This is a genomic window from Herbiconiux aconitum (assembly GCF_024979235.1).
GTDB lineage: Bacteria > Actinomycetota > Actinomycetes > Actinomycetales > Microbacteriaceae > Herbiconiux > Herbiconiux aconitum.
In genome coordinates, this window is sequence record NZ_JANLCM010000003.1 from 1 (window position 1) to 57,671 (window position 57,671).

49 protein-coding genes (1 of these 49 running past the window's edge) are annotated in these 57,671 nt (G+C 68.9%); 30 read left to right on the top strand and 19 right to left on the bottom strand.

Annotated features, from left to right (window positions below; translation table 11 throughout):
• Nucleotides 1-79: 79 nt before the first annotated feature.
• The 7 genes from N1027_RS19255 to N1027_RS19285 form a co-directional block, all read right to left on the bottom strand.
• Complete coding sequence (locus N1027_RS19255; protein WP_259510519.1) at nucleotides 80-448, bottom strand: hypothetical protein; 369 nt, start codon at nucleotides 446-448, stop codon at nucleotides 80-82.
• A 94-nt stretch (nucleotides 449-542) separates the two neighbouring features.
• Nucleotides 543-1,766, bottom strand: coding sequence for an LCP family protein (locus N1027_RS19260; protein ID WP_259510521.1), 1,224 nt, complete (start codon nucleotides 1,764-1,766; stop codon nucleotides 543-545).
• A 130-nt stretch (nucleotides 1,767-1,896) separates the two neighbouring features.
• Nucleotides 1,897-2,709: an AraC family transcriptional regulator gene (locus N1027_RS19265; RefSeq protein WP_259510523.1), complete on the bottom strand. Its 813-nt coding sequence runs from the start codon at nucleotides 2,707-2,709 to the stop codon at nucleotides 1,897-1,899.
• Nucleotides 2,706-4,982 carry an ATP-binding protein gene (locus tag N1027_RS19270; RefSeq protein WP_259510526.1) on the bottom strand — a complete coding sequence of 759 codons (2,277 nt, stop codon included), beginning with the start codon at nucleotides 4,980-4,982 and terminating at the stop codon, nucleotides 2,706-2,708. The genes N1027_RS19265 and N1027_RS19270 overlap by 4 nt, the downstream gene beginning before the upstream one ends.
• Entirely contained in the window at nucleotides 4,979-5,620 is a 642-nt protein-coding gene (locus tag N1027_RS19275) for a response regulator transcription factor (protein WP_259510528.1), read from the bottom strand. The genes N1027_RS19270 and N1027_RS19275 overlap by 4 nt, the downstream gene beginning before the upstream one ends.
• A 145-nt stretch (nucleotides 5,621-5,765) precedes the next feature.
• Nucleotides 5,766-7,601, bottom strand: a complete 1,836-nt coding sequence (locus N1027_RS19280; protein WP_259510530.1) for an amidase family protein — start codon at nucleotides 7,599-7,601, stop codon at nucleotides 5,766-5,768.
• A 62-nt stretch (nucleotides 7,602-7,663) separates the two neighbouring features.
• Complete coding sequence (locus N1027_RS19285; RefSeq protein ID WP_259510534.1) at nucleotides 7,664-8,410, bottom strand: cohesin domain-containing protein; 747 nt, start codon at nucleotides 8,408-8,410, stop codon at nucleotides 7,664-7,666.
• Between the two features lie 350 nt (nucleotides 8,411-8,760).
• On the opposite strand from N1027_RS19285, the gene N1027_RS19290 reads away from it, so the two are divergent.
• A complete protein-coding gene (locus N1027_RS19290) occupies nucleotides 8,761-9,192 on the top strand; it encodes a four-helix bundle copper-binding protein (RefSeq protein ID WP_259510536.1) in 432 nt (143 codons plus the stop codon).
• A 50-nt stretch (nucleotides 9,193-9,242) separates the two neighbouring features.
• Here N1027_RS19290 and N1027_RS19295 read toward each other — a convergent pair whose 3' ends face one another.
• The 5 genes from N1027_RS19295 to N1027_RS19315 all read right to left on the bottom strand — a co-directional run bounded on the left by N1027_RS19295 (nucleotide 9,243) and on the right by N1027_RS19315 (nucleotide 11,954).
• Entirely contained in the window at nucleotides 9,243-9,575 is a 333-nt protein-coding gene (locus N1027_RS19295) for a hypothetical protein (RefSeq protein WP_259510538.1), read from the bottom strand.
• A gap of 111 nt (nucleotides 9,576-9,686) precedes the next feature.
• On the bottom strand, nucleotides 9,687-10,460 hold the full coding sequence (locus N1027_RS19300; protein ID WP_259510539.1) for an ABC transporter permease: 774 nt from the start codon (nucleotides 10,458-10,460) through the stop codon (nucleotides 9,687-9,689).
• Complete coding sequence (locus N1027_RS19305; protein WP_259510540.1) at nucleotides 10,460-11,233, bottom strand: ABC transporter ATP-binding protein; 774 nt, start codon at nucleotides 11,231-11,233, stop codon at nucleotides 10,460-10,462. Before N1027_RS19305 ends, N1027_RS19300 begins: the two co-directional genes overlap by 1 nt.
• Nucleotides 11,230-11,598 carry a DUF1048 domain-containing protein gene (locus N1027_RS19310; protein WP_259510542.1) on the bottom strand — a complete coding sequence of 123 codons (369 nt, stop codon included), beginning with the start codon at nucleotides 11,596-11,598 and terminating at the stop codon, nucleotides 11,230-11,232. The genes N1027_RS19305 and N1027_RS19310 overlap by 4 nt, the downstream gene beginning before the upstream one ends.
• A 2-nt stretch (nucleotides 11,599-11,600) precedes the next feature.
• Nucleotides 11,601-11,954 (bottom strand): PadR family transcriptional regulator, encoded by a 354-nt coding sequence (locus N1027_RS19315; protein ID WP_259510544.1) that lies wholly within the window; start codon nucleotides 11,952-11,954, stop codon nucleotides 11,601-11,603.
• Nucleotides 11,955-12,148: 194 nt separating this feature from the next.
• Here N1027_RS19315 and N1027_RS19320 point away from each other — a divergent pair, with 194 nt between their 5' ends.
• Genes N1027_RS19320 through N1027_RS19335 form a run of 4 tightly spaced genes read left to right on the top strand, consistent with a single transcriptional unit; the run spans nucleotide 12,149 to nucleotide 15,325 of the window.
• Nucleotides 12,149-12,961, top strand: coding sequence for an ABC transporter ATP-binding protein (locus N1027_RS19320; RefSeq protein ID WP_259510546.1), 813 nt, complete (start codon nucleotides 12,149-12,151; stop codon nucleotides 12,959-12,961).
• Nucleotides 12,958-13,653: an ABC transporter permease gene (locus N1027_RS19325; protein ID WP_259510547.1), complete on the top strand. Its 696-nt coding sequence runs from the start codon at nucleotides 12,958-12,960 to the stop codon at nucleotides 13,651-13,653. The genes N1027_RS19320 and N1027_RS19325 overlap by 4 nt, the downstream gene beginning before the upstream one ends.
• Nucleotides 13,650-14,387 carry an ABC transporter permease gene (locus tag N1027_RS19330; RefSeq protein WP_372499789.1) on the top strand — a complete coding sequence of 246 codons (738 nt, stop codon included), beginning with the start codon at nucleotides 13,650-13,652 and terminating at the stop codon, nucleotides 14,385-14,387. The genes N1027_RS19325 and N1027_RS19330 overlap by 4 nt, the downstream gene beginning before the upstream one ends.
• A 2-nt stretch (nucleotides 14,388-14,389) precedes the next feature.
• Nucleotides 14,390-15,325, top strand: a complete 936-nt coding sequence (locus N1027_RS19335) for an ABC transporter substrate-binding protein (protein ID WP_259510549.1) — start codon at nucleotides 14,390-14,392, stop codon at nucleotides 15,323-15,325.
• A 375-nt stretch (nucleotides 15,326-15,700) separates the two neighbouring features.
• Here the strand turns inward: N1027_RS19335 and N1027_RS19340 are convergent, their stop codons facing one another.
• Nucleotides 15,701-16,381 (bottom strand): DedA family protein, encoded by a 681-nt coding sequence (locus tag N1027_RS19340; protein ID WP_259510551.1) that lies wholly within the window; start codon nucleotides 16,379-16,381, stop codon nucleotides 15,701-15,703.
• A 116-nt stretch (nucleotides 16,382-16,497) separates the two neighbouring features.
• On the opposite strand from N1027_RS19340, the gene N1027_RS19345 reads away from it, so the two are divergent.
• The 4 genes from N1027_RS19345 to cydC are packed head-to-tail and all read left to right on the top strand — an operon-like array spanning nucleotide 16,498 to nucleotide 22,500.
• Nucleotides 16,498-17,910, top strand: coding sequence for a cytochrome ubiquinol oxidase subunit I (locus tag N1027_RS19345; protein WP_259510567.1), 1,413 nt, complete (start codon nucleotides 16,498-16,500; stop codon nucleotides 17,908-17,910).
• 9 nt (nucleotides 17,911-17,919) lie between these two features.
• Nucleotides 17,920-18,936, top strand: a complete 1,017-nt coding sequence (gene cydB / locus N1027_RS19350) for a cytochrome d ubiquinol oxidase subunit II (RefSeq protein ID WP_259510569.1) — start codon at nucleotides 17,920-17,922, stop codon at nucleotides 18,934-18,936.
• Nucleotides 18,937-18,940: 4 nt separating this feature from the next.
• Nucleotides 18,941-20,848, top strand: coding sequence for a thiol reductant ABC exporter subunit CydD (gene cydD / locus N1027_RS19355; RefSeq protein ID WP_259510571.1), 1,908 nt, complete (start codon nucleotides 18,941-18,943; stop codon nucleotides 20,846-20,848).
• Nucleotides 20,839-22,500, top strand: a complete 1,662-nt coding sequence (gene cydC / locus N1027_RS19360; RefSeq protein WP_308199810.1) for a thiol reductant ABC exporter subunit CydC — start codon at nucleotides 20,839-20,841, stop codon at nucleotides 22,498-22,500. The genes cydD and cydC overlap by 10 nt, the downstream gene beginning before the upstream one ends.
• A gap of 7 nt (nucleotides 22,501-22,507) precedes the next feature.
• Here the strand turns inward: cydC and N1027_RS19365 are convergent, their stop codons facing one another.
• The 3 genes from N1027_RS19365 to N1027_RS19375 form a co-directional block, all read right to left on the bottom strand.
• Nucleotides 22,508-23,737, bottom strand: coding sequence for an epoxide hydrolase family protein (locus N1027_RS19365; RefSeq protein ID WP_259510573.1), 1,230 nt, complete (start codon nucleotides 23,735-23,737; stop codon nucleotides 22,508-22,510).
• Nucleotides 23,738-23,838: 101 nt separating this feature from the next.
• Entirely contained in the window at nucleotides 23,839-26,709 is a 2,871-nt protein-coding gene (locus tag N1027_RS19370; protein ID WP_259510575.1) for a helix-turn-helix transcriptional regulator, read from the bottom strand.
• 51 nt (nucleotides 26,710-26,760) lie between these two features.
• A complete protein-coding gene (locus N1027_RS19375; protein ID WP_259510578.1) occupies nucleotides 26,761-27,585 on the bottom strand; it encodes an aminotransferase class IV in 825 nt (274 codons plus the stop codon).
• Nucleotides 27,586-27,638: 53 nt separating this feature from the next.
• On the opposite strand from N1027_RS19375, the gene N1027_RS19380 reads away from it, so the two are divergent.
• The 5 genes from N1027_RS19380 (at nucleotide 27,639) to holA (ending at nucleotide 36,210) form a co-directional block, all read left to right on the top strand.
• Complete coding sequence (locus N1027_RS19380; protein WP_259510580.1) at nucleotides 27,639-29,102, top strand: anthranilate synthase component I family protein; 1,464 nt, start codon at nucleotides 27,639-27,641, stop codon at nucleotides 29,100-29,102.
• A gap of 111 nt (nucleotides 29,103-29,213) precedes the next feature.
• Nucleotides 29,214-31,802, top strand: coding sequence for a leucine--tRNA ligase (gene leuS / locus N1027_RS19385; protein WP_372499793.1), 2,589 nt, complete (start codon nucleotides 29,214-29,216; stop codon nucleotides 31,800-31,802).
• Between the two features lie 62 nt (nucleotides 31,803-31,864).
• Nucleotides 31,865-32,770, top strand: a complete 906-nt coding sequence (locus N1027_RS19390; RefSeq protein ID WP_308199811.1) for a ComEA family DNA-binding protein — start codon at nucleotides 31,865-31,867, stop codon at nucleotides 32,768-32,770.
• Between the two features lie 3 nt (nucleotides 32,771-32,773).
• The gene (locus tag N1027_RS19395) at nucleotides 32,774-35,113 is read left to right on the top strand and encodes a ComEC/Rec2 family competence protein (protein WP_259510584.1); all 2,340 of its coding nucleotides are present in this window, start codon (nucleotides 32,774-32,776) and stop codon (nucleotides 35,111-35,113) included.
• A 65-nt stretch (nucleotides 35,114-35,178) separates the two neighbouring features.
• A complete protein-coding gene (gene holA, locus N1027_RS19400) occupies nucleotides 35,179-36,210 on the top strand; it encodes a DNA polymerase III subunit delta (protein ID WP_259510587.1) in 1,032 nt (343 codons plus the stop codon).
• A 181-nt stretch (nucleotides 36,211-36,391) separates the two neighbouring features.
• Here holA and rpsT read toward each other — a convergent pair whose 3' ends face one another.
• The gene (rpsT, locus tag N1027_RS19405) at nucleotides 36,392-36,652 is read right to left on the bottom strand and encodes a 30S ribosomal protein S20 (protein ID WP_259510589.1); all 261 of its coding nucleotides are present in this window, start codon (nucleotides 36,650-36,652) and stop codon (nucleotides 36,392-36,394) included.
• A 183-nt stretch (nucleotides 36,653-36,835) separates the two neighbouring features.
• On the opposite strand from rpsT, the gene N1027_RS19410 reads away from it, so the two are divergent.
• Both N1027_RS19410 and N1027_RS19420 read left to right on the top strand, forming a co-directional pair.
• The gene (locus tag N1027_RS19410; RefSeq protein WP_308199812.1) at nucleotides 36,836-38,473 is read left to right on the top strand and encodes an aminotransferase class I/II-fold pyridoxal phosphate-dependent enzyme; all 1,638 of its coding nucleotides are present in this window, start codon (nucleotides 36,836-36,838) and stop codon (nucleotides 38,471-38,473) included.
• Nucleotides 38,473-39,531 carry a ketopantoate reductase family protein gene (locus N1027_RS19420; protein WP_259510591.1) on the top strand — a complete coding sequence of 353 codons (1,059 nt, stop codon included), beginning with the start codon at nucleotides 38,473-38,475 and terminating at the stop codon, nucleotides 39,529-39,531. Before N1027_RS19410 ends, N1027_RS19420 begins: the two co-directional genes overlap by 1 nt.
• A 544-nt stretch (nucleotides 39,532-40,075) precedes the next feature.
• On the opposite strand, the gene N1027_RS19425 is transcribed toward N1027_RS19420, so the two are convergent.
• Nucleotides 40,076-40,960, bottom strand: a complete 885-nt coding sequence (locus tag N1027_RS19425; RefSeq protein ID WP_259510593.1) for an NAD-dependent epimerase/dehydratase family protein — start codon at nucleotides 40,958-40,960, stop codon at nucleotides 40,076-40,078.
• 100 nt (nucleotides 40,961-41,060) lie between these two features.
• Here N1027_RS19425 and lepA point away from each other — a divergent pair, with 100 nt between their 5' ends.
• The 3 genes from lepA to hemW are packed head-to-tail and all read left to right on the top strand — an operon-like array spanning nucleotide 41,061 to nucleotide 44,853.
• On the top strand, nucleotides 41,061-42,911 hold the full coding sequence (gene lepA / locus N1027_RS19430) for a translation elongation factor 4 (protein ID WP_259510595.1): 1,851 nt from the start codon (nucleotides 41,061-41,063) through the stop codon (nucleotides 42,909-42,911).
• 2 nt (nucleotides 42,912-42,913) lie between these two features.
• On the top strand, nucleotides 42,914-43,582 hold the full coding sequence (locus N1027_RS19435) for a DUF1990 domain-containing protein (RefSeq protein ID WP_259510603.1): 669 nt from the start codon (nucleotides 42,914-42,916) through the stop codon (nucleotides 43,580-43,582).
• Between the two features lie 8 nt (nucleotides 43,583-43,590).
• Entirely contained in the window at nucleotides 43,591-44,853 is a 1,263-nt protein-coding gene (hemW, locus tag N1027_RS19440) for a radical SAM family heme chaperone HemW (protein WP_259510606.1), read from the top strand.
• Between the two features lie 91 nt (nucleotides 44,854-44,944).
• Here hemW and N1027_RS19445 read toward each other — a convergent pair whose 3' ends face one another.
• Nucleotides 44,945-45,466 (bottom strand): DUF4870 domain-containing protein, encoded by a 522-nt coding sequence (locus N1027_RS19445; protein WP_259510608.1) that lies wholly within the window; start codon nucleotides 45,464-45,466, stop codon nucleotides 44,945-44,947.
• A gap of 200 nt (nucleotides 45,467-45,666) precedes the next feature.
• Between N1027_RS19445 and hrcA the strand changes: the two genes are divergently transcribed.
• From hrcA to N1027_RS19500, 11 genes are all read left to right on the top strand, one after another.
• A complete protein-coding gene (gene hrcA, locus N1027_RS19450) occupies nucleotides 45,667-46,701 on the top strand; it encodes a heat-inducible transcriptional repressor HrcA (RefSeq protein WP_259510609.1) in 1,035 nt (344 codons plus the stop codon).
• Between the two features lie 54 nt (nucleotides 46,702-46,755).
• Nucleotides 46,756-47,871, top strand: a complete 1,116-nt coding sequence (dnaJ, locus tag N1027_RS19455) for a molecular chaperone DnaJ (RefSeq protein WP_259510611.1) — start codon at nucleotides 46,756-46,758, stop codon at nucleotides 47,869-47,871.
• Between the two features lie 15 nt (nucleotides 47,872-47,886).
• The gene (locus N1027_RS19460) at nucleotides 47,887-48,630 is read left to right on the top strand and encodes a 16S rRNA (uracil(1498)-N(3))-methyltransferase (protein WP_259510612.1); all 744 of its coding nucleotides are present in this window, start codon (nucleotides 47,887-47,889) and stop codon (nucleotides 48,628-48,630) included.
• Between the two features lie 111 nt (nucleotides 48,631-48,741).
• The gene (locus N1027_RS19465; protein ID WP_259510614.1) at nucleotides 48,742-49,104 is read left to right on the top strand and encodes an HIT domain-containing protein; all 363 of its coding nucleotides are present in this window, start codon (nucleotides 48,742-48,744) and stop codon (nucleotides 49,102-49,104) included.
• A gap of 67 nt (nucleotides 49,105-49,171) precedes the next feature.
• On the top strand, nucleotides 49,172-50,164 hold the full coding sequence (locus N1027_RS19470) for a PhoH family protein (RefSeq protein WP_259510655.1): 993 nt from the start codon (nucleotides 49,172-49,174) through the stop codon (nucleotides 50,162-50,164).
• A gap of 12 nt (nucleotides 50,165-50,176) precedes the next feature.
• Entirely contained in the window at nucleotides 50,177-50,644 is a 468-nt protein-coding gene (ybeY, locus tag N1027_RS19475; protein ID WP_259510617.1) for an rRNA maturation RNase YbeY, read from the top strand.
• Nucleotides 50,641-52,017 (top strand): hemolysin family protein, encoded by a 1,377-nt coding sequence (locus N1027_RS19480; protein WP_259510619.1) that lies wholly within the window; start codon nucleotides 50,641-50,643, stop codon nucleotides 52,015-52,017. The genes ybeY and N1027_RS19480 overlap by 4 nt, the downstream gene beginning before the upstream one ends.
• A complete protein-coding gene (era, locus tag N1027_RS19485) occupies nucleotides 52,014-52,928 on the top strand; it encodes a GTPase Era (RefSeq protein ID WP_259510620.1) in 915 nt (304 codons plus the stop codon). The genes N1027_RS19480 and era overlap by 4 nt, the downstream gene beginning before the upstream one ends.
• 34 nt (nucleotides 52,929-52,962) lie before the next feature.
• Nucleotides 52,963-53,940 carry a 4-hydroxy-tetrahydrodipicolinate synthase gene (gene dapA, locus N1027_RS19490; RefSeq protein WP_259510622.1) on the top strand — a complete coding sequence of 326 codons (978 nt, stop codon included), beginning with the start codon at nucleotides 52,963-52,965 and terminating at the stop codon, nucleotides 53,938-53,940.
• A 105-nt stretch (nucleotides 53,941-54,045) separates the two neighbouring features.
• Nucleotides 54,046-55,722, top strand: coding sequence for a ribonuclease J (locus N1027_RS19495; protein ID WP_259510624.1), 1,677 nt, complete (start codon nucleotides 54,046-54,048; stop codon nucleotides 55,720-55,722).
• Nucleotides 55,723-56,252: 530 nt separating this feature from the next.
• Nucleotides 56,253-57,671: the beginning of an FtsK/SpoIIIE family DNA translocase gene (locus tag N1027_RS19500; protein ID WP_259510625.1), read on the top strand. The gene runs 1,434 nt beyond the window's last position; the window shows 1,419 of its 2,853 coding nt (coding positions 1-1,419); it begins with the start codon at nucleotides 56,253-56,255; its stop codon lies beyond the right edge, outside the window.

The following is a 57,671-nucleotide window of genomic DNA, read 5'->3' on the forward strand; positions in this document are numbered from 1 at the left end:
CGCCGAAGTGCTCGCCACGTTCCCCCGCGGAACCCAAGGCATCACACCCCTCCGCTGAACAAGCGCTCTCCCTCGGCGGTCAGCCGCCGGGGGAGAGCAGCACCGCGAGGCCGGCCAGTGCCATGCCGCTGAGGTTCAGCACGATACCGAGCCGGATGCTGAGTACCTTCTGCGTGTAGGCCTCGTCGAGCCCGAAGGCCAAGACCGGGCAGCCCGCCCACACGAGCAGGGCCAGACCGATCGCTGCGGCGAGCACCCCGACCCACCAGGCAGTCGCCCCGAGGAGCGGGAGCTCGGTGGGGCGCCAGCCCGAGGCGAGGAGCGGACCGAGCCAGAGAGCAGGGGCGATCGACCCCGCAGCGGTCCAGATGGTGCCTGTTCGCATGATGCGCTGAACTTCGACAGCGCGCGAGGTCACTTCCTCAGCAGATGCCGTGTACTCGGTCACCCGTCCACTTTCCTCCTTCAGGGGCCGCCGCGGCAACGACTTCGTGACTCCGGGAGAGAGTTTCGACCGGAGTTCGACAGGTGTTCCGGGCCCATCAGCCCGAGAACGCGCTGGAGCAGGTCTGTTCGGCGGCCGTCTGGCCCTTGAGCCCCTCGATGACGTCGGGGGTTTCGGCGGAGTCGGTCGGCGCATCCGTCGCCGGCGGCGCCGCATCGGTCGCGGGAGGAGCTTCGGTGGGCAGGGTCTCGCCGCCCGCGACCGTGGACCCCGGCGCGGTGGAGTCGGCCGGCAGGGTGAAGGGCTGATCGGCGAGCACCCGGGCGAACAGCTCCTCCGCCAGGGAGTAGACCGGCTGCACCTTGTTGGGGTCGTCGACATAGGCCGACACCGGGTACTGCACGAACACGATCTTGCTGAGATCGACGTCTTTCAGGGTGAGTGCGAGCGACACCATCGAGTCGAGGCCCGCCAGCGACGTCGAGGGGATGATGTTGCCCTTCGCGGCCTGCGCGAGCCCGTAGACCTTCGTCGGGTCGGAGAGCGTGCTGTCGGAGCGGATCTTGCGCAGCAGCGACGAGAGGTACTGCTGCTGCGATCCGATCCGGGACAGGTCGCTGCCGTCGCCCACGCCGTGCCGGTTGCGCAGGAAGGCGAGGGCGTCCTGACCCTGTACGGTGTGGAGGCCCGCGGTGAGGTAGAGGCCGGAGTCGGGATCGCCGATGTCGTCGACCGCGCACACCTCCACGCCGCCGACCGCATTCGTCATTTCGATGACGCCGTTGAAGGAGGTGGCCGCGGCGTACTGGATGGGAACCGAGGTGAGGTTCGTGATCGTGTCGACCACGCAGCCCAGACCGCCGCGACTGTAGGCCTCGTTCAGCGGCTGAGCGCTCATCGCGTCGAAGTACTCGTCGGTCGTGGGGTCGTGGCATTCCGGATGCGCGATGACGAGGTCGCGCGGAAAGCTCACCACCACGGCGTCCTGGTGGTTGGCCGAGACGTGCAGAAGGATGTTGACGTCGTTCAGCGTCGCATCCCGTTCGCCGTACTCCTCGCCCTGGGCGGCATCGTTGTCGGTGCCGACGATCAGCATGTTGAAGCCGCCGTCGAACGCACCGAGGAAGGGCGGCGGCGGAGGCGGTGTCGCGCCGCCGATGTCGACGGCGTGGTCGCCGATGGTCTGGGTGATGTTCGTCACCGCGTAGGCGACGACCGCAACGGAGCTGATGGCCACCACCGCGACCGCCACCCCCAGGAACCGCAGCGCCGATCCGATCGCCGACGGCGTCTTCTGCCGCCCGTGTCGCATCTGGTTCATCCGGCCCCTCCACTTGCGTTCCGCCCGCATCCCCCGGGTGCTCCGGATGCGCCGATCCGGGTCTCGTCGAGGCTAGCGACAATCCGGCGACCCGGGCAGGCCCGTTCTGCCCTTTCTCAGCATCTTCTCGTCAGCAGGCGGCAGCGCGTGGCGGCGCAAACCGCAGCTCGCGGGGCGAGGGCAACTCCTGGCTGGCCAGCGCCCGCCGCATGTCGGCTGCGTTGCGGAACCCGCACTGATGAGAGATCTGGTCGACATTGAGTGCCGCGAAGGCGCGGTTGCCGAGCAGCGACCCGGCCAGTGCTGCACGATGCCGGCGGATTTCGCGCAGCGGTGTCGACCCGTTCGCGGCGAAAGCGCGCTGGAGTTGTCGGGGTGAGACGTTCAGCGCACGGGCCAGCGTGTGCGTGCTGAGGCTGCCGTCGGTGCACTGCCCAGCGATGTGCGCGACCGCCCGATCGAACAGGCCCAGCCAGGCCGGCGCGGCCGGCTCGGGCTCCTGAGCTCCGACCAGCACGGAGACGATCAGTTCGCGCAGCAGCCGGTCGATCGATCGCACGGGCACTGCGGTGCTCTCACGCTCGCGGTCGACGTCGATCAGGAATCGCGTGCCTGCGCGCAGCATGATCGAATCGCGCAGGCATCCGGTGCTGCAGGATGCGCCCACGAGGGATTCGATCGGTGCCCGCGGCGACGACAGCACGAGCGCCTGGCCACCGCCTCGGGCGGCGACCGCGAACCTGGCCTGGCCGACGAGCACGACGGCTCCTCCGGGGCGGGCCACGAGTTCCGTGCGGTCGTCGGTGCGCACGAGCACGGCGGACTGCACCGGAACCACCAGGCCGATGCGGTTGCCGTCCGCGCCGATGCTGCCGAGTGCCGCCGACCCGTCGAGGGGCAGCGATAGTCGGTCGATCTCGATCGCAACGGATGCGCGACTCATGCCTCGAATCTAGGAACCACAGGCAGGTTCGCGGGGGCTCCGCGGCCACGGAAAAGGGTGGCCGATCCGTCGGAGACCACACTCGCGACGCCGTCGCGGTCAGCGGGCAGGATGCGCCCGACCACCGACCCCGCCTGAGCGCGATCGAGCCGCGCAGCCATCCATTCGACCACCGCGGTCAGCTCGGCCGACGACAGCTCGTCGCCGGTCGCGTCGTCGAGCAGCACCACGTCGATCCCTCGTCGTCGTGCCGACGTCGCGGCGGTGACCAACGGCTCCGCCGCGAGCCGCCCGCCGCGATACCGGTCGCGCAGCGTGCCCTCCAAGGCCGCGCACTCGACCGCCTCAGTCGGCATGAGCGAGGCGCCGGGTTCGCCGAGTTCTTCGAGGCGGGCGAGCATCGGGCCCAGCTGGGCCTCGAGCCTCGCGGCGCCGTCGCGGAGCTCGACGCGGGTGGCCGACTCGTAGGCCTCCTGCTGCACGAGCCGCAACGACTGGGCCTGGAGGGCGAGGACTTTGGAGTGCAAGCGCGCGATGGCCACGGCGAACGCGCCTCCGATCGCCACGATCGCGACCGGGCGGGCGAGCGAGATCGCGACATCGGCGCTCGCATATAATCCGTGTGCGGCGCCCAGCGCCGTGATGATCGCGAGGGCCGCTGCGCCGAGGAGCGCCATGGGCAGCCGGCCGCGCAGGGCGAGGGCGAACAGCACGAGGGCGCAGCCCATGAGATACCAGGAATCCCAGTAGTCCATCGATCCCCGGCCGGCCAGCAGCAGCATGAGAGCAGCGGTGGCCGCCACGATCGCCACCGTCACGGCGCTTCTCATCATCGAGGGGCGGCCGAAGCTGCGCCAGCCGAGCGTGAACACGGCCAGCCACACCCCCGCCAAAGTCAGCAGCGAGAGCCAGGGAGTGGCCGAGTTCTCGGCCGCATTGACCGCCAGCGCGAACTGCACCAGCAAGAAGACGGCGACGGAGACGGTCACCCCGCGCCGGAACGAGCGGCGGGTCGTCTCCCACTGCGCCGGATCGCGCTCCTCCTGCGCGGTCGTCGTCGCCGCTCGTCCGCGCCATTCCAACGCCACCAGGGTGCCCGCACCCGGGCGCGATTCCACTCGGGCCGAGCCACCGGGCAAGGCTTCCACCCGGGCCAGGATGCTCGCCGAGATCCCCATCCGCCCGCCCGGTACGGCGCTCGTGTCGAATCCGCAGCCGTCGTCTGCGATCACGAGGCGCAGCCAGAGCTCGTCGGCGTCGGTCGTGAGAGTCACGGTGCGCGAGGATGCCGTTCCGGCATGACCCACGCTGTTGACGAGTGCCTGCCGGAGGGCACCGAGCAACGTGGACGCCGCATCCGGCTCGATGAAGGCGACGCAGGCGTCGCTCGCGACCGACGTTGTGTCGGGGAGCCATCGGAAGGTTGCCACCCCGTCGGCATCCGCGGTGATCCGCGTGGCCTCGGCAGCGAACTGGCGAGCCGCGCAGGCGCCCTCGTCCACGCGACCTTCGGCGAGGTCGTTGAGGAGCGAGCGGATGCGCGCCGCCCCCTGCGCGACGGCCGGGTTCAGCTTCGCCGAATTCTGCGCGGCGAACACCAGCGTCGCCAGGATCTCGTCGTGCACGAGTGCCTGCGTGCGCACCAGCGCGGCACGGCGGGCGCTCTCGCGGGCCCGGTTCGACGCGGCCGACGCCGTGGCCTCGGCCGAGACGTCGAGGGTGCGGCTCGCACCCAGCAGCGCAGAACACAGCACCACGATCAGCATCGCCGTGATCACGGTGTGGTGATCGTTCGCGTTCGTGGTCGGCGTGATGTCGCGCAGCACCAAGCGGCCACCGAGCATCAACAGGATCAGCGCAGCCAGCGTCAACCACCCGCCGACCTGCCCCCACGCGATGACCGCCGCGATCACCACGAGCCCCGTGACCGAGAGCATCCAGGGCAATTGCCCGCCGGGAGCGCCGGCCGGGAAGAATCCGAGCGCCGGCCAGAGTGCTGCCAGCACCAGCACGTGCGACACGGCGGAGACCCCGTTGAGACGCCGGAGAGTCCGGGCGCTGCTTGCCGGCGCGACGACACCGACGACGATCGGAAAGATGCTCACGGCGACAGCCGCTATCGCGTACCAGGTGGGCAACGGAAGCGTATCGGTCTGTTCGACCAGAAGCAGATCGACGACCGTGACGGCCGCTTCGACGGCGGCGCCCACCGACAGGAGCCGCATGACGCGCAGTTCCGAGTCCAGCGGCGCCGGCCGAGGGGAGAGGGTCACGCGCCCGTGGGCAGCGGAAGGAAGCCGTCCTCCATCCCGCGGCGGTAGAGGTCGATCTTGCTGTTCGCCGGCCGCCCCAGCTGGCGGTAGACGGAGCGGATGCGGCGGATGTGGTCGTCGACCGTGTTCTCAGTGATTCCGAGTTCGACGGCGACCGACTTCGCGCCGAGGCCGGAGGCGTAGAGGGCGAGCACCTGGCGCTCACGGGCGGTGAGCGGCGCGCTGCGGAGGTCGGGGTCGGAATCGACCGCAGCCGCCCATTCCGTGGTCACGACGGCCTCACCGGCAGCGGCGCGCCCGATGGCGTCGAGGATGCTCGCGGCCGGCGCCGACTTGCGCACGATGCCGAGCGAAGGGCTGCGGGAGACTTCACGGATGAGGAACGGGTTCTCTCCCGAAGTCAGCGCGAGCACGCCGGCGCCCCAGGAGCGGAGCGCGTGCACGTTGTGGGAGGGTCGCGACCCGTCGCGGAGGTTGAGGTCGAGCACCACCAGGTCGACCAGGGCGGTGCGCTGCAGGAGTTCGGGCACGGTGTCGGCCGCACCCGCGAACTCCAGTTCGGGGCGGGAGGCGATCAGCGCGCCGATGGCCAGCGAGACGACTTCGTGGTCGTCGACGATCGCGACACGTCGCGGCATGAACACCCCCTTGAAGGGAAAGGGTAACCCGCGCAGGGAGGCCGGTACGACCGTCCGCCGCTGCGCGAGTGGTGCGAGAGCCGAAGCGCCCGCACCACCGCGATCCTGCGGCGGCGCGGGCGCCCGATGGCGGCGTCTGCTCCTGTTAGCCGAGCGGGCCGTACGTTGCGGGCGTGGTGCGCGCGTGCGTGGCCTGTTCGAAGGAGTAGGTGAGGCCGATCAGTGTTCCCTCGGCGTAGTCGTGACCCAGGAACTCCAGGTTCACCCCCGCGCCGGGGGTGGTGCCGTCGGCCTCGATCGATTGACCCATCGGAACCGTCACCGCCGGCATGCCGGTGTTCGGGCTGAGCCGCAGGTTGGTGCTCTGTGTGCCGTAGGGGTTCGCCGAGGGGTAGACCAGCGCATCCAGGTTCTGCTCGTCCATCATCGAGGTCACCAGCGTGTTGCCGTTGGCGATGGCCGTGGTGTGGCTGCCCGTGGGCCCTGCCCAGGCCTGGTAGGTGTCCTCGGTGATCTTGTCGCGCGAGGAGTAGGTGCTCTGGCGCGAGGGCACGTACTTGCCCGAATCGAGGATGCCCTGCAGCGAGCGGGCGGTGACGTCGGGGTCGAGGTGGGCGGCGATGTAGTTGTCCAGGTCGTGCTTGAACTCGTTGGTGCTGCCGCTGGACTCGCCGAGCACCTTCGAGAAGTCGGCCGGCGGAGTCACCTCCACCACGGTGGCGCCCTGCGCCTCGAGGGTGGCCTTCGCGTCGTTCCACAGCCGCACGGTGGTCGGGTTCGATCCGATCATCGAGGCGACGTAGCCGATCCGCGCGCCCTGCAGAGCGGTCGGGTCGAGGTAGGAGGTGTAGGAGTCGGGCACCTTGCCCTCCTGCTCCGAGGTGATCGGGTCGGCGGGGTCGACTCCGGCGACTGCGTCGAGCGCGACGGCCGCATCCGTCACACTGCGAGCGAGCGGTCCTCCGGTGTCCTGGCTGAGCGCGAGCGGGATGATGCCGTCACGGCTGGTGAGGCCGACCGTGGGGCGGATGCCGACGAGCTGGTTGTAGGAGGAGGGAACGCGGATCGAGCCGCCCGTGTCGGTGCCGAAGCCGATGCCGGCCAGGTTCGCCGAGATCGCGGCGCCCGTTCCACCGCTCGAGCCGCCCGCGGTCTGCGTGGTGTTGTAGGGGCTGGCGACGAGGGTGCTCGTGCCGGCGGGCTGGAAGGAGGAGAACTCCGAGACGAAGCCGAACGCGAACTCGTCGAGGCTGGCCTTGGCCAGGATGACGGCGCCCTCCTTGCGGAGCCCGGTGATCATCGCCGCGTCGGTCGCGGTCTGGTTGTCGTCCCAGCAGCCGCATCCGCCGGTCGTCGGCATGTCGGCGGTGTCGTAGTTGTCTTTCACCGCGATCGGCACGCCGAGCAAGGGGCTCGTCATGCCGTCGGCCGCGCGCTCGGCGTCGGCGTCGGCCGCCGCCTTCAGGGCGACGTCGCTGGTGGTGATGATCGAGTTGAGGGCGCGGGCCCCGTCACCGGGCGCGACGACCGTGCGGTCGTAGGCCGCGATGCGGTCGAGGTAGTCCTGCGTGATGGCCACCGAGGTGGTGACACCCGCGTTCATCGCGGCCTGCATGTCGATGGCCGAGGCCTCGATCAGGTCGAACGGCCCGTCGTCGTAGATCATCCGCTCCGACACGGCGGCGAGGTCGGCCACGGTGAGGATGCCGTCGGCATCCACGTCGGCCGCGGCGACGCTCGCCCAGTCGGGCGATGCGGTCGTGGCGCCGAGGTGGTCGCCGACGACGGCCAGGTCGTCTTTCGAAACCCGCTGGTCGCCGGTGAGGTCGAGGGCCGTGTAGTAGGGCGCCAGGAAGGCGGCCGTCGTGCCGGCGGGTGCCGGGTCGGCGTTGGCCGGTGCAGCGGCGAGGGCGCCCGCCGCGACGGTCGCCAGGATGCTCACGGCCGCGATGGCGGTGGAGCGGATGCGTCGTGAAGTCACTGTCGTCCTCTGCGGGCTGGTGGAGTGCGGGGTGGTCGTCGGGGAACCGGTCGGTCGGATGCTCATCGGGTGCCCGCCGTCCGGCGACGGATGACGAGGAGCACTCCGGCGGCGACTGCGGCTGCGGCGACGAGCAGGAGGGCGCCGATGCCGAAACCGGTGGCGGCGAGGTCGCCGCTGCTCGATCCGGCCGTGCTGGTCGATGCGGGGTCGGTGTCGCCGCCCGGGGTCGTCGTCGCGGTGGGCGACGGCGTGGGGGTTGGCGTCTCGGTCGCGAGCGGCGCGATCGCCACGGCCGCGGTCGCGACATCCGTCAGCGTCGTGGTCTCGCCTGCCGGGTCGACCAGGGTGACGGATGCGGCCGTGAGGGCGGCCGGTGCGGTTCCGCCGGCGAGCGCGGTCAGCTGGAGCGAGGCCGCGACGTCACCGCCGAGACTCGGGGAGGTGCCGAGACGGGAGTGCACGAGGGTGACGCTGCCCGCCGACTCTTTGACGGTGTCGTAGCCGCCGGCCGGGGCCGTCGCGCTGTCGGCGACGTAGCTGAACAGGGCGGGGTCGTAGCTGAGCGTGACTTCGTAGGCGTAGACGTCGGCGGCGCCGAGGAGACCGATGCCGACGTCGACGGTGTCGCCCACCGAGACGGAGGGGGTTGCGGTCAGGGCCACCGAGGCGGTGGTGGGGGCAGCCAGTGCGGGGCTCGCGCCCAGCAGGGTCAGGCCGAGGGCGACGGCGCCGGTCAGCACTGCCGTTCGCAGTCGCCGCACGTGAGGGGTGTGGTCGTGCAGGGGCACGCGGTCCTTCTTTCTCATCGGTTTCGCACCTCGCCGCCGGCGCGGGTCGAGGCGCGCCGAAGGAGCCCCGGTGATCGGGTCGCTGATCCGGAACAGGGCAACCGACCGAAGGAGAAGGCGGGCGCCGCACAGCGACCTGAGAGGCATGCGAGATGTGGCTCAGGAAGCCTCACGTTAGCGTCGGCAGCGCATCCGATCAGTTTCCGATGTGTTTCATGAATGTAACGAAATCACCGGAAGTTCTCACTTCTGCGCCGATTCTGCCGGTTCCCTTTCGGGGGATGTCTGAGGCGTATTATTACGAACTGTTACGGCACGCACGCATGAGGCGATTCCGCCTTTCGCGCCGACGAGAGGTGGGAAGACCGATGAACGAGACGACCACGATGATGTCGATGCTCTCCGAGAAGATGGAGGGCCCCATGGCCGACATGGACATGATGATGATGCAGCGCTGCATCGAGGCGTGCTCCGCCGCCGAGCAGGCCTGCACCATGTGCGCCGGTTCGATGGCGATGGAAGGCAAGCCCGTCGTCACGATGTGCATGACCTGCGCCGAGATGTGCAACACCATGATGCGCATGATGATGCGCCCGATGCCCTCAAGCGGGATGGGCATGACCGCGATGATGTCGATGCTCGGCGCCACGTCAGCGATGTGCCGCGCTACCGCCGAAGACTGCATGGCCATGGGCGACATGAACGCCGCCGCGAAGATGTGCGCTCAGGTCTGCCTGAACTGCGCCGACGCCTGCGACGCGATGATGGCGTCGATGAAGACCATGATGCCGAGCATGTGACGCCGCTCGTCTGACCGAAACGCCCGGCTCCCGCGGGGGCGTTCGTGCGTTCAGGCCGCGCGCACGCTCACGAGCTCGTCGCCGATGGCGAGAACGCCGTAGAGACCGTGCACCGCGATCGGTGACCCGGGGATCAGCACGTCGCTCAGGTCGGCGTGGTGCCAGCGCTGCCCGACGGATGCGTCGTGCAGCGCCACGAACTCGATCCACCCGTCGGCCGAAGAGGAGACGACCAAAGCGTCGACCCACTGGGACGGCGTGGCCGAGGCGGCACGGCGGATGATCGGGTGCAGCTCGTGACCCTCGTCGAAAGCGGCCATGTCGCACGCGGTTGCTCCGAGGTGGTCGAGATGTGCGTCGTGACGAGGCTGCGGGTTCGACATGATTCCCCTTTCGGATGCCGGTGGACGTGCTGGGCTGATCGGTCGAGTGTAGGCGCGACGACGCGGCCCCGTGCATCCGCCCGTAACAGGGCGACACACGAGGCCGCGGCGTCAGCTGATCTTGCGTTTGTAGATCGTGATCGCGAAGCCGTACGCCACCACGAGGATGCCGACGAGCCAGGCCAGAGCGATCCAGATGTCGCTGCCCACCGGCTGTTCGGCGAACAGAGCGCGGATGGTGTTCACGATCGACGTCACCGGCTGGTTCTCGGCGAACCAGGCCACCGGAGCGGGCATCGAGTCGGTCGGCACGAACGCCGAGCTGATGAAGGGCAGGAAGATCAGCGGATAGCTGAACGCACTCGCGCCGTCGACCGATTTCGCCGAGAGTCCGGCGATCACCGCGATCCAGGTCAGCGCGAGGGTGAACAGGATGAGGATGCCGGCCACGGCGAGCCATGCGCCGAGGGATGCTCCGGTGCGGAATCCGAGGATCAACGCGACACCCGTGACGATCGCCACCGAGACCAGGTTGGCGGCCAGGGAGGTGAGCACGTGGGCCCAGAGCACACTCGATCGGGCGATCGGCATCGACTGGAAGCGCTCGAAGATGCCGCCCTGCAGGTCGAGGAACAGCCGGTAGGAGGTGTAGGCGACCCCCGACGCGATGGTGATGAGCAGGATGCCGGGGAGCATGTAGTTCACGTATGACTCGTCGGAGCCGGTCTGGATCGCACCGCCCAAGACGTAGACGAACAACAGCATCAGGGCGACCGGGGTGACCGCGGTCGTGATGATGGTGTCGGGGCTGCGGACGATGTGGCGAAGCGACCGCCCGGTCAAGACGCCGGTGTCGCCGAGCACGTGGGTGGCGGTGGTGGTCATCAGAGTTCCTTTCGTGCGGAGTCGCCGCCCACGAGCGCGAGGAAGACGTCTTCGAGGGAGGGTTGCTTCTCGACGTATTCCACTTGGGCGGGCGGGAGGAGTTGCTTGAGTTCGCTGAGGGTGCCGTTCTGGATGATCGTTCCCTCGTGCAGGATCGCGATGCGGTCGGCGAGTTGTTCTGCTTCGTCGAGGTACTGGGTGGTGAGCAGCACCGTCGTGCCCTGACCTGCGAGCTGCTTGACCGTCTGCCACACCTCGAGTCGCGCCTGGGGGTCGAGGCCGGTCGTCGGCTCGTCGAGGAAGATGACCGGCGGATCGCCGATCAAGCTCATCGCGATGTCGAGGCGGCGGCGCATGCCTCCCGAGTAGGTGCCGGCCTTGCGGTTGCCGGCGTCGGTGAGCGAGAAGCGGGCGAGCAGGTCGTCCGCGATCTGGCCCGGGTTCTTCAGATGCCGCAGCCTCGCCACCAGAACGAGGTTCTCGCGGCCGCTCAGCACCTCGTCGACCGCGGCGAACTGCCCGGTGAGGCTGATGGATTCGCGCACCTCGCCCGGCTTGGCCGCCACGTCGAATCCGTGCACCGATGCGGTGCCGGTGTCGGCCTTCAGGAGCGTCGACAGGATGCGCACCAAGGTGGTCTTGCCGGCGCCGTTCGAGCCGAGCAGCGCGAAGATGGTGCCGGCTGCCACGTCGAAGTCGACGCCTCGCAGCACCTCGAGCTCTTTGAACGACTTCGTGATGCCCTGCACGTGGATGGCTGGTTCGGTGCTCATTTCTTCTCCTCCCGCTCCGCGTCTTCGATGGCCTGGTTCAGGCGAGCGCGCTCCTTGTCGATCCACTGCTTGCCGGCGTAGGCCTCGGCGAACGACTCGGCGAACTCGACCGGATCGTCGCCGACGATGTCGCGCACCGGCGTCTCGTCGACCGCGGCGCGCTCCCAGAGGTCGGCCAGATCGGTGAACATGATGATGAGGGTCTCGCCGTCGGTGATGCCCCCGGAGTACATCAGGTAGCGGTGCATCGCCTTCGCCGAAGCCCGGTACGGCTCCGGAAGCGTGTCGATGCGCTTCTTGTCCCGCTTGTACTGCTTCTTCTGCTCGAGCGAGCCGGTGAGGGTCTCGATCCATTTCGCAGCCATGACTATTCGTCCCCTTCGTCGTGCGATTGTTCGGTGGTGTCGTGCAGTTTCCCGATCCGTTCCGCCAGGAATTCCCAGCTCTTCCAGAACTCGTCGAGGTACTCGCCGCCTGAGGCGTTGAGCGAGTAGACCTTGCGGGGCGGCCCCTTCTCCGACGGGACCTTCGTCACGTCGACGTAGCCCCGTTGCTCGATCCGCACCAGCAGTGCGTAGACGGTGCCCTCGACGATGTCGGAGAACCCCTGATCGCGCAGCCGCGCGGTGATCTCGTAGCCGTAGGCCGGCTGCGCCGCGAGGATCGCGAGAACGATGCCCTCCAACGTGCCCTTGAGCATCTCGGTCATCTGTTTGGCCATGAGCCCCTCCTTTCAACTACTCGGTGTTGCTGACTACTGCTAGATAGTAACGCCAACTACCGGTAGATAGCAACACTGAATACCGAGGTGACAATATGACTTTCTCTGACGGCGGGGCTTTGCGTTTTCGGTGAAGGATGTTTGGGTTGTTCGATGGACTGCAGCCTGCGGTTCGAGAACGATTGGGCCCAGCGATGATCGAATTCCGTTCGGTGACCAAACAGTTCCCCGACGGAACGGTGGCCGTCGAGGGCTTCGACCTGGTGATCCCACCGCGCAAGACCACCGTGCTGGTCGGCTCCTCCGGGTGCGGCAAGACGACGCTGTTGCGCATGATCAACCGGATGATCGACCCGACCTCCGGAAGCATCCTGATCGACGGTGAGGACACCAGCGACCTCGCCCCGGTGAAGCTGCGTCGCCGCATCGGCTACGTGATGCAGAACTCCGGCCTCCTGCCGCACCGCAAGGTCATCGACAACGTCGCGACCGTCCCGGTGCTGAACGGTGTGCCCAAGAAGGAGGCCCGGGCCCACGCGCTCGACCTGCTCGACTCGGTGGGACTTGACCGCTCGCTCGCCGACAAGTACCCGCGTCAGCTCTCCGGCGGCCAGCAGCAGCGGGTGGGCGTAGCGCGCGGGCTCGCTGCCGATCCGAACATCCTGCTGATGGACGAGCCCTTCGGCGCCGTCGACCCCATCGTGCGTGCCGAACTGCAGCAGGAGACGATCCGACTGCAAGAAGGGCTCGGCAAGACGGTCGTGTTCGTCACCCACGACATCGACGAAGCGTTCCTGCTCGGCCATCAGGTGGTCATCCTGCAGAAGGGCGGACACATCGCCCAGATCGGCACACCCGCCGAGATCCTCGCCGCTCCGGCCGACGACTTCGTGGCCAGCTTCGTGGGTGCCGACAAAGGCAAACGGGTGCTGCGCATCCAGAGGGTGGGCGACCGAGACGTGGTGGTCGACGAGAACGGCACACCGACGGGAGTGCTCCAGCCGTGAAGTGGCTCGAGTCGAACTTCGACCTGGTCTGGCAGCTCACGCTCGCGCACATCGCGCTGAGCGTGCCGCCGATCGTGTTCGGCTTCATCATCGCCATCCCGCTCGGCTGGATCGCGAACCGCTACCAGCTGACGCGCGGCACCATCCTCGTGGTGCTCGGCCTGCTCTACACGATCCCGTCGCTGCCGCTGTTCATCTTCATGCCGATCATCCTCGGCACGCCCCTGCTCTCCTCGGTGAACGTCACCGTCGCGCTCACCATCTACGCGGTCGCCCTGATGGTGCGCACGGCGGCGGACGGCCTCACCTCGGTCGACAAAGACACCCTGCTGGCCGCCTCCGGGATGGGGTACTCGGGCTGGCAACGCTTCTGGCGGGTCGAACTGCCGCTCTCCGGCCCCGTGCTGCTCTCCGGGCTGCGCGTGGTCTCGGCGAGCACCGTCAGTCTCGCCACGATCGGCTCGGTCGTCGGCGTCACGAGCCTCGGCTACCTGTTCATCAACGGCTTCCAGCGCAACATCCCGGCCGAAGTCATCACCGGCATCGTCGCGGTGCTGGTCATCGCCATCGTGTTCGACCTGATCCTCGTGCTCCTCGGCCGACTGCTGCTGCCCTGGAACCGTCGTGAGCGCGCCGGTTCGTCACGATCGGCCCGCCGCAAGGCGGTCCTGGTGTCGGAGGGTGTCTCGTGAACCTCTTCTTCGACGGCATCGCCTGGATTCTCGACCCGGCCAACCAGACCGGGCCGGGCGGATGGTTCGCGCGGCTGGGAGAACAGCTTGCCTACACCTTCGGTGCGGTCGCGATCGCCGCGATCATCGCCATCCCGCTCGGCTACCTGGTCGGGCACACCGGTCGCGGCCGTGACATCGCCGTGTCGCTGTCGGGCGGATTCCGGGCCCTGCCGAGTCTCGGCGTGCTGATCCTGCTGGCACTCGGCCTCGGCATCGGATTCCGCGCCCCGCTCATCACCTTCGTGATCCTGGCCATCCCGCCGATCCTGGCCGGCGCCTACGCCGGCTTCGAGGCGATCGACCGCACGACGATCGACGCGGCCCGGGCGGTGGGCATGACCGAGGGGCAGGTGGTGCGCCAGGTCGAGATTCCGCTCGGCCTGCCACTGCTGATCGGCGGCATCCGTTCGGGCGTGCTGCAGGTGGTGGCCACGGCCACGCTGGCCGCCTACGTCAGCGGGGGAGCGCTCGGCGCCTTCATCTTCGAGGGGGTGGCGACGAGGAATTATTCCGAGACCCTCGGCGCTTCCATCCTCGTGACTTTGCTCGCGTTGATCCTCGAAGGGGTCTTCGCGCTCATCCAGAAACTCGTGGTTCCCCGCGGCGTCGTCGCCCGGGAACTCAAGGAAGTCCGCACGGTGTCGTCCCGGCCCCGCGCGGCGGTGGGATCCCCCATCCAAGAAGGGAAATGACAATGTTCACAGCAATCAAGAAAGGCCGGCTCGTCGTAGGGCTTGTCGCGGTCAGTGCGGCGGCGGCGCTGGCAGGGTGCGCGTCGAGTAATCCACTCGACACCCCGTCGACGTCGGGTTCGAGCGGCGCCGCATCCGGCCCGATCGTGATCGGATCGCAGGCCTACTACTCGAACGAGATCATCGCCGAGATCTACGCACAGGCACTCGAAGCCAACGACATCGAGGTGACGCGCCAGTTCAACATCGGGCAACGCGACGCCTACCTCCCGGCCCTCGAGAGCGGCGAAGTTCAGCTCTTCCCGGAGTACACGGGCAACCTGCTGCAGTTCTACGACCCCGAGACCACGGCCAAGACCAGCGACGACGTCTACGCCGCGCTCGCCGGCGCGCTGCCGAAGGGTCTCGAGGTGCTCGACCAGTCGCCCGCCACCGACCAGGACTCCTACAACGTCACCAAGGAGTTCTCCGAAGCCAACGACGTGACCAGCCTGGAAGACCTCGCCAAGGTCACCACGCCGATCACCCTCGGCGGCAACTCGGAACTGCAGACCCGCCCCTACGGCCCGGACGGCCTGAAGAGCACCTACGGCGTCACCGTCGGCTTCACGCCGATCGAGGACTCGGGCGGACCCCTCACCATCCAGGCACTGAAGGACAACACGGTGCAGATGGTCAACATCTACAGCGCCGACCCGAACATCAAGACGTCCGGTCTCGTGACACTGGCCGACCCGAAGGGCCTGTTCCTGGCCTCCAACGTCGTGCCGCTCATCAACACCGACGCCGCCACTCCCGAGGTGACCGAGGTCATCAACAAGGTGAGCGCCGCGCTGACCTCGGCCGACCTCGTCGACCTCAACTCGCAGAGCGTCAACGACCAGGAGTCGGCGGACACCATCGCGAAGAACTGGCTGGCGAAAGCTAACTTGTTCTGAGTTAGCTCGCGGGCTGTGTTAGCTGCTGTGGGCGCCGTGCTTCGCGCGGCGTCCACAGGCGGCGCCGGTCCCTGCCCGGCGCCGCGCGACATGTTCGTGTGAGGTCGCTGTCGCGGCCTCGCGCTCACCCTGGGTCATCCGGGAGCGGCCTGCGGCCTGCTCTCTCGTTCCGGATCATTCGGGATGTTGCGGGATCGCGGGACGAGAACGAAACGACGGACATAGTGCCGGGGTGCGGAGTGAGGGTCCGTCGTTTCCGCTCGAAGACGCAGGAGTCCGTCGTTTCGTGCGCGAAGAGACACGCGTGCCCTAGGGGGCGGCGGTGCGGAGGTCGTCGATCGCCTGGTCGAACGCGGCCGCGTTCGCGCGGGAGCTTCAGGAGACCCCGTTCTCGTCCGATTCGTCGGGGGAGGATGGGGTCTCCTGCATATGGCGGGACTCGGAGCGGTTGATGAGCTTCTTCGCCACGAAGACGGCCACCACGAAGAGAGCTATCACCGCCACGAAGGCGTAGCCGGCCCAGTGGAGCTCGCGGGAGAGTTCGCGGTAGGAGCCGGCCGCGAAAGCGCCGACCGAGACGTACGCAAAGGCCCAGAGGATGCAGGCCGGCACCGTCCACTTCATGAAGCGGCGGTAACGCATCGGGCTCATGCCCACGGTGAGCGGGATGAGGGAGTGCAGCACGGGGATGAAGCGCGACAAGAAGACGGCGATGCCGCCACGCTTGGCGAGGTAGGTCTCCGCACGCGCCCAGTTCTTCTCGCCGATCCGCCTGCCCAGCCGGCTCGCCCGTAGTTTCGGACCGAACCAGCGCCCGATCGCGAATCCGATGCTCTCGCCGCAGAGCGCCCCGACGATCACCACCACCACCAGAGAGATGTATTCAAGCGGCCCGTCGACGGCTGTTGACGCCACCAGCACCACCGTGTCACCCGGCACCACGAGCCCGATCAGGATGCTCGTCTCGAGCAGAATCGCGAGCCCCGCCAATAGCGTCCGGACCAGGGGATCTACCGACTGCACGGTATCCAGGAGCCAGGACAGCACCTCGTTCATCGCTGTATTCCACACCGCATGCCAGCAACCCTATCGGCTCGAGCATGGGATTCCCCGATGGGTTTGGCTGCTTGTATACAAGTCGCTAGAATCGGTCGTGACGCTAGGAGTTCCTCGTGAACGAACTACTCGACCCGCTCTTGCTCTCCCGCTGGCAATTCGGGTTGACGACCATCTACCACTTCCTGTTCGTGCCACTCACGATCGGATTGGCCACCACGGTCGCGATCTTCCAGACCGCCTGGGTGCGCACCGACAAGTCGAAATACCTGCAGCTCACCCGCTTCTTCGGCAAGATCTTCTTGATCAACTTCGCCATGGGCGTGGTGACCGGCATCGTGCAGGAGTTCCAGTTCGGCATGAACTGGAGCGACTACTCCCGCTTCGTGGGTGATGTGTTCGGCGCGCCGCTCGCGCTCGAAGGTCTGCTCGCGTTCTTCCTCGAGGCGACCTTCATCGGGTTGTGGATCTTCGGGTGGGACAAACTGCCCAAGAAGCTCCACCTCGTCACCATCTGGGTGACGGCAGCCGGATCGATCGTGTCGGCCTACTTCATCATCGCGGCGAACGCCTTCATGCAGAACCCGGTCGGCTACGACATCAACGAGGCCAAAGGCCGCGCCGAACTCACCGACATCTGGGCGCTGCTGAGCAACAAGGTGGCCGTCGCCGCCTTCCCGCACACGATCTTCGCCTGCTTCATGGTGACGGCGGGCCTCATCATCGCGGCGGCCGCGTGGCACCTCTACCGCAACCAGCACCTCGAGACGATGCGCCCGGCCCTGAAGTTCGGCCTCTGGATGATGGTGATCGCCGGGGCTCTCACCGTTCTGAGCGGCGACCAATTGGGTCTGGCCATGGTGGAGACGCAGCCGATGAAGATGGCAGCGGCCGAGGCGCTCTACCGAACGTCGACGGGGGCTGACGCCTCGTTCTCCCTCTTCACGCTCGGCACGCCCGACGGCGTGCACGAATTGTTCTCGATCCGCGTGCCCTACCTCCTCTCCTTCCTCTCGACGCACACCCTCGACGGCACCGTCGAAGGCATCAACGACCTGCAGGCGCAATACGTGCAGCTGTACGGCCCCGGCGACTACACGCCCACCATCTGGGTCACCTACTGGGCCTTCCGCTGGATGATCGGCCTGGGCCTCCTGCACGTGCTGATCGCTTTGGTGGGTCTGTGGATGACGCGAAAGGGGCGGTCGCCCCGCTGGCGCTGGCTCTGGCGGGTGGCCATCTGGGCCTTCCCGCTGTCGCTCGGCGCGATGATCGTGGGCTGGATCTTCACCGAGATGGGCCGCCAGCCCTGGATTGTGTTCAGCCTGCTGAAGACGCAGGACGCGGTCTCGCCCGGCATCACGGGGCTCGACGTGCTGATCTCACTCGTCGCTTTCACCGCCATCTACGGCACCCTCGCCGTGGTGGAGTTCCGGCTGATCAAGAAGACGATCCAGAAGGGGCCGGATGACGCGCCCGAACCCGACCCCGAGTCGGGCGAAGTCCGGCACGAGGCGACGGTCTACTAGGGAGACATGATGGATCTGACAGTCCTGTGGTTCTGCATCGTCGGCTTCCTCTTCGTCGGCTACTTCGTGCTCGACGGTTTCGACTTCGGCGTCGGGATGTCGCTGCCCTTCCTTGGGCGCGACGACACCGATCGGCGCGTGCTGATCAACACGATCGGCCCGGTCTGGGATCTCAACGAGACCTGGGTGATCGTGGCGGGCGCCTCGCTCTTCGCGGCTTTCCCGGAGTGGTACGCGACGCTGTTCAGCGGCTTCTACCTGCCGCTGCTGCTCATCCTGCTCGCCCTGATCCTCCGCGGCGTCTCGTTCGAATACCGCCACCAGCGGCCCGAGGCGGCCTGGAAGCGGCGGTTCGACCGGATGATCGTGGTCGGCTCGGCCGTGCCCGCCTTCCTCTGGGGCGTTGCCTTCTCGAACATCGTCGCGGGGGTGCCGCTCGACGCCAACCACGACTACATCGGCACCTTCCTCGGCCTGCTCAACCCCTACGCCCTGCTCGGCGGGCTCACGACGCTGCTGCTGTTCTTCACCCACGGCGTGGTCTTCGTGTCGCTGAAGACGGAGGGCGACATCCGTGTGCGGGCGCGTCGGCTGGCGACCCGGGCCGGGGTGCTGACCATCGTGGTGGCCGCTGCGTTCTTGCTCTGGACATCCGTCGCCCACGGCACCCTCGCATCCGTTCTGCTCTCGGCGGTCGCGGCGGTGACACTGATCGCGGCGGTGCTGGCGAACAGCCGGGGCCGCGAAGGCACCGCCTTCGCGTTGATGGCGGTGACCATCGGGGTGGCGGTGCTGAGCTTGTTCTTCGCGCTCTTCCCCGACGTGATGCCGGCGTCGAACGACCCCGCGAACAGCCTCACCATCGCGAATGCGTCGTCGTCGGAGTACACGCTGCAGATCATGAGCTGGGTCGCGCTGATCTTCCTGCCGCTCATCCTGGCGTACCAGGGATTCACCTACTGGGTGTTCCGCAAGCGGGTGAGCCGGGCGCAGATCCCGGCCGAGAGCACCCAGGGCGCACACTAGAGTCGTGCGCCCTGTCGACCCCCGACTCCTGAAGTACGCCTCCGCGGCGCGCGCGTTCTTCGCCGTGGGCGGGGTGCTCGCGCTGCTGCAGACCGCGGCGGTGGTGGCGTTCGCCTTCTTCGTGACGCAGCTGATCGTGCGGGCGATCGGTGGCACTCCGTTGTCTGCGCTCGTGCCCGAGCTGCTGAGCCTGGCGCTCGTGGTGCTGGCCCGGTTCGTGCTGTCGTGGGTATCCGAGCTCAACGCCGCGCGGGGCGCGGCGGTGGTGAAGAGCGAGCTGCGCGGGCGGGTGCTGGATGCGGTGACACGGCTCGGGCCGGCCTGGCTCGGCGCGCGCAACTCGACCTCGGTCGGGGTGACCGTGGGGCCGGGGCTGGATGCGCTCGACAACTACTTCGCCCGGTACCTGCCGCAGCTGGTGCTCACGGCGCTCGCGACGCCGCTGTTGGTGATCGTGATCTGGTCGCAGGACTGGATCTCGGGGCTCACCGTCGCCGTCACTCTGCCGCTCATTCCGGTGTTCATGATCCTGATCGGCTGGGCGACGCAGTCGGTGCAGTCGAAGCAGTGGGAGAAGCTCGGGCGGCTGTCGACCGCGTTCCTCGACGTCGTCGGCGGGCTGTCGACCCTGAAGATCTACGGCCGGCAGCATCGGCAGGCGGCGCGCATCCGTACGGTCACCGAGGACTACCGGTCGCAGACCATGAAAGTGCTGCGGGTGTCCTTCCTCTCCGGATTCGCGCTCGAGCTCGCGGCCAGCCTGTCGGTGGCGCTCGTTGCGGTATCGATCGGGGTGCGGTTGATCGACGGTTCGCTCGGGCTGTCGGTGGGGCTGTTCGTGCTGCTGCTGGCGCCTGAGGCGTTCCTGCCCCTCCGGAACGTGGGTGCGCAGTTCCACGCGGCGGCCGACGGGGTGGCGGCGGCCGACGACGTGTTCGGCATCCTCGACGCGGGTGCGGGTGCGGGTGCGGGTGCGGGTGCCGGCGCGGGCGTTGGTGCGGGTGCGCCTACCGGCGGATCGGCGGTCGAGGACGACGGAGTTTTCGGCCGATCCGCCGGGAAGTACGGAGTCGGTGCCGGCGTGTCGCGGGAGATGTCCGTCGTTTCGGGTGAGGACTCCGCCCCTCTCGACGCGCCGGGTCGCGCGGGCCCCGCGGGGCTCGAGGTGCGCGGGCTCGGGGTGTCATATGGCGAGAGCGTGGCGTTCGAGAGCCTGGATGCGCGGTTCCCGGCGGGCGCGGTCACGGCCGTCACCGGCGCATCCGGAAGCGGCAAGTCCTCGCTCGTGGCGGCACTGCTCGGGTTCGTGCGGGCATCGGGGGAGATCCTCGTCGATGGGCGAATGGCGAATGCCGACCCGGTGCCGCGGCCGTGGCTGTCGTGGTCGGGCCAGGGGGCGGTACTGCTGCCGGGGAGCGTGGCGTCGAACGTCGCACTCGGAGACCAGGTGCCCGACGAGCGCCTGGCCCGGGAGGCGCTCGACCTCGTGGGCGGGTCGTCGATCCAGCTCGAGACCGTCCTCGATCCGCGCGGTGGCGGACTCTCCGGCGGTCAGGCGCAGCGTGTCACGGCGGCCCGTGCCGTCTACCGCGCGCGCCGCTTCGACTGCACGGTGGTGGCCTTCGACGAACCCACGTCGGCGCTCGACGAGACCACGGAGGCCGCCGTCATCCGCGCTCTCCGCGCGCTCGCCGACGACGGCCGCGCCGTGCTCGTGGTGAGCCATCGTCTGGCCGTCATCGCCGCGGCCGACCACGAAGTGGTGCTCGACCCGAGGCGCGCGGTGCCGGCGATGGCGGCGGGCCCCCACGGTGCCGTCTCGCCCGCGCCCCCGTCGCGATCGGTGCCCGCGCTCTCGTCGTCAGCAGACCCTCCGGGGGAGCGACCGGAGACTCCGGCGGTGTGGTCGTGAAGCGGGCCGAGGTCATCCGGCTCGCCCAGCCGAGTCTCCGCCGCTTCGTGCCCGGTGTCGTGCTCGGCCTCATCAGCGCGCTCTGCGCCGTCGGCCTCCTCGCCACGTCGGCGTTCCTCATCACGAAGGCGGCCGAGCAGCCGCCCATCCTCTACCTCTCCGCCGCGATGGTGGCGGTGCGGGCGTTCGCACTGGGCCGGGCGGCTTTCCGCTACATCGAGCGCCTGGCCAGCCACGACGCCGCGTTCGCCACCATGCCCGGGCTCCGCGTCGGCGTGTACGAGCGGCTCGTGCCGGTGAGCCCCGACGGACTCGGACGCAGCAGGCGCGGCGACCTCCTCACACGGCTGGTGTCCGACGTCGACGAGCAGCAGAACTTCCCGTTACGCGTGGTGCAGCCGCTCGTGGTGTCGGGGCTGACGGCGCTCGCGATCGTCGTCGTGGTGTGGCTCCTCCTCCCCGCCGCCGGACTCGTGCTGCTCATCGGCCTGGTGCTCGCCGCGGTGCTCGGAACAGCCGTGAACTCCTGGGTCTCCGGTCGAGCCGAGCGCTCGCTGGCCGGGCTGCGCGGCCGCTACCAAGCCGACCTCGCCGACTATCTCGGCTCGCTCGACACCCTGGTCGCGTACGGAGCCGCTCCGGCGGCCCGAGCGGCGCTCGCCGAATCGGATGCGCGGCTCACCTCAGCACAGGTGCGGCGTTCGGTCGGGGCCGGGGCCACGACGGCGCTCGTGTCATTGACCGCCGGGGCGGTGACCGTCGTGGTGCTGCTCCTCGGCATCCCGTCACTCGGCCAGGGCGGGTTCGAAGGTCCGGCGCTCGCCGTGGTCGCGCTCGTGCCGATGGCCGCGTTCGAGGTGTTCGGCATGATCCCGTTGGCGTGGGGCGCCTGGCGCCAGGTGGCGGCCAGTGCTGAGCGCATCGCATCCGTCGTTCCCGACGCGGTGCCTGAGGGGGTGCCCGTCGACTCAGCAGAGGTGACGGCGCTGCAGCAGGTTCTGCCTCCTGGCCCGATCACCGTGCAGCTGCGCGACGTCTCGGCGCGCTGGCCGGGGGCGTCGACGGATGCCCTCACCGGCGCATCCGTCGACCTCGCGCCGGGTGATCGGCTGCTCGTGCGCGGACCGAGCGGCTCGGGTAAGACGACGCTCGCGCACGTGCTCGTGCGATTCCTCGACTTCACGGGCTCGTTCACCATCGACGGCGTCGATGTGCGCGAGCTGCCGCAAGACGAGGTACGCAGAGTCATCGGGCTCTGCGAGCAGCGGCCCTACCTGTTCGACGACGACATCCGGCAGAACCTGCTGTTCGCCCGCGACACCGCCACCGACGACGAGCTGCTCGCCGTGCTCGAGCGGGTGGGGCTCGGCGAGTGGGTGCGCTCGCGCGGCGGTCTGGCGGCGCGGGTGGGGGAGCGCGGTGCCCTCGTCTCGGGCGGGCAGGCGCAGCGACTGGCGCTGGCGCGGGCACTGCTCGCCGGTTTCCCGGTGCTGGTGCTCGACGAGCCGACGGCGAACGTCGACCCCGACCGGGCCGACGCCCTCGTGGCCGACCTCCTGGCCGCCGCCGCCGACTCCGCGCGCGCCGTCGTGCTCATCTCGCACACCCCCGTGCCTGCGCACCTCGTGACAGCGACCCTCAGCCTCGGCTGAGCGACCGTCAGCGGAGCGAGCGGAAGGCCGCTCGCAACTCGGCGGAGAACACCATCGGCTCCTCCCACGCTGCGAAGTGGCCGCCCCGGTCGGCCTTGTTGAAGTAGGACAGGCTCGGGTACACCGCCTCGACCCAGCTGCGCGGGCTGGCCCAGATCTCGTCCGGGAACGTCGTGAAACCGACGGGAACAGCGACCGGAGGCGGTGTCTTTCCGGAGGCGCCGACGGCGGCCAGGAACCGTCCGAACTCCCAATACCAGCGGGCGGCAGAGGCGCCCGTGCCGGTCAGCCAATACAAGGTGATGTTGTCGAGGATGCTGTCGCGGGTGAGGTTGCCTGTGGGAACGCCGTCGACGAAGGCGCGGGAGATCTTGTAATAGCTGTCGGTGTCGTGGTCGAGCATCCACGCCGCCAGTCCGACGGGGGAATCCAACAGGGAGTATCCGATCGTCTGCGGCCGCGTGGACTGTTCGAAGAAGTAGCCGTACCCGTCGGTGGTGAACTCATTGAGTGCCGCGAGCGCGGTGCGTTCCTCGTCCGACTCAGCGGGCAGATGATCCTTGATACCGATCGCCACGGCGAGCAGGTTCATGTGGACGCCGACCAGACCGTCGGGTGCATGACGACCCATGGCATCCGAGACCGCGGCGCCGACATCGCCTCCTTGAGCGACGTAACGCGTGTAGCCGAGGCGGTCCATCAGCTTCGCCCAGGCGTTGGCGATCGGTCCGTTCTCCCAGCCGAGCTCGGTCGGCGCGCTGGAGAAGCCATACCCCGGCAACGACGGCAACACGAGGTGGAAGGCGTCGTCGGCCGAGCCGCCGAACGCGGTCGGGTCGGTCAGCGGCCCGATGGTGTCGAGCAGCTCGATGACCGAGCCCGGCCAGCCGTGGGTCATGATGAGCGGAAGTGCATCGTCATGCTTCGAACGGACGTGGATGAAATGGATGGTCACCCCGTCGATCTCGGTGGTGAACTGAGGCAAGGCGTTCAGCCGCGCTTCGATTCGTCGCCAGTCGTATCCCGACGCCCAGTATCGGGCGAGCGCCTGCAGCGTTTGCAGCTGCACTCCTTGTGCGCGGTCGGCGACGAGCTCGGGCGATGGCCAGCGTGCCGCCTCGATCCGGTGAGTGAGATCGGCGAGCTGGGTGTCGGGGATCGCGACACGGAACGGGGTCAGGCGGGGGTCGGTCTCGGTGGCGAATGCCGTCGACGACGCGTCGGTGGGTGCAGACATGGAACATCTCCTCGTACGACTTGGGCCATGCGGCCGTCTCCACGATGCTGGGCGGCCACCCCCGGTCGCACCGGGTGGACTCCCCGGTGCATACCCCGGGATCAGACGTCGTGCCCCTTGAAGGTTCGGCGGAGCTCACGCCGGGTCGTGACCCCGAGTTTGGTGAAGATGTGGTGCAGGTGCCATTCGACCGTTCTCGGGCTGATGTACAGCGCCGTGCCGATCTCGGGGTTCGTGAGCCCTTCCACGGCGAGCTTGGCGACGGTGGCCTCCTGAGGGGTCAAGCCCGTGGAGATCCGCTCGTCGCGAGTGCGCACGGTCTCCCCGGTGGCGAGGAGTTCCCGGCGGGCCCGCTCGGCGAACGCGACAAGCCCCATCGCAGCCAGTGCCGAGTGGGCGGCGCGGAGCTGGCCCCGTGCTTCGGCGCGGCGGCGCTCGCGGCGCAGCCATTCGCCGTAGAGCAGCCGCGCACGAGCCAGTTCCACCCTCACCGTGGTGCGAGCCAGGTGTTCCAGGCCGAGGCGGTGAAGTTCGTCGGCGGATTCGCCTTCGCTCACCAGCGCACGCCGGCTCGCCGCGACGCCGAGCGCCCACTCGGTGCCACTCTGGGCGGCCATGGCGGAGAGGTCGTCCAACGCGGCCTCGGCGACCGGCAGATCACCGATCCGCGCGGCCGCCTCGACGAGCTCCGCGAGAGCCCACTGTGCGGCGCCGAGCTCGAGGGGGCATTCCGCCGCGATCCGTGCCGCGTCGAGCGCATCCTCATACCGCCCCAGCCCGTTGTAGAGCACGGCGCGTGCCCAGTGGATCAGGGTGACCCCGGCCCCCTCACCGCGGGCACGGACTCTCTCCAGAGCGTCGTCGAACATGGCCTCGCCCCGTTCCAGATCGCCTCTCACGGCAAGGAGACCGATCTCGCCGTAGGGGGCGAGACCGCTCCCTGTGAGGTCGGCGACGAACCGGGACTCCTCGACCAGATAGGCCGCGGCGGCCAGATCGCCGGTGAAGAGGTGCATGATCGTGCGATCCACCAACGCCCGGGGCAGCGCGTCGAGCACTTCGGCCGCACGGGCGACCATCACCTGGCGGCGGGTGAGCACATCCCAATCCCGGTCGTCCCACAGCGAGGCTGCGGTCGCGGCGGCCAGCCGGGTATCGCTCAGCAGGCCGTCGGGTTCGTGCGCTGCGGCCGCGAAGGCCTCGACGGCGCGACGTGAGAGCGGCAGCGCTGGTGCGAATCCCTCTGTGAAGCGGATGGCGAGCGCCTCGAGAAGCGCGTCGCGTAGGCGCGGCGGGTCCGCCGGCGGTGCGTGCCGAACCGCCTCGGCGACCTCTCTGGTTCCGGGTCCGGCGGCGAGTCGTTCGGTGAGAACGGCCGCGGAGAAGGCGTCGACATAGGCATCCCTCGCGAGGCGCGCATCGATCGGTTCCAGGCGCCGGGCAGCGGAGAGCAGCAATGGCAGTGCCTCGTTGCCGTTGTGCGCCCCGAACGAGTTCTCGGCCCGCACCAGCTCGATCCGCGCCCGATCGGCGTCGGCCAGCGATGGCACGTCGACCAGGCGCAGCAGGTTCGAACTGTCGGCGAACCCGCCCGCGCGCGTCTTCGCCTGAGCGGCATCGAGATTGCGTCGCACCCGTTCCGACGGATCCCCGGTCAAGGCAGCTGCCCGCTCCAGGAATGCTGCCGCTGCCGCCAGGCCTCCCTGCGCAGTGGCCCGGGTTGCAGACCGTTCGAGCTCATCGGCGACGGCGTCGTCGGGCCCGACGACGGCACGGGCACGATGCCACGCCGTTCGATCGGGATCCGCCTCTGCATCCATGCTGTCCGCCAGCGCCTGGTGCGCTTGGCGGCGCTGGGCGGGAGTCGCCGACCGATAGATCGCCGAGCGCACGAGCGGATGCCGGAACCGCACGGTGCCGTCCAGCTCGATCAGGCCCGCCGTCTCGGCCGGCGTCGCCGCGTCGGGCTCAATCCCGAACCGAGCCGCTGCGCGCTCGAGCAGGATCCGGTCACCGACGGGCTCGGCAGCCGCAAGGAGCAGCAGGCGTCGGGTCGCCCGAGGGAGCGCCCGTGTTCTGCGCAGGAACTGCTGTTCGAGGCGGTCTGCCATGGGTGTGGCCTTCAGCCCTCCTTCACTCTCGAAAGACAGCTCGCCCGCCGAGAGGCCCCGCGGCAGTTCGAGCAGGGCGAGCGGGTTGCCGTGACTTTCGGCCACGATCCGGTCGCGCACGGCCGGCTCGATCGTTCCGATGACGGCGGAGTCCAGGAGGGCGATCGACTCGGCGGCGCTGAGGCCCGTCACGACGAGTTCCGCGAGCCCGTCGAAACGTCGCGCAGTGGAGGTGTCCCGAGTGGAGACGATGGCGACCACCGGCTCCATCCCGAGTCGGCGAACAGCGAACTCGAGGGCCTGAGCGGAAGCATCGTCCAACCATTGGGCGTCGTCGACGCAGCAGATCAACGGCCTGCTCTCGGCCAGTTCCGACAGAAGTGTCAGCACCGCCAGACCGACGAGAAAACGATCGGGAGCCGCGCCCGATTGCAGGCCGAAGACCGTTCTGAGCGCGTGGTTCTGGGGTGCTGGGAGTGCGTCGAACCGCGAGAGGAAAGGGGCGCACAGCTGATGCAGGCCGGCGTAGGCGAGCTCCGCCTCCGACTCGACGCCGACGACCCGCGCCACTTGGCAGTCGGTCGCCTGCTCGAGCAAGAACTGCAACAGGGCGCTCTTGCCGACCCCGGCCTCGCCGCGAACGATGAGAACCCCACCACGGCCCTCTCGGGCCGCCGTCAGCAGGCCACTCAACCTCTCGCATTCGGGTTGCCGGCCGATGAGTCGAGACGGACTTCCAGGCTGCGGCACGCTCCCCACCCATTCCTGTGGATTGCGAGCCCGTTCGGCAAGTCCCCGGCCAACTGCACGGGCATCATCAGTTGGACTCGTCCACGAACCGCTGCCCGGCAGTCTAGCCATCGGGTGATCGGGCGTCCATGGCGGTCGGGCTGAATGCCGCGGCCGAGTGGGTCAGAGGGGGCGGGAGAGGGCGTCGAGACGTTTGCGCCAGGTGGCCGCGCGGGAGGGGCGCACCTCGAGCACGGGGCCGTCGATCCAGACGTCGACCACGCTGATGCCGTGCAGGGCGCTCACGATCCAGAGCTCGCAGCCGTCGAGGTCGGCGGGGCGGGCACGCTCCTCCACCACGCGGGTGCCGGTGGCGGTGGCGATCAGACGGATGCTCCGCGCGGTCACACTCGGCACCCGCGCGAGATCGCTCGATGGCGCGACCAGCGTCTCGCCCCGCCACCACAGCAGCGCCGAGCTCGATCCGTCGACGATGTAGCCGTCGTGCAGCAGCACGACCTCGTCGGCGCCGTTCTCCTGTGCGGTCGCGCGGAGGGCGAGCAGCCGCTCGAGGTCGGGGCCTTTGACGCGCGGAACCCGTCGCGGGTCGGCGGCCTCGTGCGTCATGAGCACGGCCGACTCGCGCAACCGCGGCGCCACGCGCACGCGCAGCCGCAATTCGTACTCGGCGGCCGATTCGCCTCCGTCCGTTCCCGTGCCGGCGGCCACGCGCGCCAGCTCCACGCGCGGAAACAGGGCCCCCGAGCGGAACGCCCGCAGCCGCCCGATCGCCGCCCCCCAGAACGCCTCGGCTTCAGCTTCGGATACCTCGGCGGCCGACTCCTCGACGCTCGTCAGGAACCTTTCGCGATGCGCATCGATCGCCCGCACCCGCCCCGATGCCGAGACGAACCAGGAGTCGGCGACCAGCAGTTCGTCGTGCGGCCGCAGCTCGCTCTCGATCAACGCGCCGCGGGCCCAGACGAAGGTCGCGGGGGCCTCTGCCACGGTCGATCCTCCTTCGTCGCGCCACGTTCTGCGCCACGTCCTACGCTAGTGCAATGCCCCTGACGCTCCTTCGGCGAAGGCTGGACGTCGAGCTCGACCCGGCCGTCGCGTTCGGCGCCCTCCACGCGCGGGCGCAGAACGCGTTCTGGCTCGACAGCGGGGTGCATGCCGCAAGCGGCATGAGTTACCTGGGGGCCTCCGACGACGTGCGGCGCTGGTCGTCGTGGGCCGAGGTGCTGTCGGGGCTGAGTGAGGTGGGCGCACTCGAAGGCGAGGCCGGTGAGGGTGGCGCCGATGCAGAAACGGGCGGAGCGGATGCGCGACGCGACCCCGACTTCCGCCTCGGCTGGGTGGGGTGGCTGGCCTACGAGCTCGGCACGCTCGACGAAGAGCAGGCGGGTCGCGTGCCGCACCCCGCGCATCCGGTGGCCGTCTTCCTGCGGGTCGACCGGGCAGTCGAGTTCGACCACGCGACGGGCGCCGTCACCCTGCTGGCGCTCGATGCTCCGGATGCCGAGTCCTGGTTCGCCGAAACAGCAGCGGCCCTCGAAGCGGCGGCCCGCGCCGCCGCGAACGCCCCAGCGTCCGCACCGGGCACCGCAGGGCGAGCAGCCGCCGAACCCCGCGCATCCGCTCCTCTCCGCACCGCCACGGTGCGGCACCACTACGACGCCTACGCGCACCTCGTCGAGGAGTGCAAGCGTGTGATCGAGCGCGGCGACGCCTACCAGCTCTGCCTCACGAACGAGTTCGGCCTCGACTACGAGCCCGGCGGCGAACCCGACCCGCTCGAGACCTACCGACGCCTTCGCGCATCGAGCCCCAGCCACCACGGCGGCTACCTCCGCGCCGGCGACACGGCGCTCCTCAGCACCTCGCCCGAGCAGTTCCTCGCCGTGACACCCGATCGAACCGTCATCACCCGGCCCATCAAGGGCACGCGCCCCCGCGGCGCCGGCCCGGTCGAGGATGCCCTACTGCGCGCCGAACTGGCCGCGAGCGGGAAGGAGCGAGCCGAGAATCTGATGATCGTCGATCTCATGCGCAACGACCTCTCCCGCGTGTGCGCCGTCGGCTCGGTGCGTGTGACCGAACTGCTCGAGGTGGAGAGCTATCGTCAGGTGCACCAGTTGGTCAGCACTGTCGAGGGCACCCTGGCTGAGGATGTGAGCGCACCGGATGCCGTCGCCGCCTGCTTCCCGGCCGGCTCGATGACGGGCGCGCCCAAGCGCAGCGCCATGACGCACCTGGCGGCCTTCGAGGGCGCCCCGCGCGGCATCTATTCGGGGGCGTTCGGGTATCTGTCCTTCGACGGATCGATCGACCTGGCCATGGTCATCCGGAGCATCGTGCTCACGCCGGGTCGCGCATCCGTCGGTTCAGGAGGAGGCATCACGGCGCTCTCGGATGCCGCCGACGAGGTCGAGGAGACCCGGGTGAAGGCGGCAGCGCTGCTCGCGGTGCTCGGAGCCGAGGCGCCCCAGGCCCGCTCACGTCGGGAACACGGCAACCTTTAGTACTGTTATTGCTTGGTGCGCCCGGGTGCACCGTCCCGAGCGTCCACCTCTGGCAATGCCGCCGCTGCCGGTGGTCGCCTGCGCACAGCAACGAATGAGAGTCACGTGGTCATCGAGAACACTTCTGCCACCGGTCCGTCGCACGACGACGCGGAGCGCTACGACTTCCAGGCCATCCAAGACAAGTGGATGCCGATCTGGGAAGACATGAAGCCCTTCCAGAGCGACCTCGAGGGCGACAAGCGCCCCCGCAAATACGTGCTCGACATGTTCCCCTATCCCTCGGGCGACCTGCACATGGGCCACGCGGAGGCATACGCCCTCGGCGACGTGATCGCGCGCTACTGGCGGCAGCAGGGCTTCAACGTGCTGCACCCGATCGGGTGGGACTCCTTCGGCCTGCCCGCCGAGAACGCGGCGATCAAGCGCGGCCTCGACCCGCGCGAGTGGACCTACGACAACATCGAGCAGCAGCGCGTGAGCATGAAGCGCTACGCGACCTCCTTCGACTGGGATCGCGTGCTGCACACCTCCGACCCCGAGTACTACAAGTGGAACCAGTGGCTGTTCCTCAAGATGTACGAGAAGGGCCTGGCCTACCGCAAGGCCAGCTGGGTGAACTGGGACCCGGTCGACCAGACGGTTCTCGCCAACGAGCAGGTGCTGCCCGACGGCACCTCGGAGCGCTCCGGCGCGGTCGTGGTGAAGAAGAAGCTCACCCAGTGGTACTTCCGCATCACCGATTACGCCGACCGTCTGCTCGACGACCTGCGGCAGCTCGAAGGATCCTGGCCCGCCAAGGTCATCGCGATGCAGCGCAACTGGATCGGTCGCTCCATCGGCGCCGACGTCGACTTCGCCATCGAGGGCCGTGACGAGCCGGTGACCGTGTTCACCACGCGCCCCGACACGCTCTACGGCGCGACCTTCATGGTGGTCGCCCCGGACTCCGACCTGGCCCAGGATCTCGTGGCCACCGGCCCGTCCGACGAGGTGCGCACGCGTTTCGCGAGCTATCTCGCCGACGTGCAGAAGTCGTCGGAGACCGAGCGTCAGGCCACCGACCGGCCGAAGACGGGAATCTTCCTCGAGCGCTACGCGATCAACCCGGTGAACGGCGAGCGGCTGCCCATCTGGGCCGCCGACTACGTGCTGGCCGATTACGGGCATGGCGCGGTCATGGCCGTGCCGGCGCACGATCAGCGCGACCTCGACTTCGCGCGCGCCTTCGATCTGCCGATCCGCGTCGTGGTCGACACCCTGCAGCCGGTGACCGGCGCGATTCCGGTGATGCAGGGCGACGAGCTCCCCGAAGACTGGCCGACCGACATCAACGACCTCAACCCCGCCACCACCGGCCTCGCGCTGGCCGGCGAGGGGCGCTTGATCAACTCGGGGCCGCTCGACGGACTGTCGAAGTCGAACGCGATCCGCAAGATCATCGAGATCCTCGAATCGGCGGGCACCGGCCGGCCGGCGAAGAACTACCGACTGCGCGACTGGCTCATCTCACGGCAGCGCTACTGGGGCACGCCCATCCCGATCATCCACGGCGCCGACGGCGCAGAATACCCGGTGCCGGAAGACCAGCTGCCCGTGCTGCTGCCGCCGACCGAGGGTCTGAACCTCACACCGAAGGGCACGTCGCCCCTCGGTGGGGCCACGGACTGGGTGAACGTGCCGAATCCGGTTGACGGATCTCCCGCACTCCGCGACGCCGACACGATGGACACCTTCGTCGACAGCTCCTGGTACTTCCTGCGCTTCCTCTCGCCGAACGACGAGACCAAGGCCTTCGATCCGCGTGAGGTCGACAAGTGGGCGCCGGTGGATCAGTACGTGGGCGGCGTGACGCACGCCATCCTGCACCTGCTCTATGCACGCTTCATCACGAAGGTGCTGTTCGACCTCGGCTACGTCGGCTTCACCGAGCCCTTCAGCGCCCTGCTGAACCAGGGCATGGTGCTGATGGACGGTTCGGCGATGTCGAAGTCGAAGGGCAACCTGGTGCGGCTCTCCGACCAGCTCGACGAGCACGGTGTGGATGCGGTGCGCCTCACGATGGCGTTCGCCGGTCCACCCGAAGACGACATCGACTGGTCGGATGTCTCGCCGGCCGGCTCGGCGAAGTTCCTCGCCCGGGCCTGGCGGCTGGTGGGCGACGTGACGTCGCCGGCATCCGTGAACTGGCGTGACGGGGATCGTGCCCTGCGGCGCGTGACGCACCGGTTCTTGGCGGAGGCGCCCGGACTCATCGAGTCGTTCAAGTTCAACGTGGTCGTCGCGCGCCTGATGGAGCTCGTGAACGCGGCCCGCAAGGCGATCGACTCCGGCCCCGGCGGTTCCGACCCTGCGGTGCGTGAAGCCGTCGAGACCGTTGCCCTCGGCCTGTCGCTCTTCGCGCCGTACACCGCGGAGGACATGTGGGCGCGGCTCGGCTACGAGCCCTCCATCGCCAACTACGGCTGGCGGGGAGCGGATGCGTCGCTCCTGACCGAAGAGACGGTCACCGCGGTCGTTCAGGTCGACGGCAAGGTGCGTGACCGCATCGAGGTGTCGCCGAAGATCGACGGCGCAGCCCTCGAGGAGGCGGCGCGCGCCCTGCCCTCGGTGGTGCGCTCGATCGGCGACCGCACGGTGGTGACCGTCGTCGCGCGAGCGCCAAGACTGGTCAACTTCGTCACAAAGCCGGCCTCGTAGGAGTTATCCACAGAAGTCTGTCCGGCCGCCCCGCGGGTACTCCGGGTTCCTAGCCTTGCCGCATGGCAGCTGGGTTCGGATCGCGACGCGGGGCGAGCGGGCGGGCGCGCCTTTCCCGTGCACGTCGGGCGGAGCTCGATGCCGGGCCGTCGGAGCCGGAGGCTGGGCTGCCACCGGAGCCAGGGGTCGGGCTGCCGTCGGAGCCGGAGGCTGGGCGCGCATCGGAGCCGCAGGTCGGGCCATCGATGCTCGAGGCTGGGCCGTCGGTTCGTGTCCGGGTCGGTATCGGTGCGGCGATCGTGCTCGTGGTGGTGGGGCTCGTGTGCTCCGTTCTCATCACCGCGCTCTCACCGGTCGGGGTCACGACGACGTTCGGTTCCGACGGAGAATCGGCGGCCGGGTCGCAAGCGGATGGAGCGGCGGCCGCGTCGGCCATCCCGACTCCCTCCGAACGCGATGGGCCTCCCGATCGCGACGCCGACGGTACGGGTGCCGTGCTGCTGGTGCACGTGCTGGGAGCGGTGGCATCACCGGGCGTCTACGAGCTCGACGAGGGTGCGCGCGTCGTCGACGCGGTGGCCGCGGCGGGGGGGTTGGCTGATCAGGCTGATCAGGCATCCGTCAATCTGGCGCGCCCGCTGGTCGACGGCGAGCAGGTGCGGGTGCTGGCCGTGGGTGAGGTGCCGCCTCCCAACGGCTCGGGTGAGGCTGGCGCTGGGAGCGGCGCTGCCGGAGGGGGAGCCGCGGGCGGCGCAGGGGCGTCCGGCGCCGCGGGCGCGAAGGTCAACCTCAACGCGGCCACGGAGCTCGAACTCGACGGCCTGCCGCGCATCGGGCCCGCGATGGCGGCCCGCATCATCGCCTGGCGCACGGAGAACGGCCCGTTCACCTCGGTCGACGACCTCCTGCAGGTCACGGGCATCGGCGACAAGACCTTCGAGGGTCTCCGCGATCTGGTCACGGTCTGAGCGATGCGCGCCGACCTCCGTCTCGCCCTCCCCGCGGCGCTCGCCTGGGCCGCAGCATGGCTTCTCGCCGGCGCTCCCGACCTCGCGGCTCCGGCCACCGTCGCAGCGTGGCTGATCACGGCTGCGGCCACCGTGAGCCTCCTCGCTCGTGCGGTGAGCGGTGGTTCGGCGCGGCTGCGCACAGGCCGGCTGCCCAGCGTGGTGCTCGCGGGGGCCGCCGTCGCGCTGGTGTGCTCGTCGGCGTTCGCGCTCGGGCACCTGCGACATCCGCCGGAGCTCGAGGGTGGGCGATCCCGGGCCGGAGAGGCCCTGGTGACGATCACGGGCGTCGCCAAGCCCGCCGCGAGCGCCGCGTTCGGTGCCGATGCCGACGGGCAGCGTGTGACCGTCGACGCGGTACTCGACTCTTTCATCGCCGGCGATACACGCACCCAGGCCCGCGCCCCTACGCTGGTCTTCGCCACCATCGCCCAGGGCGCGCGGCTTCCGATCGGCAGTTCCTTCCGCGTGCACGGCACCCTGACGCCCTTGGCGGCGGGCGAGTCGAACGAGTTCCTCCTCTTCGCGCGCGACGGTCCCCAAGCCGAGCGCGGCCCGCCCTGGTATCTCGACTGGGCCGACACGGTGCGCACGGGGTTCCGGCATACGACGGCCCACCTCCCGGGCGACGGAGCCGATCTCCTCGCCGGTCTCGCCATCGGAGACGACAGCAGCGTCGTACCCGCCCTGCACGACGCCATGACGGTGAGCGGACTCACCCACCTCACCGCGGTCTCGGGTGCCAACTGCGCGATCGTCGTGTCAGCCGTGATGCTGGTCGGCGGCGCTCTCGGACTCCGGCGGCGCCTCCGGGTCGGCGTCTCCGTTCTCGTCCTGGGGCTCTTCGTCGTGCTGGTCACCCCGGAGCCGAGCGTGCTCCGGGCAGCCACGATGGCGGTGATCGTGCTCGTCGCTCTGGCGGCGGGTCGCCCGTCGAGCGGTCTCCCGCCGCTCTGCCTCTCGGTGGTGGTGCTGCTCGCACTCGATCCGTGGCTCGCCCGCAGCGCCGGATTCGCGCTCTCCGTTCTCGCGACTGCCGGGCTCCTGCTGCTCACGAGGCCCCTCGCATCCGTCGGCGAACGATTCCTGCCCCGCTGGCTCGCGCTGGCCGTCGCGGTGCCGGTGGCCGCGCAGCTCGCCTGCCAGCCGGTGCTCTTCCTGCTCACACCGCAGATCACGCCCTACACGCTGCCGGCGAACATCCTCGCCGAGCCCGCGGCCGCGGCGGTCAGCGTGCTCGGGCTCGTCGTCTGCCTCCTCGGCGTCGTCGCTCCGTCGCTCGGCGCGCTGGTCGCCTGGTTGCCCTGGCTTCCCTCGGCCTGGATCGCGGCGGTCGCGCGCTTCTTCGCGAGCGCACCGTTCGCGGCCATCCCCGTGCCCGACGGTGCGCTGGCCGCCTCGGTGACCGTCGTGCTCACGCTGCTGTTCTTGGTGGCGGTGTTCGCGTCGCGTCGGCATCCGAGACTCGCACCCCTGGCCGGGCTGTTGGCCGTGCTGAGCGTCGTGGTGGGGGCCGGCACGGTCGCGGGTGGCGCTTTGGCCCGCTCCGCCGCCGTTCCGCGCGACTGGCAGGTGGCGGCCTGCGACATCGGTCAGGGCGACGCCGTGCTGTTGCACAGTCGCGACCAGATCGCTCTGGTCGACGTCGGCCCCGATCCGCGGCCGCTCGCCGACTGCCTCGAGCGGATGCAGGTGCACCGCATCGACCTCCTCGTGCTGACCCACTACGACCGCGATCACGTCGGTGGTCTCGACGCCGTGATCGGTCGCGTCGACACCGTCCTGGTCGGGCCGACCGACGGACCCGCCGACGAGCGGCTGCTCGCCGAGCTCCGCGCCGGCGGAGCTCAGGTGGCCGACGCGGCGCGCGGCCAGAGCGGCGCCTTCGGCGACTACCGCTGGGACATCCTCTGGCCCCGTGCGGCCTCACCTCTCGCCGGCAACGAGGCGAGTGTGACGGTGCTCTTCACCGGTCCGTTACGTCTCATCTTCCTCGGCGACCTCGGCGAGCAGGCTCAGGATGCGGTGCGTGCGGCGAACCGGATCGGCCCCGTCGACGTCGTGAAGGTCGCCCACCACGGCAGCGCCGATCAGAGCGAGCGGCTGTACGGCGACATCCGTGCGGTCATCGGCCTGGTCTCGGTGGGGGAGGGAAACAGCTACGGTCACCCCACCGACCGGCTCCTCGGCATCCTGGGCCGGGTCGGCACCCGCGCCTTCCGCACCGACCTCGAAGGCCTGATCGTGGTGTCGGGCACCTCCGCCACCCTCGCGATCTGGACGGAAAAGGGCGAGCCGCCGTAGCTCCGACCGGCGTCTCGTGTCGGTCGCGGCGGCTAGGCTGAATGCCGATCGACGGGAGAGTCAGCATGGCAGTCGCGCGCGGCAGATCCGCGGCCAAACCGGCCGCGAAAGCGGCGATCCCGCAACTCGAGTGGAACCAGGTGCGCCCGGCAGCCGTCTTGCTCGTCACGGGGGCCGAGACCTTCCTCGCCGAGCGCGCCATCCGGCAGCTGCGCGACCTGCTGAAGGCCGAAGATCCGAGCCTCGAGATCACCGACGTCGACGCCGCCTCCTACACGCCGGGCGAGCTGCTCTCGCTCGCGAGCCCGTCGCTGTTCAACGAGCCGCGGCTCATCCGGGTGTCCGCCGTGGAGAAGTGCACGGATGCGTTCATCGACGATGCGATCGCGTACCTCGGCTACCCCGCCGACGACACCTACATCGTGATGCGCCACGGCGGCGGTGTTCGCGGCAAGAAGCTGCTCGAAGCGATTCGGGCCGCCACCGGTGTCGCGATCGAGGTCGTCTGCGCCGAGATCAAGCGCGACGCCGACAAGTACGAGTTCGCCTCGGCGGAGTTCCGTGCGGCAGGAAAACGCGCGACTCCGGGGGCGATCCGGGCTCTCGTCTCCGCATTCTCCGACGACCTCGCCGAGCTCTCGGCAGCGTGCGCGCAACTCGTGTCCGACACGGGCGAAGAAGTGACCGAGGTCACCGTCGAGCGTTACTACGCGGGACGGGTGGAGACGAATGCGTTCGTCGTGGCCGACTCCGCCATCGCCGGCAACTACGGCGACTCGCTCGCGCTTCTCCGCCACGCGCTCGCCTCGGGTGCCGATCCGGTGCCGATCGTGGCCGCGTTCGCGATGAAACTGCGCACGATGGCCAAGGTGCTCGGCACTCGGGGCGGCTCGGGCCAGCTGGCCGGGCAGCTCGGCATGGCTCCGTGGCAGGTGGATCGGGCGCGCCGCGATCTCTCGGGATGGACCAGCGAGGGCCTCGGCCGCAGCATCCAGGTGCTCGCCGAGACCGACGAGAGCGTCAAGGGCGCCGGCCGCGATCCGGTGTTCGCGCTCGAGCGCATGATCGGCATCGTCTCCTCCCGAGGCACTCTCTAACCCGCCCTCTCACGCATCCGAAACGACGGAGCTCGCCCGCCCCCGCGGACCATGGCTCCGTCGTTTTCGTGCAAACGCACAATAGTCCGTCGTTCTGGGCCACTCCGAGCACGCAGGAATCACCCCGGCGCACGAAAAGGGCCCCGCCGAAGCGGGGCCCTTTTTCGTGTGCAGCGCAGGATCAGAGCGCGGCGACCTGCTTGGCGATGGCCGACTTCTTGTTGGCCGCCTGGTTCTTGTGGATGACGCCCTTCGACGCCGCCTTGTCGAGCTTCTTGCCGGCGATGAGCAAGGCGGCCGCAGCCTGGTCCTTGTCACCGGCCACGACGGCGGTGCGGGTGGCGCGGATGGCGGTCTTGAGCTCGCTCTTGACGGCCTTGTTGCGCTCCTGCGCCTTCTTGTTGGTGCCGATGCGCTTGATCTGCGACTTGATGTTTGCCACGGAAGTAACCTCTGTATCTGATTCGGATGAGTGCGGTGCGGTGGTCCGCTGCGGCTGGGCCGCGGAGAGAGCCACTCGCTGTTCGCACCCAGCAGAAAACATGTGGATGCGTAAGCCAACAGGCAACATTACCAGTTCTCGCGCGCCCGAACAATCCGACCGGGAGCGGTAGCGTTAAACCCTATGCCTCGTCTCGCCCTGCACACCGAATCGGTGCCACCTTCCGGCATCCGTCGCATCTTCGAATTGGCCCAATCGCTCGACGATGTCATCTCCCTCGTGATCGGCGAGCCCGACGTGCCCGTCGACCCGGCGACGCTGGATGCCGGCTCCCGCGCCTGGCTGGCAGACGACACCGATTACACGCCGAACGGCGGCATCCCCGAGCTCCGCGAAGCGATCGTGCGCACGGTGGCGGAGCACAACGGCATCCTCACCGACCCCGAACGCGTCTGGGTGACGAACGGCGCCACCCAGGGCCTGCACCTGGCCATGGGCCTGCTGCTCGACCCGGGCGACGAGGTGCTGGTACCCGATCCGGGGTACACCACCTTCACCATGAACGCCCACCTGCTCTCGGCCACCGCCGTGCCTTACCCGCTGCGGCCCGAGAACGCCTTCGTGCCCGACCTCGTCGAACTCGAGCGTCTCGTCACCGATCGCACCCGCGTGATCATCGTGAACTCGCCTTCGAACCCGCTCGGCGCCGTCTTCGACCGCCCGACGATGCAGGGCCTGCTCGACTTCGCCCGCGAACACGACCTCTGGGTCATCAGCGACGAGGTCTACGAGCGCTTCACCTACGGCACCCCGCACGTGAGCATGGCCAGCTTGGCGAGCCCCGGCGTCGGCGATGACGACCGCGTGTTCACCGTCTTCTCGGCGTCGAAGACCTACGCACTCACCGGGGCTCGGGTCGGCTGGCTGCTGACGCCTCCCGGGTTCGCCCCCCTGCTCCGCTCGGCGCAAGAAGCCATGATCAGCTGCGTCAACACGCCGGCCCAGCGCGCGGTGGTCGCGGCGCTGACCGGTCCGCAGCAGTCGGTGACGGATGCGGGCACGCACTACCGCGAGAACCTCGCGCGGGCCACGGAGATGCTGCGTGAGCGTGGCATCCGTTATCTCGACCCTGCGGGCGCCTTCTACCTGTGGGTGGATGTCTCCCACGCGAGCCGGGGCGACGTGGCCGAGTGGGCCGAACGCTTCCTGCTCGAGCAGCGCGTCGCCGTGGCGCCGGGGAGCGCGTTCGGTCGGATGGGGGAGGGTTGGGTGCGCTTCTGCGCCGCTGCCTCGCTCGACTATCTGCTCGAGGGAATCCGCCGGCTGCCGGAGCCGCCTCGCATCGAGGTGCGCCTGATCCGCCCTGAGGAGTACGAAGCGGTGTCGCGGCAGCGTTTCGCCGCCTACGCGCACGACTACGAGATCGGCGGAGAGTACGCCGACAACGTGCGCGCCGTCGAGATGCACGCCACCGTGGCCGAGGTGTGGGTGGCCGTGGATGTCGCGACCGGCGACATCCTGGGCTCGGTGACGCTGCCCCGTGCAGGCGAGGCGCTGACCGAACTGGGTCGGGCGGGCGAGCTGGAGTTCCGGCTGCTGGCCGTCGATCCGGGCGCCCGCGGTCGCGGCATCGGGCGCCTGCTCACCGAATTCGTGCTCGACACCGCGCGCAGCCGTGGTGCGAGCCGCGTCGTGATGAACAGCGGAACCGACATGGTGGTGGCACACCGCCTGTACGAATCGATGGGGTTCGCCCGGATGTCGGAGCGCGAGAATCCGCCCGGCATCGAGCCCACGCGCGCCTACGGTCTCGATCTCTGATGCGGATCGCCGTCATCGGCGCCGGAGCCGTCGGCGGAGTCATCGCGGCGCTGGCCGACCGCGCCGGCCACCAGGTGGCGGTGACCGCTCGGGGTGCTCAGCTCGACGCACTGCAGCAGCGCGGCCTGCACCTCAGCGGGCACTGGGGCGAGCACACGGCTCGGCCCCACGCATCCGCTGCTCTCGAAGAGCGACCCGATCTCGCGGTGCTGACAGTGAAGGCTCAGGATGCGCACATCGCGCTCGCCGAGAACGCCGAGTCACTGAGGGGCGTGCCTCTCGTGGTGGTGCAGAACGGCCTGGGTGGGGCGGAGGCCGCGGCCGCACAGCTTCCGGCGACAGCGGTGGTGGGCGGGTTGGCGCTGTTCGCCGCGTCGTACCTGTCGCCGGGCGAGGTGTCGATCACGACCCCCGCCGCGACCTACCTCGGCCTGCCCGCGGTGCGGCTCGACCCGGCCGCGCAGGCCGGCTCCGCCGACCGCGTCGCGCCGGCCAACCCCACCGCGCCGGCGCCCGGCGACGCGGCACTCCGCCTCGCCACCGCCACCCTCGGCGCGTTCATGCCGATCGAGGTCACCCACAACTTCGCGGGTGCGCAGTGGACCAAGCTGATCGTCAACCAGGTCAACGCCCTCCCCGCCATCACCGGCCACTCGGTGCAGAACACGATCGCCGATCCGCGACTGCGCGCCGTGCTCACCGACAGCATGCGCGAGGCCGTCGGCGTCGCCCGCGCCCGCGGTGTGCACTTCGAGACGTTGCTCGGTCTGAGTGATCCGCTCCTGCGAGTGTTCGCCGCCGCGCCCCGGCCGGTCGCCCGACTCCTGCCCCTGTTGATGTCGCGCCGTGTCGGAAAGACGCCGAATCCGGGTTCGACGCTGCAGAGCATCCGTCGCGGTCAGCTCACCGAGATCGACCACTTGAACGGCGCGGTCGTGCGCGAGGCGTACGCCGCCCGCCTCGAGGCCCCCATCAACGCGCGCCTCGTGGCTCTCGTGCACCGTGTGGAGGCCGAGGGTGCGTTCATCACCCCCACCGAGGTCGCCCGCGCCGTGTAAGTGTCGCGCGTGCCGGCGCCGCGGCAGCGAGATCGAGTGGGCACGTTTTGTCGCCGCAGCACGCGTCTGGCGACGAAACGTGCCCACTCGATCGGGCCCGAGCGGCCCGCAGCCGACACACCGCCAAACTCGCAGCCGCGGAACGAGAACGGGAGGAAAGGTTCGCGAATGAGCGGGGTGAGGCTCCGCACTTTCGGTTCGATTGCGCAAGAGTCCGTCGTTTCCGACAGGCAGGCGCCAGGACCGAACGTAACGGGCCCTGCTCGACGCCCCGGGGTGGTCGGGACGGGAGACGAACGCAGCGCGCTGCTCTCGAACGCCCCGGGGTGGTCGGCATGGGAGGCGAACGCAGCGCGCTGCTCTCGAACGCTCCGGGGTGGTCGGCGCGGGAGGCGAACGCAACGGGCCGCTCCCAGCCAAGCCAGGGTGAGCGCGCGGCCGCGCCAGCGACCGCACGCGAACATGTCGCGCGGCGCCGGGCAGGGACCGGCGACGCCCGAGGACGCCGCGCGAAGCACGGCGCCCGAGGCAGCTAGCACTACAGCTAACCCAAGTACGTGCCCGCCCGGAGCTCGTCGACGAGCGACGGGCCGTTCGGCTCCCAGCCGAGGTCGATGCGCGCCGCCGATCCGGTGGCCTGCTGGTCGAGCATCAGGGCGTCCGCAAAGGGAGCGCCGAGCCGGGCCCGCGTCTCTTCGACCGATGACGGTGTGACCCGTCCGTCGAGCCCCGCAGCGGATGCCGCCGCCTCACCGAGCTCGCGCACGGTGGGGTTCTGGCCGCTTGCGCCGATGTAGTACGACCCGGCGTCGGCCAGGTCGAAGGCGAGAAGGTACAGTTCGGCGAGGTCGTCGACGAACACGGTCGTCCAGTGCTGCTCGCCCGACCCCACCAGAGCGAGAGCGGGGGCGACGCCCGAACCGCGCGGCGCATCCTGAATCACCGAAGGAATTCCGCGACCCTGCCCGAACACGATGCCCGGGGCGATGATCGTCGTCTTGATGCCCTCCGCACTCCGCACCCGCGCCTCGATCGGCAGCCGCCAGGCGGTGATCGCCGGCGGGTCGAACGGCGTGCTCTCGGTGATGGAGGCGCCCGATCCGAACACCCAGGCGCCGCCGGTGTGCACGTAGGGCTTGTCGCTGCCCTCGAGCCCGGAGAACACGGCGGAGACGAAGGCGTCGTCGACGGCCGCCGCATCGGAGTCGTGGGCGGCCAGATGGATGACCCCGTCGCTCTCGAGAGCGAGGTGGCTGATGACCTCGCGGTCGGTCAGGGTGCCGAGCACCGCACGGGCGCCGGTGGATTCGATCGCGGGGATCTGATCGGCGTTGCGCACCAGCGCCACGACCTCCCGGCCCTGTGCACGAAGTTGACGGAGAACTGCCGAACCGATGAACCCGGTCGCGCCGGTGAGAAAGATGGCCATAACCCAATTCAATCGAACGATCGGCCTTCACGGCAGGGCATGGCAGAATAGGTCGTCCCGTCATTCGGCGCGCCACGGCACCGACGACCCAGAGGAATGCGTGAGCCCCACAGCCCTGAAGGCCCTTCAGCCCGCCTCCACCGACCCCGCATTCATCCGCAACTTCTGCATCATCGCGCACATCGACCACGGCAAGTCGACCCTGGCCGACCGGATGCTCGGCATCACCGGCGTGGTGAGCGACCGCGACATGCGCGCCCAATACCTCGACCGCATGGACATCGAGCGCGAGCGCGGCATCACCATCAAGAGTCAAGCGGTGCGCATGCCGTGGCGCCTCGGCGACCAGACCTTCGCCCTGAACATGATCGACACCCCCGGGCACGTCGACTTCACCTATGAGGTGAGCCGATCCCTCGCGGCCTGCGAGGGCGCCATCCTCCTGGTCGACGCGGCGCAGGGCATCGAGGCGCAGACCCTCGCGAACCTCTACCTGGCGCTCGAGAACGACCTCACCATCATCCCGGTGCTCAACAAGATCGATCTGCCGGCGGCCGACCCCGAGAAGTACGCGAAAGAACTCGCGAGCCTCATCGGAGGCAGCCCCGACGACGTCTTGCGCGTGAGCGGCAAGACCGGCATGGGCGTCGAGGCGTTGCTCGATCGCGTGACCGAGCTCATCCCCGCTCCGGTGGGAGATCCGGATGCGCCGGCTCGCGCCATGATCTTCGACTCGGTCTACGACGCCTACCGCGGCGTGGTCACCTACGTGCGCATGATCGACGGGCACCTGAGTCCGCGCGAGCGCATCCAGATGATGTCGACCCGGGCGACACACGAGATCCTCGAAATCGGGGTGAGCAGCCCTGAGCCGACGCCCTCCAAGGGCCTCGGCGTCGGCGAGGTCGGCTACCTCATCACGGGCGTGAAAGACGTGCGGCAGTCGAAGGTCGGCGACACCGTCACCACCGCCTCGAAGCCCGCCACGGTCGCGCTGCCCGGTTACACCGAGCCGCTGCCGATGGTGTTCTCGGGCCTCTACCCGCTCGACGGCACCGATTACCCGGCGCTCCGCGAGGCGCTCGACAAGCTGAAGCTCAGCGACGCGGCCCTGGTCTACGAGCCCGAGACATCCGTCGCCCTCGGATTCGGTTTTCGTTGCGGCTTCCTCGGCCTCCTGCACCTCGAGATCATCTCCGAGCGGCTCGAGCGCGAGTTCGGTCTCGACCTCATCGCCACGGCGCCGTCGGTCATCTACAACGTCACCACCGAAGACAAGAAGACGATCACGGTCACGAACCCGAGCGAGTTCCCGGGCGGCAAGATCGTGAGCGTGGCGGAGCCGGTGGTGAACGCCGCGATCCTCGCGCCGAAAGACTACGTGGGCGTGATCATGGAGCTCTGCCAGAGCCGACGCGGCACGCTGCAGGGCATGGAGTTCCTCGGTGAAGACCGGGTGGAGATCAAGTACACGATGCCGCTCGGCGAGATCGTGTTCGACTTCTTCGACAACCTGAAGTCGAAGACCGCGGGCTACGCCAGCCTCGACTACGAGCCCGCGGGCGAGGCCGAGGCCGACCTGGTGAAGGTCGACATCCTGCTGCAGGGCGAACAGGTCGACGCGTTCAGTGCCATCGTGCACCGCGACAAGGCCTACGCCTACGGCGTGCTGATGACCGGGCGGCTCCGCGAGCTCATCCCGCGGCAGCAGTTCGAGGTGCCGATCCAAGCCGCGATCGGCGCCCGCATCATCGCGCGCGAGTCGATCCGCGCGATGCGCAAAGACGTTCTGGCCAAGTGCTACGGCGGTGACATCACCCGCAAGCGGAAGCTCCTCGAGAAGCAGAAAGAGGGCAAGAAGCGCATGAAGATGGTGGGCCGGGTCGAGGTGCCCCAGGAGGCCTTCATCGCCGCGCTCTCGGGCGACACCGAGAAGAAGAAGGACAAGTAGGCGTGCCGGGAACGACGACGGCACGCTCGGTTCCGCGCTCCGAGGTGCCCCTCAGCTACGCGGCGGTGGGTGCCACGCAGGCCGAAGATCTGCTCTACTTCCCGCCGAAGGGCTTCCACCCGATGGAGCGCCGCGCACGTCTGGGCTCCGGCACCGAGCGCTTCGAGGTCGCGTCGGCGAAGCTGATGGCCTGGGGCGTACAACGCGGCGCCGGCATCACGGTGGGCGACATCCAGCCCGCCGGCCCCAGTACGACCGATTACGCGGGGCTCGTCTTCGACGAGTCCGGCACTCCTGTCGGACCCCGCGCCGCGCACCCGGAGCAGGGATACGGCGAAGACGGCACCCCGCTCGTCTCGGCCGGCACCACCGCCGAGCTCACCGTCCGTGCCTTCGGCCTGCGTTTTCGGGCGCCGATCCGCGTGGTCTACCTGGTGAACGAGCCCGGTCGCATCGGATTCGCCTACGGCACCCTGCCCGGGCATCCGGAGTCCGGAGAAGAGAGCTTCGTCGTCGAGCACCTCTCCGACGATTCGGTGTGGATCGTCGTGCGCGCCTTCTCGCGCCCGAGCACGTGGTTCTACCGCCTCGGACTGCCGGTGCTGCGCATCGTGCAGGCGCGCGCCACCCGCCGTTACCTCCGCGCGCTCATGCCGAGCAAGGGCGCATAGGCGGGCTCGTGCCTTCTCTCTTGCCGGTGGGCGATCCGGCCCCTGCGGACGGGCTGCTGCCCAGGCCCGGCGCGACGGATGCCCCGGATGCGTCAGCCGCTCCGGAGTCGACTGCCGCGCCCGCAGCCTCCCGCGACTTCGGCCTCTACGTGCACGTGCCGTTCTGCCGCGTGCGCTGCGGCTACTGCGACTTCAACACCTACACGGCCACCGAGCTCCGCGGCGTGAAGCAGAGCGACTACGCGTCTCAGGCGATCGAGGAGATGCGGTTCGCGGCCGGCGTGCTCGACGCATCCGGGTATCCGCGCCGACCGGCCTCGACCGTGTTCTTCGGCGGCGGCACGCCCACGCTGCTGCCGGCCACCCAGCTCGCCGCAATGCTTCGCGCGGCGCGAGACACCTGGGGTCTCGCCGACGGCGCCGAGGTCACCACCGAGGCGAACCCGGACTCGGTCGACGCCGCCTACCTGCGCACCCTCGCCGATGCCGGATTCACCCGCGTCAGCTTCGGGATGCAGTCGGCGGTGCCGAGTGTGCTCGCCACGCTGGAGCGCACCCACGATCCTCTGCGCGTGCCCGAGGTGGTGCGGTGGGCGAAAGACGCCGGTCTCGATGTCAGCCTCGACCTCATCTACGGCACGCCGGGCGAGACGCTCGACGACTGGCAGCGCTCCATCGACGCGGTGCTCGCGAACGAACCCGACCACGTCTCAGCCTACGCCCTGATCGTCGAAGACGGCACGAAGCTCGCGCGGCAGATCCGGTCGGGGCAGGTGATCGCGCCCTCGGACGACCTGCAGGCCGACATGTACGAGCGAGCGGATGCCGCGTTCGGAGCCTCGGGTTACGAGTGGTACGAGGTGAGCAACTGGGCCCGCGGTGCGTCGCACCGTTCGAGGCACAACCTCGGCTACTGGGTGGGTCACGACTGGTGGGGCATCGGGCCCGGATCGCACAGCTACGTGGGGTCGACGCGGTGGTGGAACGTCAAGCATCCGGCCGCCTTTGCTCAGCGCATCGCGGCGGGCGAGTCGCCGGCGGCGGGCCGCGAGACGATCGGAGAGGCTGCGCGCGAACTCGAGCGCGTGCTGCTGCTCACCCGAGTGCGGGGCGCCCTCCGCATCGCGACGCTCGCGCCGGCGGCGCGGCGAGAGGTCGCGGGCCTCATCGCCGACGGCCTGGTCGACGGCCCCGCAGCCCTCCGCGGCACCCTCGAACTCACCCTGCAGGGCCGCCTCCTCGCCGACGCGGTCGTGCGCCGCCTCACCTGACCCGTTGTGGCCGGACAACGACAAACGTCGCGGCAACCGGCCCTGTAGAGGGCATCGGTCACCGCGACGTTTGGAGAAGTCCGCGCCGAACCTACTTGATGAAGCGGAAGTTGAAGAAGTAGCGGTAGGTTCCGCCCTGGTTGACCTTCACGCCCGCGATGATCGCGAAGATGAGGCCGACGATCTGCACGGCCCAGGCCAGGAAGAGGAACAGGCCGCCGATGAAGATGAACAGCGTGATCATGCCGATGATGTACAGCCCGGCGGCGAAGATCGCGACCGTGATCTGGAAGTTCAGCGACTCCTTGGCCTCCTGGTTGGTGAGGGGGCCGCGGTCTTTGAAGATGAGCCAGATGATCAGCGGCGGAATGAAGCCGAGGATGCCACCGAGCTGACCGAGGAAGGCCCACTGCTTGTCTTCGGCGGGCGAGAGCGGCGCGGCGGCGACCGGGGCGCCCTGGTAACCGGGCGGCGGGGCCTGGTAGCCGGGCGGGGGCGCCTGGTAACCGGGGGGCGGGGCCTGGTAGCCGGGAGGAGGCGTCGCTTGTCCGGGCGGGGGAGTGGGCTGGCCGGAAGCCGGGTCGTACGGCGGTGTTGCGTTGGGGTCAGTCATGTCTCGCGCCTTTCAGACGGTGGGAGAAGCGGCTCACGGGCTCGTGCGGGCGCTCGAGGTCGTGCTCAGACACAAGATAGCGCCCGGGCTACCCGGGCGGCAATGATTTGGATCAGGGGTGTTCGGAACCGTCCACGCCCGATCAGAGATATAATTGGCACTCCAGTGAGGTGAGTGCCAACACGAGGAAGGTGTTCCTGATGGTCTCAGAACGCAGCCTCGAAGTGCTTCGCGTGATCGTGCAAGACTATGTGGCCTCGCGCGAGCCCGTCGGCTCGAAGAGCATCGCCGAACGGCATTCCTTCGGCGTCTCGGCGGCCACCATCCGCAACGACATGGCGCTGCTCGAAGAAGAAGAGCTGATCACGGCCCCCCACACGTCGAGCGGCCGGGTGCCCACCGACAAGGGGTACCGCCTCTTCGTCGACCACCTCTCCGACCTCCGTCCGCTGAGCCTCGCCCAGCGACACGCCATCGAGACCTTTCTGGGTTCGAGCGTCGACGTCGACGACGTGCTCGCTCGCACCGTCCGTCTGCTCTCGCAGCTCACCCATCAGGTGGCCCTGGTGCAGTACCCCTCGCTCTCGCAGGCACGGGTGCGGCACGTCGAGGTCGTCTCGCTCACGCCGCGGCGCCTCATGACGGTGGTCATCACCGACAGCGGGCACGTCGATCAGCGGGTGGTGGATGTGCCGGCCGAGACCGACGAGCAGCTGATCGGCGAGCTGCGGTCCCGTCTGAATGAGACGATCGGCGGTCTGGGGCTCACCGAGGCCGCCAGCGCCCTCACCGGTGTCTCCGACCGTTTCCCCCACGAACATGCTCCGACGGTCGAGGTGGTGGCGAGCATCCTGCAGGAGCAGGTGACCGCGAACCGCCAGGAGAAACTGTTGATCGCCGGCGCCGCCAATCTGGTGCGCACCGAAGACGACTTCCACGGCAGCATCCTCCCGGTGCTCGAAGCGGTGGAGGAGCAGGTGGTGCTGCTCCGCCTGTTCAGCGAGATGGAAGCAGACCAGCGCGGCATCACGGTCTCGATCGGCCGCGAGAACGAATCGTTCGGGCTCGGCGAGACGTCCATTCTTGCCTCCGGTTACTCCGGCATCGGAACGTCGGTCTCCCGTCTCGGCGTGCTCGGCCCCATTCGCATGGACTACTCGAGCAACATCTCGGCGGTGCGCGCCGTGGCGCGCTATCTGTCCCGCACTCTCGGAGACTCGGGCAGCGCGAGCTGACCGTTCTCTCCTCCACAGCTACACGACCCTCATCGAACAAAGGAGAAGCCCCTGGTGGCTGACCATTACGACGTGCTCGGCGTCTCGCGCGAAGCGACACCCGAAGAGATCAAGAAGGCCTACCGCAGGTTGGCCCGTGAGCTGCACCCCGATGTGAACCCGAGCCCGGATGCTCAGGAGAAGTTCAAGCAGGTCACCCATGCCTACGACGTGCTGAGCGACCCCGGCCAGCGGCGCGACTACGACCGCGGCCCTCAGGCCGGCTTCGGCGGCGCGGGCGGTGCCGGCGGATTCGGGGGCTTCGGAGACATCTTCGAGACCTTCTTCGGCGGCCAGGGCGGCGCATCCCGTGGCCCGAAGTCCCGCGAAGAGCGCGGCCAAGACGCCCTGCTGCGCGTGGAGGTCGACCTCGGCGAGGTCATCTTCGGAACCCACCGCGACCTCGAGGTCGACACGGCCGTGGTCTGCGACACCTGCAACGGTTCATGCTGCCAGCCCGGCACTTCGCCCGTCACCTGCGACATCTGCGGCGGCTCGGGTTCGATCCAGCGCACCGTGCGGTCGCTCCTCGGCAATGTCGTCACCAGCGCTCCCTGCGGCACCTGCCGCGGCTACGGCACCGTCATCCCGAACCCGTGCCCCACCTGCCAGGGCCAGGGCCGCGTTCGTGCACGCCGCACCATCCCGGTCGACATCCCGGCCGGCGTCGAGACCGGTCTGCGGCTGCAGCTGCCCGGCCAGGGCGAGGTCGGCCCGGCCGGCGGCCCGCAGGGCGACGTCTACCTCGAGATGAAGGTGCGTCACCACGACGTGTTCTCGCGCAACGACGACGACCTGCTCTGCACCCTCGAGGTGCAGATGTGGGATGCGGTGCTCGGCACCACCACCACCATCCAGGCGCTCGACGGCGACATCGAGATCGAGATCAAGCCCGGAACGCAGAGCGCCGAGGTGCTGACGGTCAAGGGCCGCGGCATCACGCACCTGCGCGGCAACGGCCGCGGCGACCTGCGGGTCGGCATCCAGGTGGTGACGCCCACGAAGCTCGACCACAAGCAGAAGGAGCTGATGAAGCAGCTCGCGAACGCGCACAAGTACCCCGCGCCGACGCTCGGTCACTTCCAGCAGGGCTTGTTCGCGAAGCTGCGCGACCGCTTCCTGAACGTCTGATCGGCTGGTTCGCCGGTGAGTTCCCTGTTCCTGCGCGACGACCTCGCAACGGCCCCGCACGAAGTGGGCGATGTGGTGCTGCTCTCGGGCGACGAGGCACGCCACGCGACGACGGTGAACCGGATGCGTGTGGGCGAGCACACGGCGATCGGCGACGGTCAGGGGCTGGTCGTCAGCGGTGTCGTGACGCGGGTGGAGCCGCGCGAGTTGGAGCTACGCGTGGAGGCCGTGGTCGTGCATCCGGAGCCCGCGCCGCAGCTCGTGCTCGTGCAGGCACTGGCGAAGGGCGATCGCGACGAGCTGGCCGTGCAGACCGCCACGGAGCTGGGCGTCTCCGGGGTCGTTCCCTGGCAGGCCGAGCGGTCGATCTCCCGCTGGAGCGGGCCGAAGGTCGCCAAGGGCATCGAGCGCTGGTCGAGCATCGTGCGCGAAGCGGCGAAGCAGTCGATCCGGCCGTTCGTGCCCGTGGTGAGCGGGCTCGCCGATCTCGCGGGGCTGCGCGCGCTCGCCGCGGAGAACCGGATGCTCGTGCTCGAGCCGACCGCGGGCGTGCGGCTCACCGAGATCTCGTTCGCCGAGGGTGCCGAGGCTCCGGTGCTGCTGGTCGTCGGTCCGGAGGGCGGCATCTCGCCCCATGAACTCGACGTGCTGACGGCTGCGGGAGCGCAGGCGGTGCGACTCGGCGACGAGGTGCTGCGCACGTCGAGCGCAGGCCCGGCGGCGCTCGCCGTCATCAACGCGGCGCTGGGGCGCTGGTAGCGCCTCGCCTGCTTCTGCCTCCGCTCCTGCACAGGCACGCTTGTAGCGAACCCCGGCTCCCAGTTGTCCACAGCCGGTCCGTTCAGCGGGTGCCAAAACTACAATGGAGCCATGTCCACCGAAACCGATTCCCCCTCGATCTTCAGCCGCATCGTCGCCCGGGAGATCCCGGCGACGATCCTCGCCGAGACCGACCGGGTCATCGCGTTCCCCGACATCGCGCCGAAGGCCCCCGTGCACGTGCTCGTGGTGCCCAAGACCGAGCGCTACCGCGACGTGGTCGAACTGGCAGCGGGAGACCCTGGTCTTCTCGCTGAGATGGTCGCCGTCGCGAAGTCCCTCGCCGACGAATTGACCGACGGCGACTTCAGACTCATTTTCAACACCGGCCCGAACGCCGGGCAGACCGTCTTCCACGTGCATGCTCACGTGCTCGGAGGCGGCCTCGAGGAAGGAACCCTTGGACAGGGCTGACACCGCACCCACACCGAACCCGCACTCCCCGGAGGCCGAAGCGCGCCTCCACATCGACGGAATCGAGATGGTGCGCCTCCTCGGTCCTCAAGATCGCCTGCTCACCACCATCGAGCGGCAGTTCCCGCTGGTCACCGTGCTAGTGCGCGGCAACGACATCACGCTGAGGGGCGACGCCGATCAGGTGGATGCCGCCCGCCGACTGGTGGAGGAGCTGCTGCTGATGGTGCGCAACGGCCAAGACCTCACGCCTGTCGAGGTCTCGTCGTCAGCGCGCATCCTCGAGAACGATCGGGCCGCGAGCCCGGCCGAACTGTTGAGCCAGGCCATTCTCACCGCCCGCGGCAAGAGCGTGCGGCCGAAGACCACGGGTCAGAAAGACTACGTCGACGCGATCGACGAGAACACCATCGTGTTCGGCATCGGTCCGGCGGGAACGGGCAAGACCTACCTCGCCATGGCGAAGGCCGTGCAGGCGCTGCAGCGCAAAGAGGTCGAGCGCATCATCCTGACCCGTCCGGCCGTCGAAGCCGGCGAGCGCCTGGGCTACCTCCCGGGCACGCTCACCGACAAGATCGACCCCTACCTGCGGCCGCTCTACGACGCGCTCAACGAGATGATGGATCCGGAGATCGTGCCGAAGCTCCTCGCCACCGGCACCATCGAGGTTGCACCGCTGGCCTACATGCGCGGTCGCACGCTCAACAACTCGTTCATCGTGCTCGACGAGGCACAGAACACCACGCCCGAGCAGATGAAGATGTTCCTCACCCGGCTCGGCTTCGGTTCGAAGATGGTGGTCACGGGGGACATCACGCAGGTCGACCTGCCCACCGGAACGAGCGGACTGCAGATCGTGACACGCATCCTCGACCGCATCGACGACATCCATTTCGCCACGCTCACCAGCGCCGACGTGGTGCGCCACACCCTGGTGGGCGAGATCGTCGACGCCTACACCAAATACGATCAGGTGCAGATGGCCCGTCGCGAACACGCCGGCCACGCCCCCGAGTTCGGCAACGAACGCGATCGTCGCTACAACCGCGGCAAACGATAAGGACGACGTTTCGTGAGTATTGAGATCAACAACGAGAGCTCGGTTCCGGTCGACGAGACGGCACTGCTGCGGCTGGCGAGCTACGCGCTCGACCAGATGCACGTGCACCCGGATGCAGAGCTCGCGATCGTGCTGGTCGACGAAGCGGCGATGGAGCAGCTGCACGTGCAGTGGATGGACGAGCCGGGCCCCACCGACGTGTTGAGCTTCCCGATGGACGAGTTGCGTCCGGGAACCGAAGACGCGCCGACGCCGGCCGGCCTCCTCGGCGACGTCGTGCTCTGCCCGCAGGTGGCCGAATCGCAGGCCCAGACGGCCGGGCACTCGACCCTCGAAGAGCTGTTGCTGCTCACCACCCACGGCATCCTGCACCTGCTCGGCTTCGATCACGCCGAGCCTGAGGAGGAGAAGGAGATGTTCGGCATCCAGCGCGACATCCTGGTCGGCTTCGCAATGAGCGAGCGTCGCCGCCCGGCATGACCATAGCCCTGTTCCTGATAGCGGCCTTCGTCCTCGTGGCGTTCGGCGGCCTCTTCGCGGCCGTCGACTCCGCGGTGCTGTCACTGTCGCGCTCCGACATCCTGGAGCTCGCCGACCGCTATCGGGCCAAACGCTCCCTGCGCGCCATCGCCGACGACCCGGGCGCCCACATCAACGCCGTGAACTTCGCCCGCGTCGTGTTCGAGACCACGGCGGCGGTGCTCGTCACCATCGCGTTCGCCTTCTCGATCGACGTGCTCTGGCTGGCTCTCGTGCTCTCGGCGGCGATCATGACGGCGGTCTCCTTCGTGCTGGTGGGTTCGAGCCCCCGCAGCGTCGGGCGCGTTCACGCGCGGCCGGTGCTCCGCTACGGAGCCGTGCCGGTGCACCTCGTGCGCGTCGTGCTCGGGCCGGTGGCGAACGCGCTGGTCGCGATCGGCAACCGGGTCACGCCGGGCCGCCCGCGTTCGGGCACCTTCTCGTCGGAGGAGCAACTGCTCAGCATGGTCGACGAGGCAACCGAACTCGACGTGCTCGAAGAAGACGATCGCGAGCTGATCCACTCGATCCTCGAGTTCAACGACACGGTGGTGCGCGAAGTGATGATCCCGCGCACCGACATGGTCACGATCGAAGACGACGCGACGGTCGGCCACGGCCTCGGCCTCTTTCTCAGCAAGGGCGTCTCGCGCATCCCGGTGGTCGAGAACGACAACGTCGACCAGATCTCCGGCGTGCTCTATCTGCGCGACGTGGCGCGGCTGAGCTACGAGCGCCCGAACGAGGTCGACCGGATGCGCGTGAGCGAACTCGTTCGCCCGCCCCTGTTCATCCCCGAATCGAAGAAGGTCGACGACACGCTGCGCCAGATGCAGTTGGAGTCGAACCACCTCGCGATGGTGGTCGACGAATACGGCGGCATCGCCGGGCTCGTCACCCTCGAAGACCTCATCGAAGAGCTGGTCGGCGACATCTCCGACGAATACGACCGCGATGTGGTGGAGGTCGAGGCCCTGGGCGAAGGCTCCTACCGCGTGAGTGCCCGGCTGCCCGTCGACGAGTTGGGCGAGTTGTTCGACCTCGAGCTCGACGACGACGACGTCGACTCCGTCGGCGGTCTGCTCTCCAAGACGCTGGGGCGCCTGCCGGTCAGCGGTTCCGTGGCCCGGGTCTCCGGTCTCGAGCTCACCGCCGACCGCGCCGACGGCCGCCGCAAGCGCATCATCACTGTGATGGTGCGGCGCGATCCGGATGCGCCCATCCCGGTCTCCACCGACACCGGCCCCACCAGAACCGGCCCGGTGCGCACGCAACCGCCGAAGTCGGGCGCCAAGAACAACAGCAAGTCCACCCCCACCAAGGAGAACGCATGAGCGACTCAGCAGGCGACGTCGACGGCGACTTCCGGGCGGGGTTCGTCACCTTCGTCGGGCGCCCCAACGTCGGCAAGTCCACCCTCACGAACGCACTGGTCGGCGAGAAGGTCGCGATCACGAGTTCGAAGCCGCAGACCACCCGGCAGGCCATCCGCGGCATCGTGCACGATCCCGCCGGTCAGCTGATCGTGGTCGACACCCCCGGAATGCACCGGCCGCGCACCCTGCTCGGCGAGCGCCTCAACTCGCTCGTGCAGTCCACCCTCGGCGACGTCGATGTGATCGGGTTCTGCCTGCCGGCCGACGAGAAGCTCGGCCCGGGAGACCGCTACATCAACGAGCAGCTGGATGCCTACCCCGGTGCGAAGAAGATCGCGATCGTCACGAAGATCGACTCGGCCTCGAAGCAGCAGGTCGGCGAGCAATTGCTGGCGGTGTCGGAGCTGCGCGAATGGGAGACGGTGATCCCGGTCTCGGCGACCAGCCGCATCCAACTCGATGTGCTCACGAGTGAGCTCATCCGCTTGTTGCCCCGGTCGGAGAAGCTCTACCCCGAAGACCAGATCACCGACGAGGGCCTCGAGTCGCGCATCGCCGAGCTGATCCGCGAGGCCGCCCTCGAGGGTGTGCGCGACGAGTTGCCGCACTCCATCGCCGTCACGATCGACGACATGCGGGAGCGCGACGACCGTGACCTCGTGGAGATCTACGCCAACCTCTTCGTCGAGCGCGACAGCCAGAAGGGCATCATCATCGGGCCGAAGGGCTCCCGTCTCGGCGACGTCGGTTCGCGCGCCCGCGCCGAGATCGAACCGCTGCTCGGGCGGCAGGTCTACCTCAACATCCGCGTGAAAGTGGCCAAGGACTGGCAGCGCGATCCGAAACTGCTCGGGCGGCTGGGCTTCTGAAACCCGCACAGCACAGAGGCGATAGCCTGTAACCGTGTCTAACGTTACGAACCCATTCGGCCAGGTCCTGGTCGCCATGGTCACCCCGTTCACGGCCGACGGCGAAGTCGATTGGCCCGGGGTCGAGAAGCTCATCGACGACCTCATCACCGGGGGCGCCGACGGCATCGTCGTGACCGGCACCACCGGCGAGACGTCCACCCTCACCGACCCGGAGAAGATCCGGCTGGTCGAGGTCGGTAAGGATGTCGCCGCCGGTCGCGCGAAGATCATCACGGGTGGCGGTTCGAACGAGACCGCGCACGCCATGCAGCTCGCCCGTCAGAGCGAGAAGGCCGGCGCCGACGGCAATCTCGTGGTCACGCCGTATTACAACAAGCCGACCCAGGCCGGCATCCTGACCCACTTCCGGATGATCGCGGATGCGACCGACCTGCCCGTCATCCTCTACGACATCCCGGGCCGCACCGGGGTGCCGATCCGCTACGAGACCATGCTGAGGCTCGCCAAGCATCCGAACATCCTCGCCGTGAAAGACGCCAAGGGCGACTTCAGCGAGGTGAGCCGGGTGCTCAACCAGACCGACCTGCTCTACTTCTCGGGCGACGACTCGAACGTGCTGCCACACTTGGCGATCGGCGCGTCGGGCCTCATCGGCGTCACCGCGAATGTGGCGCCGGCGCCCTACCGCGTGATCGTCGACGCCGTGAACGCGGGCGACCTGGCCACCGCGACAGCGGCCCACAAGTCGCTCGAACCGCTGGTGCGGGCGATCATGACGCACGTTCCCGGCACGGTCGCCGCGAAGTACATCCTGCACGGGCTCGGCCGCATCGGCAGCCCGCGCGTGCGGCTGCCGCTGGTCGGCCCTGAGGAGTGGGAGGCCGCCGAGATCGAGAACGAGATCGACCTCGTTCGCGACATCCCCGGCCTCGACTTCAACAACTTCCGCCCCGACCGAAACGCAGCGGCCGGAGGAGCCCTGCCGAAGGTCGCAGGCACCACCCGCTGACGAGATCAGCCCCGCAGACGCCCCCCGCGGCCGGACAGCCGGACCGCAGACCATGCATGACAACCGCTCGCACGACAAGCGAGCACGACACATCGAGGAGGGCCCATGCAAAGCCCCATAACTGAACCGCCGGCGCTCCAGGCCGGAACACTCCGAATCACCCCCGTGGGTGGCCTCGGCGAGATCGGTCGCAACATGACCGTCTTCGAATACGAGGGCAAGTTGCTCATCGTCGACTGCGGGGTGCTCTTCCCCGAAGAGAACCAGCCGGGCGTCGACCTGATCCTGCCCGACTTCAGCGTCGTTCGCGATCGGCTGCAAGACGTGGTGGGCATCGTGCTCACGCACGGACACGAAGACCACATCGGTGCGGTGCCCTACCTGCTGAAGCTGCGGGAGGACATCCCGCTCATCGGATCGGCGCTCACGCTGGCGCTGGTGGAGGCGAAGCTCAAAGAGCACCGCATCACGCCCTACACCTTCGACGTGCGCGAGGGGCAGACCGAGAACCTCGGCCCCTTCGAGTGCGAGTTCGTGGCGGTGAACCACTCGATCCCGGATGCGCTGGCTGTCGCCATCAAGACGCCCGCGGGAGTCGTGCTGCACACCGGCGACTTCAAGATGGACCAGCTGCCGCTGGACGACCGGCTCACCGACCTGCGCGCCTTCGCCCGTCTCGGTGAGGCCGGAGTCGACCTGTTCCTGGTCGACTCGACGAACGCCGACGTGCCCGGGTTCACGCCGCTCGAGCGTGACATCGGGCCGGTGCTCGAGTCGATCATCGAGCGCGCACCGCGTCGCGTCATCGTGGCGAGCTTCTCGAGCCACGTGCACCGCGTGCAGCAGGTGCTGGACGCCGCCCACGCGCACGGTCGCCGGGTGGCGCTGCTCGGGCGCTCGATGGTGCGCAACATGACCATCGCGGCCGATCTCGGCTACCTCAAGGTGCCCGAGGGCGTGCTGGTCGACTTCAAGAAAGCCGGCGACATCCCCGACGACAAGATCGTCTACATGTCCACCGGTTCGCAGGGCGAGCCGATGGCCGTGCTCTCACGGATGGCCAACCTCGAGCACCAGATCGAGGTCGGCACGGGCGACACCGTCATCCTGGCCTCGAGCCTCATCCCGGGCAACGAGAACGCGGTCTACCGCGTCATCAACGGGCTCACGAAGCTCGGTGCGAACGTCATCCACAAGGGCAACGCGAAGGTGCACGTCTCCGGTCACGCGGCCGCGGGCGAACTGCTCTACTGCTACAACATCCTGAAGCCGAAGAACGTACTGCCCGTGCACGGCGAATTCCGTCACCTGGTGGCCAACCAGAAGCTCGCGATCGAGACCGGAGTGCCCGCCGCGAACACCTTCATCGCCGAAGACGGTACCGTCATCGACCTGAAGAACGGCGTCGCCACCGTGGTCGGGCAGCACGACCTCGGTTACGTCTACGTCGACGGGTCGACCGTGGGAGAGATCACGGATGCCGACCTCAAAGACCGCAGAATCCTGGGCGAAGAGGGGTTCATCTCGATCATCGTCGTGGTGGAGGCCCAGACCGGCCGCATCGTCGTGGGTCCCGAGATCCACGCCAAGGGGTTCGCGGAAGACGACAAGGTCTTCGACGCCGTCAAGCCGAAGATCGTCGCCGCTCTCGCCGACGCGGCGCAGAACGGCGTGCGGGAGCCGTACGCCCTGCAGCAGGTCGTGCGCCGCACGGTGGGTCGCTGGGTCAACAGCAGCCTCCGGCGCCGGCCGATGATCGTGCCGCTGGTGATCGAGGCTTAGGGGCGCTCGACGGGGTGCCGCCCCGCCGCTTTTCGGGCTCGCCCGGCCTTCGGCTGGGCGGGCCCTTATTGCTCGCGCCGCCGCTTCTGCGGCGCGAGGCGACATGTTCGCGTGAGGTCGCTTCGCGGCCTCGCGCTCACCCTGGGTCGTCGAGCGCGGCCCGCGGCCTGCGCTCTCGTTCCCCAAACACTTGGGACGCTCAACGAAACGACGGAGGGGGCGCGGAACTGCGGGCTGACGCTCCGTCGTTTCCGTTCTGGGGCGCGAAACTCCGTCGTTTCGCACGCGAGCGCCCGGCAGGGCACGCAACAGGCCCTTATCGACGACCCAGGGTGAGCGCGTGGCCGGAGGGCACGACCGCAGGCCGGGCCCTCCGACCGCACGCGAACATGTCGCCCGGCGCCGCAGAAGCGGCGGCGCCGGCAGTGAGCGCCCGACAGGCCGAAGGCCTGCCGCGCGCGGGAAGTGGCGAGGCGGTACCCCCGGCGCGGCATCACCGCCACGTCGGGGGTCGCAGGTAGCGTGAAAGCATGGCCACGAGTAGCAAGTCCACGCCCCGATCCCGGGCGACTCCGGCGCGCGGGTCGGCGGCGAAGGGGCGCACCACGCCTTCTCGCACCGCCACCCAGAAGACCGTGAAGTATCCCGCTGTCACCGAGCACGAAGGGCCCGGTGTCTTCACCCGCGCCTGGATGGCGCTGGCTCATGTGGTCGGTGGCGCGGCGCGCGCCTTCGGTCCGGAGAAGCTGGCCAAGGAGGAGCGCCGCGACGGCTTCCCGTTCCTCATCTTCCTGCTCGCGGTCGCCGGGGCCCTCGTCGAATGGTTCCTCGCATCCAACGCCGTGGCCGGGGCGATCAGCGCCTGGACCTTCGGTGGATTGTTCGGTCGCGTCTCCTACGCCATGCCCGTCATCCTGCTGCTGCTGGCACTGTGGCTGTTCCGGCATCCGAGTTCCGTCAACGACAACGGGCGCATCGGCATCGGCCTCGCCGTGTTCCTCGTGTCGGTGTCGGGGTTGTGCCACATCTTCGGAGGCACGCCCGACCCCGCAGCGGGCATCGATCACCTCGCCCTTGCGGGTGGCGTGCTCGGCTGGATCGTCGCGGCTCCGCTGGTCGCCCTCATCACCCCGGTCGGAGCCACGATCGTCATGGTCGTCTTCGCCGCGCTGTCGTTGTTCATCATCACGAAGACCCCGCCGAACAAGATCGGCAGGAGGGTGCGCGAGCTCTACGCCTACCTGTTCGGAGCGCCTGCCCCTGAGCCCGAGGAGGCGAGGCCGAGCAAGACCTCGAAGACCTCGGCCATCTCGACCGACGCCGACGACATGCTCGACTTCGATGCCACGCGTGACGACAGCGACACCGGCGCCCTGCCCTGGTGGCGCCGCAACAAGAGCCAGCGCGAGGTCGATCCGGAGTTCGACACTCCGCTCATGGCGCCCCGGGTCGTCGACCGCACCGCGCCACCGGAAGACAACGGCGCCTTCGAGCGAGCCGCCGACATCGTCACCACGGAGAGCTTCGGCAACGGCCTGCTTGACGACATGGAGGCGGCCGAGCTCGCCATCAAGCGGGTCACGGGCGAGATCCTTCCTGGTCGACCCTCGGCCACCGGTCTACTCGACGACGACGGCACCGAGGCCCTGCCCGCCTTTTCCGGCACGCCACTCCCCACCACCCCGGTGGATGCGGCGGCTGCGGCCGACGATGCGTTCACCCTCGCCGCGGCGCGGGAACGGGATGCCGCGAACTACCGTCTCCCCTCCGCCGCCAATCTCGTCGCCGGCGGCCCCGCGAAGGCGCGCTCGGAGGCCAACGACGAGATCGTGCGCGCGATCACGGATGTGCTGAAGCAGTTCTCGGTCGACGCGGCGGTCACCGGATTCTCCCGCGGCCCGACCGTCACGCGCTACGAGATCGAGCTCGGCCAGGGCGTCAAGGTGGAG

Bases quoted from the DNA above. Each gene is read 5' to 3' on its own strand.
- N1027_RS19495 (WP_259510624.1), top strand. From the start codon at position 54,046: ATGCAAAGCCCCATAACTGAACCGCCGGCGCTCCAGGCCGGAACACTC.
- N1027_RS19275 (WP_259510528.1), bottom strand. From the start codon at position 5,620: ATGCCGCGACGTGTCGCGATCGTCGACGACCACGAAGTCGTCTCGCTG.
- N1027_RS19310 (WP_259510542.1), bottom strand. From the start codon at position 11,598: ATGGCTGCGAAATGGATCGAGACCCTCACCGGCTCGCTCGAGCAGAAG.
- N1027_RS19305 (WP_259510540.1), bottom strand. From the start codon at position 11,233: ATGAGCACCGAACCAGCCATCCACGTGCAGGGCATCACGAAGTCGTTC.
- N1027_RS19480 (WP_259510619.1), top strand. From the start codon at position 50,641: ATGACCATAGCCCTGTTCCTGATAGCGGCCTTCGTCCTCGTGGCGTTC.
- N1027_RS19425 (WP_259510593.1), bottom strand. From the start codon at position 40,960: ATGGCCATCTTTCTCACCGGCGCGACCGGGTTCATCGGTTCGGCAGTT.
- cydB (WP_259510569.1), top strand. From the start codon at position 17,920: ATGGATCTGACAGTCCTGTGGTTCTGCATCGTCGGCTTCCTCTTCGTC.
- era (WP_259510620.1), top strand. From the start codon at position 52,014: ATGAGCGACTCAGCAGGCGACGTCGACGGCGACTTCCGGGCGGGGTTC.
- N1027_RS19295 (WP_259510538.1), bottom strand. From the start codon at position 9,575: ATGTCGAACCCGCAGCCTCGTCACGACGCACATCTCGACCACCTCGGA.
- N1027_RS19380 (WP_259510580.1), top strand. From the start codon at position 27,639: ATGCCCCTGACGCTCCTTCGGCGAAGGCTGGACGTCGAGCTCGACCCG.
- N1027_RS19390 (WP_308199811.1), top strand. From the start codon at position 31,865: ATGGCAGCTGGGTTCGGATCGCGACGCGGGGCGAGCGGGCGGGCGCGC.
- N1027_RS19265 (WP_259510523.1), bottom strand. From the start codon at position 2,709: ATGAGTCGCGCATCCGTTGCGATCGAGATCGACCGACTATCGCTGCCC.
- hrcA (WP_259510609.1), top strand. From the start codon at position 45,667: ATGGTCTCAGAACGCAGCCTCGAAGTGCTTCGCGTGATCGTGCAAGAC.
- N1027_RS19410 (WP_308199812.1), top strand. From the start codon at position 36,836: ATGCCTCGTCTCGCCCTGCACACCGAATCGGTGCCACCTTCCGGCATC.
- N1027_RS19315 (WP_259510544.1), bottom strand. From the start codon at position 11,954: ATGGCCAAACAGATGACCGAGATGCTCAAGGGCACGTTGGAGGGCATC.
- N1027_RS19340 (WP_259510551.1), bottom strand. From the start codon at position 16,381: ATGAACGAGGTGCTGTCCTGGCTCCTGGATACCGTGCAGTCGGTAGAT.
- N1027_RS19285 (WP_259510534.1), bottom strand. From the start codon at position 8,410: ATGAGAAAGAAGGACCGCGTGCCCCTGCACGACCACACCCCTCACGTG.
- N1027_RS19320 (WP_259510546.1), top strand. From the start codon at position 12,149: ATGATCGAATTCCGTTCGGTGACCAAACAGTTCCCCGACGGAACGGTG.
- N1027_RS19260 (WP_259510521.1), bottom strand. From the start codon at position 1,766: ATGAACCAGATGCGACACGGGCGGCAGAAGACGCCGTCGGCGATCGGA.
- N1027_RS19470 (WP_259510655.1), top strand. From the start codon at position 49,172: ATGGTGCGCCTCCTCGGTCCTCAAGATCGCCTGCTCACCACCATCGAG.
- N1027_RS19420 (WP_259510591.1), top strand. From the start codon at position 38,473: ATGCGGATCGCCGTCATCGGCGCCGGAGCCGTCGGCGGAGTCATCGCG.
- N1027_RS19465 (WP_259510614.1), top strand. From the start codon at position 48,742: ATGTCCACCGAAACCGATTCCCCCTCGATCTTCAGCCGCATCGTCGCC.
- N1027_RS19370 (WP_259510575.1), bottom strand. From the start codon at position 26,709: ATGGCTAGACTGCCGGGCAGCGGTTCGTGGACGAGTCCAACTGATGAT.
- N1027_RS19445 (WP_259510608.1), bottom strand. From the start codon at position 45,466: ATGACTGACCCCAACGCAACACCGCCGTACGACCCGGCTTCCGGCCAG.
- N1027_RS19300 (WP_259510539.1), bottom strand. From the start codon at position 10,460: ATGACCACCACCGCCACCCACGTGCTCGGCGACACCGGCGTCTTGACC.
- N1027_RS19335 (WP_259510549.1), top strand. From the start codon at position 14,390: ATGTTCACAGCAATCAAGAAAGGCCGGCTCGTCGTAGGGCTTGTCGCG.
- N1027_RS19395 (WP_259510584.1), top strand. From the start codon at position 32,774: ATGCGCGCCGACCTCCGTCTCGCCCTCCCCGCGGCGCTCGCCTGGGCC.
- N1027_RS19290 (WP_259510536.1), top strand. From the start codon at position 8,761: ATGAACGAGACGACCACGATGATGTCGATGCTCTCCGAGAAGATGGAG.
- holA (WP_259510587.1), top strand. From the start codon at position 35,179: ATGGCAGTCGCGCGCGGCAGATCCGCGGCCAAACCGGCCGCGAAAGCG.
- N1027_RS19365 (WP_259510573.1), bottom strand. From the start codon at position 23,737: ATGTCTGCACCCACCGACGCGTCGTCGACGGCATTCGCCACCGAGACC.